Annotated in this window: 63 protein-coding genes, 1 pseudogene and 1 riboswitch (2 of these 65 running past the window's edge); of the genes and pseudogenes, 46 read left to right on the forward strand and 18 right to left on the reverse strand. The window is 42.0% G+C overall.

Annotation, left to right across the window (positions count from 1 at the left end):
* A protein-coding gene (locus ASG93_RS27375; protein WP_156411062.1) for a hypothetical protein crosses the window boundary here: on the forward strand, positions 1-159 show its 3' portion. Its footprint begins 39 nt before the window's first position; the window shows 159 of its 198 coding nt (coding positions 40-198); its start codon lies off the left edge, out of view; its stop codon occupies positions 157-159.
* Positions 160-323: 164 nt separating this feature from the next.
* On the opposite strand, the gene ASG93_RS27380 is transcribed toward ASG93_RS27375, so the two are convergent.
* From ASG93_RS27380 to ASG93_RS27390, 3 genes are read right to left on the reverse strand one after another with little or no spacing between them, the layout of a single operon-like run.
* Positions 324-1,262 (reverse strand): NADP-dependent oxidoreductase, encoded by a 939-nt coding sequence (locus tag ASG93_RS27380; protein WP_056837197.1) that lies wholly within the window; start codon positions 1,260-1,262, stop codon positions 324-326.
* Between the two features lie 42 nt (positions 1,263-1,304).
* On the reverse strand, positions 1,305-1,787 hold the full coding sequence (locus tag ASG93_RS27385) for a MarR family winged helix-turn-helix transcriptional regulator (protein WP_056837199.1): 483 nt from the start codon (positions 1,785-1,787) through the stop codon (positions 1,305-1,307).
* A 27-nt stretch (positions 1,788-1,814) separates the two neighbouring features.
* Complete coding sequence (locus tag ASG93_RS27390) at positions 1,815-2,876, reverse strand: alkene reductase (RefSeq protein WP_056837201.1); 1,062 nt, start codon at positions 2,874-2,876, stop codon at positions 1,815-1,817.
* Between the two features lie 144 nt (positions 2,877-3,020).
* On the opposite strand from ASG93_RS27390, the gene ASG93_RS27395 reads away from it, so the two are divergent.
* Positions 3,021-3,272 (forward strand): zinc-binding dehydrogenase, encoded by a 252-nt coding sequence (locus ASG93_RS27395; protein ID WP_162262885.1) that lies wholly within the window; start codon positions 3,021-3,023, stop codon positions 3,270-3,272.
* A 233-nt stretch (positions 3,273-3,505) separates the two neighbouring features.
* The gene (locus ASG93_RS27400; RefSeq protein ID WP_056837205.1) at positions 3,506-4,399 is read left to right on the forward strand and encodes an SDR family NAD(P)-dependent oxidoreductase; all 894 of its coding nucleotides are present in this window, start codon (positions 3,506-3,508) and stop codon (positions 4,397-4,399) included.
* Positions 4,400-4,548: 149 nt separating this feature from the next.
* Here ASG93_RS27400 and ASG93_RS34515 read toward each other — a convergent pair.
* Positions 4,549-4,878 (reverse strand): annotated as a pseudogene (locus ASG93_RS34515) (IS66 family transposase); the annotation flags it as partial.
* Between the two features lie 405 nt (positions 4,879-5,283).
* Between ASG93_RS34515 and ASG93_RS27405 the strand changes: the two are divergent.
* From ASG93_RS27405 to ASG93_RS27435, 7 genes are all read left to right on the forward strand, one after another.
* Complete coding sequence (locus tag ASG93_RS27405; RefSeq protein ID WP_056837207.1) at positions 5,284-5,703, forward strand: GTP pyrophosphokinase; 420 nt, start codon at positions 5,284-5,286, stop codon at positions 5,701-5,703.
* A gap of 87 nt (positions 5,704-5,790) precedes the next feature.
* Entirely contained in the window at positions 5,791-5,997 is a 207-nt protein-coding gene (locus ASG93_RS27410) for a hypothetical protein (RefSeq protein ID WP_056837209.1), read from the forward strand.
* Positions 5,998-6,172: 175 nt separating this feature from the next.
* A complete protein-coding gene (locus tag ASG93_RS27415; RefSeq protein WP_056837211.1) occupies positions 6,173-6,928 on the forward strand; it encodes a Nif3-like dinuclear metal center hexameric protein in 756 nt (251 codons plus the stop codon).
* A 100-nt stretch (positions 6,929-7,028) separates the two neighbouring features.
* Positions 7,029-7,373 (forward strand): zinc dependent phospholipase C family protein, encoded by a 345-nt coding sequence (locus ASG93_RS27420; RefSeq protein WP_056837213.1) that lies wholly within the window; start codon positions 7,029-7,031, stop codon positions 7,371-7,373.
* A 4-nt stretch (positions 7,374-7,377) separates the two neighbouring features.
* Complete coding sequence (locus ASG93_RS27425) at positions 7,378-7,650, forward strand: hypothetical protein (protein ID WP_156411063.1); 273 nt, start codon at positions 7,378-7,380, stop codon at positions 7,648-7,650.
* A gap of 38 nt (positions 7,651-7,688) precedes the next feature.
* A complete protein-coding gene (locus ASG93_RS27430; protein ID WP_056837217.1) occupies positions 7,689-8,084 on the forward strand; it encodes a hypothetical protein in 396 nt (131 codons plus the stop codon).
* A 181-nt stretch (positions 8,085-8,265) separates the two neighbouring features.
* The gene (locus tag ASG93_RS27435; RefSeq protein ID WP_056837219.1) at positions 8,266-8,451 is read left to right on the forward strand and encodes a hypothetical protein; all 186 of its coding nucleotides are present in this window, start codon (positions 8,266-8,268) and stop codon (positions 8,449-8,451) included.
* Positions 8,452-9,406: 955 nt separating this feature from the next.
* Here the strand turns inward: ASG93_RS27435 and ASG93_RS27445 are convergent.
* Entirely contained in the window at positions 9,407-10,834 is a 1,428-nt protein-coding gene (locus ASG93_RS27445) for a PLP-dependent aminotransferase family protein (protein WP_056837223.1), read from the reverse strand.
* Positions 10,835-10,949: 115 nt separating this feature from the next.
* Between ASG93_RS27445 and ASG93_RS27450 the strand changes: the two genes are divergently transcribed.
* Positions 10,950-11,888: a DMT family transporter gene (locus ASG93_RS27450; RefSeq protein ID WP_056837225.1), complete on the forward strand. Its 939-nt coding sequence runs from the start codon at positions 10,950-10,952 to the stop codon at positions 11,886-11,888.
* A 93-nt stretch (positions 11,889-11,981) separates the two neighbouring features.
* Positions 11,982-12,488 carry a GrpB family protein gene (locus ASG93_RS27455; RefSeq protein WP_056837227.1) on the forward strand — a complete coding sequence of 169 codons (507 nt, stop codon included), beginning with the start codon at positions 11,982-11,984 and terminating at the stop codon, positions 12,486-12,488.
* A gap of 219 nt (positions 12,489-12,707) precedes the next feature.
* On the opposite strand, the gene ASG93_RS27460 is transcribed toward ASG93_RS27455, so the two are convergent.
* Positions 12,708-13,097, reverse strand: coding sequence for a group I truncated hemoglobin (locus tag ASG93_RS27460; RefSeq protein ID WP_056837229.1), 390 nt, complete (start codon positions 13,095-13,097; stop codon positions 12,708-12,710).
* Positions 13,098-13,214: 117 nt separating this feature from the next.
* Here ASG93_RS27460 and ASG93_RS27465 point away from each other — a divergent pair, with 117 nt between their 5' ends.
* Positions 13,215-13,895 carry a response regulator transcription factor gene (locus tag ASG93_RS27465; RefSeq protein ID WP_056837231.1) on the forward strand — a complete coding sequence of 227 codons (681 nt, stop codon included), beginning with the start codon at positions 13,215-13,217 and terminating at the stop codon, positions 13,893-13,895.
* Between the two features lie 43 nt (positions 13,896-13,938).
* Here ASG93_RS27465 and ASG93_RS35500 read toward each other — a convergent pair whose 3' ends face one another.
* Both ASG93_RS35500 and ASG93_RS27470 read right to left on the reverse strand, forming a co-directional pair.
* On the reverse strand, positions 13,939-14,097 hold the full coding sequence (locus tag ASG93_RS35500; RefSeq protein WP_156411064.1) for a hypothetical protein: 159 nt from the start codon (positions 14,095-14,097) through the stop codon (positions 13,939-13,941).
* Positions 14,098-14,101: 4 nt separating this feature from the next.
* Complete coding sequence (locus tag ASG93_RS27470; protein ID WP_056837233.1) at positions 14,102-14,500, reverse strand: hypothetical protein; 399 nt, start codon at positions 14,498-14,500, stop codon at positions 14,102-14,104.
* A gap of 196 nt (positions 14,501-14,696) precedes the next feature.
* Here ASG93_RS27470 and ASG93_RS27475 point away from each other — a divergent pair, with 196 nt between their 5' ends.
* From ASG93_RS27475 to metE, 3 genes are all read left to right on the forward strand, one after another.
* Entirely contained in the window at positions 14,697-16,046 is a 1,350-nt protein-coding gene (locus ASG93_RS27475; protein ID WP_056837235.1) for a sensor histidine kinase, read from the forward strand.
* A 278-nt stretch (positions 16,047-16,324) separates the two neighbouring features.
* Positions 16,325-17,227: a LysR family transcriptional regulator gene (locus ASG93_RS27480; protein WP_056837237.1), complete on the forward strand. Its 903-nt coding sequence runs from the start codon at positions 16,325-16,327 to the stop codon at positions 17,225-17,227.
* Positions 17,228-17,335: 108 nt separating this feature from the next.
* The gene (gene metE / locus ASG93_RS27485) at positions 17,336-19,639 is read left to right on the forward strand and encodes a 5-methyltetrahydropteroyltriglutamate--homocysteine S-methyltransferase (RefSeq protein ID WP_056837239.1); all 2,304 of its coding nucleotides are present in this window, start codon (positions 17,336-17,338) and stop codon (positions 19,637-19,639) included.
* A 91-nt stretch (positions 19,640-19,730) separates the two neighbouring features.
* Here the strand turns inward: metE and ASG93_RS27490 are convergent, their stop codons facing one another.
* Together ASG93_RS27490 and ASG93_RS27495 are read right to left on the reverse strand one after the other, a co-directional pair.
* Complete coding sequence (locus tag ASG93_RS27490; protein WP_268796062.1) at positions 19,731-20,930, reverse strand: MFS transporter; 1,200 nt, start codon at positions 20,928-20,930, stop codon at positions 19,731-19,733.
* Positions 20,927-21,376 carry a MarR family winged helix-turn-helix transcriptional regulator gene (locus tag ASG93_RS27495; protein ID WP_056837244.1) on the reverse strand — a complete coding sequence of 150 codons (450 nt, stop codon included), beginning with the start codon at positions 21,374-21,376 and terminating at the stop codon, positions 20,927-20,929. The genes ASG93_RS27490 and ASG93_RS27495 overlap by 4 nt, the downstream gene beginning before the upstream one ends.
* Before the next feature lie 410 nt (positions 21,377-21,786).
* Between ASG93_RS27495 and ASG93_RS27500 the strand changes: the two genes are divergently transcribed.
* From ASG93_RS27500 to ASG93_RS27525, 6 genes are all read left to right on the forward strand, one after another.
* Positions 21,787-22,458 carry a response regulator gene (locus ASG93_RS27500; protein WP_082615127.1) on the forward strand — a complete coding sequence of 224 codons (672 nt, stop codon included), beginning with the start codon at positions 21,787-21,789 and terminating at the stop codon, positions 22,456-22,458.
* 81 nt (positions 22,459-22,539) lie between these two features.
* Entirely contained in the window at positions 22,540-23,382 is an 843-nt protein-coding gene (locus tag ASG93_RS27505) for an RMD1 family protein (protein WP_056837248.1), read from the forward strand.
* Between the two features lie 361 nt (positions 23,383-23,743).
* Complete coding sequence (locus ASG93_RS27510; protein WP_056837250.1) at positions 23,744-23,902, forward strand: XapX domain-containing protein; 159 nt, start codon at positions 23,744-23,746, stop codon at positions 23,900-23,902.
* Between the two features lie 491 nt (positions 23,903-24,393).
* A riboswitch (cyclic di-AMP (ydaO/yuaA leader) is annotated at positions 24,394-24,526 on the forward strand.
* A 5-nt stretch (positions 24,527-24,531) separates the two neighbouring features.
* Positions 24,532-25,182, forward strand: coding sequence for a CAP domain-containing protein (locus tag ASG93_RS27515; RefSeq protein WP_056837252.1), 651 nt, complete (start codon positions 24,532-24,534; stop codon positions 25,180-25,182).
* Positions 25,183-25,431: 249 nt separating this feature from the next.
* Positions 25,432-26,208 (forward strand): YheC/YheD family protein, encoded by a 777-nt coding sequence (locus tag ASG93_RS27520; RefSeq protein WP_056837254.1) that lies wholly within the window; start codon positions 25,432-25,434, stop codon positions 26,206-26,208.
* Positions 26,209-26,463: 255 nt separating this feature from the next.
* A complete protein-coding gene (locus ASG93_RS27525; RefSeq protein WP_056837256.1) occupies positions 26,464-27,879 on the forward strand; it encodes a LysM peptidoglycan-binding domain-containing protein in 1,416 nt (471 codons plus the stop codon).
* A gap of 151 nt (positions 27,880-28,030) precedes the next feature.
* Here the strand turns inward: ASG93_RS27525 and ASG93_RS27530 are convergent, their stop codons facing one another.
* On the reverse strand, positions 28,031-28,645 hold the full coding sequence (locus tag ASG93_RS27530; RefSeq protein WP_056837258.1) for a TetR/AcrR family transcriptional regulator: 615 nt from the start codon (positions 28,643-28,645) through the stop codon (positions 28,031-28,033).
* A 179-nt stretch (positions 28,646-28,824) separates the two neighbouring features.
* On the opposite strand from ASG93_RS27530, the gene kynU reads away from it, so the two are divergent.
* From kynU to ASG93_RS27580, 10 genes are all read left to right on the forward strand, one after another.
* Complete coding sequence (gene kynU, locus ASG93_RS27535) at positions 28,825-30,099, forward strand: kynureninase (protein ID WP_414858895.1); 1,275 nt, start codon at positions 28,825-28,827, stop codon at positions 30,097-30,099.
* A gap of 97 nt (positions 30,100-30,196) precedes the next feature.
* A complete protein-coding gene (gene kynA / locus ASG93_RS27540; protein WP_056837262.1) occupies positions 30,197-31,045 on the forward strand; it encodes a tryptophan 2,3-dioxygenase in 849 nt (282 codons plus the stop codon).
* Between the two features lie 30 nt (positions 31,046-31,075).
* The gene (kynB, locus tag ASG93_RS27545) at positions 31,076-31,702 is read left to right on the forward strand and encodes an arylformamidase (protein WP_056837264.1); all 627 of its coding nucleotides are present in this window, start codon (positions 31,076-31,078) and stop codon (positions 31,700-31,702) included.
* Between the two features lie 157 nt (positions 31,703-31,859).
* Positions 31,860-32,315 carry a GNAT family N-acetyltransferase gene (locus ASG93_RS27550; protein ID WP_056837266.1) on the forward strand — a complete coding sequence of 152 codons (456 nt, stop codon included), beginning with the start codon at positions 31,860-31,862 and terminating at the stop codon, positions 32,313-32,315.
* A 10-nt stretch (positions 32,316-32,325) separates the two neighbouring features.
* A complete protein-coding gene (locus tag ASG93_RS27555) occupies positions 32,326-32,874 on the forward strand; it encodes a DUF402 domain-containing protein (protein ID WP_235550979.1) in 549 nt (182 codons plus the stop codon).
* Between the two features lie 146 nt (positions 32,875-33,020).
* The gene (locus ASG93_RS27560) at positions 33,021-33,443 is read left to right on the forward strand and encodes a nuclear transport factor 2 family protein (protein ID WP_056837267.1); all 423 of its coding nucleotides are present in this window, start codon (positions 33,021-33,023) and stop codon (positions 33,441-33,443) included.
* 95 nt (positions 33,444-33,538) lie between these two features.
* Positions 33,539-33,820: a hypothetical protein gene (locus ASG93_RS36595; RefSeq protein WP_056837269.1), complete on the forward strand. Its 282-nt coding sequence runs from the start codon at positions 33,539-33,541 to the stop codon at positions 33,818-33,820.
* 45 nt (positions 33,821-33,865) lie between these two features.
* Positions 33,866-34,150, forward strand: coding sequence for a hypothetical protein (locus tag ASG93_RS36600; RefSeq protein ID WP_056837271.1), 285 nt, complete (start codon positions 33,866-33,868; stop codon positions 34,148-34,150).
* Between the two features lie 70 nt (positions 34,151-34,220).
* Positions 34,221-35,060, forward strand: a complete 840-nt coding sequence (locus tag ASG93_RS27575) for a GNAT family N-acetyltransferase (RefSeq protein ID WP_056837273.1) — start codon at positions 34,221-34,223, stop codon at positions 35,058-35,060.
* Between the two features lie 88 nt (positions 35,061-35,148).
* Positions 35,149-35,934, forward strand: coding sequence for an arylamine N-acetyltransferase family protein (locus tag ASG93_RS27580; RefSeq protein WP_056837687.1), 786 nt, complete (start codon positions 35,149-35,151; stop codon positions 35,932-35,934).
* 66 nt (positions 35,935-36,000) lie between these two features.
* Here ASG93_RS27580 and ASG93_RS27585 read toward each other — a convergent pair whose 3' ends face one another.
* Together ASG93_RS27585 and ASG93_RS27590 are read right to left on the reverse strand one after the other, a co-directional pair.
* Positions 36,001-36,915 (reverse strand): polysaccharide deacetylase family protein, encoded by a 915-nt coding sequence (locus tag ASG93_RS27585; protein WP_056837277.1) that lies wholly within the window; start codon positions 36,913-36,915, stop codon positions 36,001-36,003.
* A gap of 29 nt (positions 36,916-36,944) precedes the next feature.
* Positions 36,945-37,424, reverse strand: coding sequence for a hypothetical protein (locus tag ASG93_RS27590; RefSeq protein WP_056837279.1), 480 nt, complete (start codon positions 37,422-37,424; stop codon positions 36,945-36,947).
* Between the two features lie 132 nt (positions 37,425-37,556).
* Here ASG93_RS27590 and rpoN point away from each other — a divergent pair, with 132 nt between their 5' ends.
* Positions 37,557-38,882, forward strand: a complete 1,326-nt coding sequence (gene rpoN, locus ASG93_RS27595; RefSeq protein ID WP_056837281.1) for an RNA polymerase factor sigma-54 — start codon at positions 37,557-37,559, stop codon at positions 38,880-38,882.
* Between the two features lie 18 nt (positions 38,883-38,900).
* Here rpoN and ablB read toward each other — a convergent pair whose 3' ends face one another.
* A complete protein-coding gene (gene ablB / locus ASG93_RS27600; protein ID WP_056837282.1) occupies positions 38,901-39,758 on the reverse strand; it encodes a putative beta-lysine N-acetyltransferase in 858 nt (285 codons plus the stop codon).
* 379 nt (positions 39,759-40,137) lie between these two features.
* On the opposite strand from ablB, the gene ASG93_RS27605 reads away from it, so the two are divergent.
* Genes ASG93_RS27605 through ASG93_RS27625 form a run of 5 tightly spaced genes read left to right on the forward strand, consistent with a single transcriptional unit; the run spans position 40,138 to position 44,484 of the window.
* Positions 40,138-40,401 (forward strand): YokU family protein, encoded by a 264-nt coding sequence (locus ASG93_RS27605; protein ID WP_056837292.1) that lies wholly within the window; start codon positions 40,138-40,140, stop codon positions 40,399-40,401.
* 33 nt (positions 40,402-40,434) lie between these two features.
* The gene (locus ASG93_RS27610) at positions 40,435-41,787 is read left to right on the forward strand and encodes an aspartate aminotransferase family protein (RefSeq protein ID WP_056837294.1); all 1,353 of its coding nucleotides are present in this window, start codon (positions 40,435-40,437) and stop codon (positions 41,785-41,787) included.
* A complete protein-coding gene (locus tag ASG93_RS27615; protein ID WP_321166709.1) occupies positions 41,784-42,515 on the forward strand; it encodes a CoA transferase subunit A in 732 nt (243 codons plus the stop codon). The genes ASG93_RS27610 and ASG93_RS27615 overlap by 4 nt, the downstream gene beginning before the upstream one ends.
* On the forward strand, positions 42,482-43,144 hold the full coding sequence (locus ASG93_RS27620; RefSeq protein WP_056837298.1) for a 3-oxoacid CoA-transferase subunit B: 663 nt from the start codon (positions 42,482-42,484) through the stop codon (positions 43,142-43,144). The genes ASG93_RS27615 and ASG93_RS27620 overlap by 34 nt, the downstream gene beginning before the upstream one ends.
* A 59-nt stretch (positions 43,145-43,203) precedes the next feature.
* The gene (locus ASG93_RS27625) at positions 43,204-44,484 is read left to right on the forward strand and encodes a peptidase (protein ID WP_056837689.1); all 1,281 of its coding nucleotides are present in this window, start codon (positions 43,204-43,206) and stop codon (positions 44,482-44,484) included.
* Positions 44,485-45,141: 657 nt separating this feature from the next.
* Here the strand turns inward: ASG93_RS27625 and ablA are convergent.
* Entirely contained in the window at positions 45,142-46,560 is a 1,419-nt protein-coding gene (gene ablA / locus ASG93_RS27630; RefSeq protein WP_056837299.1) for a lysine 2,3-aminomutase, read from the reverse strand.
* A 116-nt stretch (positions 46,561-46,676) separates the two neighbouring features.
* Positions 46,677-48,125 (reverse strand): sigma-54 interaction domain-containing protein, encoded by a 1,449-nt coding sequence (locus tag ASG93_RS27635; RefSeq protein WP_056837304.1) that lies wholly within the window; start codon positions 48,123-48,125, stop codon positions 46,677-46,679.
* Positions 48,126-48,330: 205 nt separating this feature from the next.
* Here ASG93_RS27635 and fdhD point away from each other — a divergent pair, with 205 nt between their 5' ends.
* Positions 48,331-49,125, forward strand: a complete 795-nt coding sequence (gene fdhD / locus ASG93_RS27640) for a formate dehydrogenase accessory sulfurtransferase FdhD (protein ID WP_056837691.1) — start codon at positions 48,331-48,333, stop codon at positions 49,123-49,125.
* A gap of 22 nt (positions 49,126-49,147) precedes the next feature.
* Positions 49,148-50,164: a GTP 3',8-cyclase MoaA gene (gene moaA, locus ASG93_RS27645; RefSeq protein WP_056837305.1), complete on the forward strand. Its 1,017-nt coding sequence runs from the start codon at positions 49,148-49,150 to the stop codon at positions 50,162-50,164.
* A 112-nt stretch (positions 50,165-50,276) separates the two neighbouring features.
* Here moaA and ASG93_RS27650 read toward each other — a convergent pair whose 3' ends face one another.
* On the reverse strand, positions 50,277-50,969 hold the full coding sequence (locus ASG93_RS27650; RefSeq protein WP_056837308.1) for a YceI family protein: 693 nt from the start codon (positions 50,967-50,969) through the stop codon (positions 50,277-50,279).
* A gap of 463 nt (positions 50,970-51,432) precedes the next feature.
* Here ASG93_RS27650 and ASG93_RS27655 point away from each other — a divergent pair, with 463 nt between their 5' ends.
* The 5 genes from ASG93_RS27655 to ASG93_RS27675 all read left to right on the forward strand — a co-directional run bounded on the left by ASG93_RS27655 (position 51,433) and on the right by ASG93_RS27675 (position 56,124).
* Positions 51,433-51,702, forward strand: coding sequence for a pentapeptide repeat-containing protein (locus ASG93_RS27655; protein ID WP_162262886.1), 270 nt, complete (start codon positions 51,433-51,435; stop codon positions 51,700-51,702).
* A 64-nt stretch (positions 51,703-51,766) separates the two neighbouring features.
* Positions 51,767-53,317, forward strand: coding sequence for an RNA polymerase sigma factor (locus ASG93_RS27660; protein WP_056837312.1), 1,551 nt, complete (start codon positions 51,767-51,769; stop codon positions 53,315-53,317).
* Positions 53,318-53,384: 67 nt separating this feature from the next.
* Complete coding sequence (locus ASG93_RS27665) at positions 53,385-54,146, forward strand: VOC family protein (protein WP_056837314.1); 762 nt, start codon at positions 53,385-53,387, stop codon at positions 54,144-54,146.
* 476 nt (positions 54,147-54,622) lie between these two features.
* Positions 54,623-55,024 (forward strand): RrF2 family transcriptional regulator, encoded by a 402-nt coding sequence (locus tag ASG93_RS27670; protein WP_056837316.1) that lies wholly within the window; start codon positions 54,623-54,625, stop codon positions 55,022-55,024.
* Between the two features lie 203 nt (positions 55,025-55,227).
* Positions 55,228-56,124, forward strand: a complete 897-nt coding sequence (locus tag ASG93_RS27675; RefSeq protein WP_056837318.1) for a class I SAM-dependent methyltransferase — start codon at positions 55,228-55,230, stop codon at positions 56,122-56,124.
* Positions 56,125-56,207: 83 nt separating this feature from the next.
* On the opposite strand, the gene ASG93_RS27680 is transcribed toward ASG93_RS27675, so the two are convergent.
* Positions 56,208-57,017, reverse strand: coding sequence for a hypothetical protein (locus ASG93_RS27680; RefSeq protein WP_056837320.1), 810 nt, complete (start codon positions 57,015-57,017; stop codon positions 56,208-56,210).
* A gap of 294 nt (positions 57,018-57,311) precedes the next feature.
* Between ASG93_RS27680 and ASG93_RS27685 the strand changes: the two genes are divergently transcribed.
* A protein-coding gene (locus ASG93_RS27685) for a PH domain-containing protein (RefSeq protein WP_056837694.1) crosses the window boundary here: on the forward strand, positions 57,312-57,671 show its 5' portion. The gene runs 255 nt beyond the window's last position; the window shows 360 of its 615 coding nt (coding positions 1-360); its start codon is at positions 57,312-57,314; its stop codon lies off the right edge, out of view.

Below are 57,671 nucleotides of genomic sequence, written 5' to 3' on the forward strand. Positions count from 1 at the left end.
TTTCAACTAAAGGCGACCGTAATGGCCGCTGCCTATCTGTCCTCTTCGGTAGTGGCAGATCCTAGAGAAACGATCATCGTGATGCCGGCCAATCTGTCTGTCGAGGACTCTTTTCAGCGAAGTGAAGGAGGTGGGGAGATTGAGTTACCAAGTCGGTAAAGCTATTCTCCCTGAGGGGCAAGCTATCAACGAGCAACTTCACACGCAAGAAGGTATTCTAGTAGTGGCTCCCATAAACCAGGTAAAATCACAACCGAAAGTCTTGTACCGTTGTACAAACGACTTTCGGTTGTGATGCAAAGTTGTTCTCTGATCAAAGAATGTTAACTCGAACTTACGCTCAAAAGAATTCTTCCACGCCCGTGTCTGGTTTCACTTTTTTCAAGGGCTTCCTTCGTATTGCTTAAAGGATAAACGGCATCAATCGCTGCTTTTACTGTACCATCGGCAATTAATTGAGCTATCGTCTCCGAATCCTCGTAGGTTGGAAACTTAGAGTTGAATTTAGCTGTAACGCCATGCTCCTGCGCTTTTTCCTGAGAAGGAGGCTGTGTCAATGAGACGAGCATTCCACCTCGCTTCAATACGGACCATGAACGATTCTCTGTATCCCCGCCGACTAAATCAACAACTAGGTCAACGTTCTCAGCGACATCTTCAAATCGGGTCGTGTTATAATCGATCACTTGATCCGCGCCTAACGATGTTACAAAATCAAGATTCACACTTGAAGCGGTGCCGATTACTTTTGCACCCTTCCACTTCGCCAGCTGAACGGCAAATTGTCCAACCCCGCCTGCTGCTGCATGAATAAGAACGGTTTGGCCGGCTTGTAATTCCCCTTCGGTGAACAAAGCTTTCCAGGCCGATTCAGCTCCTGCCTTAATTGATGCGGCATCTTCAAAAGTTAAATCGCCCGGCATCCTCGCCAATTCATTCGCTGCTGCAATTCCATATTCCGCATAGGCTCCATTGACGCTGCCAAACACGCGATCACCTGGTTGGAATTGGGTCAAGCCTGCACCTACGGATTCGACGAACCCGGAAATTGCAGTTCCTGGAATGTAAGGGAACGTTTTAGGATAGACAGCCTGAAGCCATCCGTTACGAATTTTATAGTCAAGGGGGATTGCTGCAGCGTAAACGATGCGGACAAGAACTTCTCCCTCTTGCGGCTGCGGACGTTCTACCTCTGTTACTTGTAAGACATCTGGACCGCCGTATTCACGTACAAGAATGGCTTTCATCTTCGAATTAGACATGTAAATCCTCTCCCTTATCGACTCAAATTTACTTCTTGTTTTTTATAAGAATGGATCTAATACAGCAGCTATTTTTCGTGATAAAGTGATTAATAACTTTTTTTCTTGTTCGTTGAGAGCTTCTGTTGTTAGGTTCTCAAGCTTACTCCAAGCTTCTGTAACTTTAGGTTCAAAATCTCGCCCTGCTTGGGTGAGCGATACAATGGTTACACGCTTATCTTCTTGCGAGCGACTGCAAGTAACCAAGCCGGAATCAACCAAGCGACGAACAGATTTAGCGACAGTTGAGTGGTCTAGACGCAAGGTTCGGCACAGACTGTTCTGTGATTGGTGGTCTTGGTGCCACAATTGCATAAGCAAGATTTCTTGCCCTGGGAACAGTCCCGCCTCCCTAAGCAGCTGGGCTGCAAGCGCTCGGTGTGATCGTGCAACACCGAAAATCGCGAAACTCACTGGAAAGTCGGTAACTGTAATAAACTCTTCCTCAACGGTTTTCTTATTATCATCATCTTTTTGTTGTACCATGGTAGTCCTCAACTTTTCTGTATGTTTTTATTTCAATATCGTTGGATAATCGGTGTAACCTTGGCTGTCTCCACCATAGTAGGTTGATCGGTCTGCTTCATTCAATGGAGCACCGGATTTTAAGCGCTCAACCAGATCAGGATTTGCCAATGCCCATGCGCCAACCGGAGCTACGTCTGCAAGTCCTGCATCGATGTCAACAGAGAGGCTCTCTAGCGGTCTTCCTGCACGGTTTACCAGTAATGCCGTAGGCCAGAGTGATCGAATGTTACGTAACAACTCCTCGTTTCCGCCATGCAAGAGGTGTAGATAGGCCAAGTTTAGCTTTGCCAGTTTAGGGATGAGGTATTTATATACATCTGGGCCACTCACACCTTCATCGAGGCCACCCTGCGGTACGCCGGGTGAGATGCGGAAACCCGTTCGCTCCGGGCCAATCTCCTTTGCGACTGCCTCTGCAACCTCAATTGCGAAACGGGCGCGGTTCTCGATAGAACCACCGTATTCATCCGAACGCTTATTCGAGTTTTCGGCGATGAATTGCTGAATGAGGTATCCGTTCGCTCCATGAATCTCAACTCCATCGGCGCCAGCTTGGATCGCCGCAGCGGCCGCTTTCCGAAAATCCTGGACGGTCATTTTAATTTCTTCCGCGCTGAGCTCGCGAGGAACCGGAATATCCAGCATCCCATTAACAGTGAACATCGGAACACCAGGAGCGATTGCAGATGGCCCTACCGGCTGGCGGTGGTGGGGGGTATTGTCCGGGTGTGACATCCGCCCTACATGCATCAACTGAATGAACAAGTATCCACCAGAGGCATGAACCTGGTCAGCCACTTTTCTCCACCCAGCAATGTGTGAGTCTGTGTAAATCCCGGGTGTATTCAAATATCCTTGTCCGTCGTCGGATGGCTGCGCACCTTCGCTGATTAACAAGCCAAGCGATGCACGTTGTGCATAATATACTGGGCTGAGATCGCCAGGTGTTCCATCCTGTTTCGCACGGCTTCGTGTCATTGGGGCCATCGCCAATCGATGCGATAGTTTTAAGCGACCTACATTTACTGGACTCCATAACTGTGTCATATTATTCACTCTCCTCAATTATATGTGGTCGACAACATACGACCGATGAATTAAAGATATCAGAAATATACGTGGTTGGCAACATTTTTTTCTGCAATGAAAAATATATATTTAGCATTTGTTATGCCTACAAGGGCCGGTGAAGTGTTAGTACGGATACAGCAGCCGCCTTCTCAGACGCAGGCCGAGTCTCATGGTGACACTGCGACGTTCAATGCTAAGTTCCCTATACCTGAAGATCTTAGGAAGATAGTAGAACTTGTGGCGAATGGGACGATTAAAACAGCAATTGACCGCATCTATCCGCCAAGCGAAGCTGCGGAAGCTTTGAAGCGAAGCGAGAGACGACACGGTCATGGACGAATTTTGCTTAGCGTCACATCGGATAGTAAATAATAAATAAGATACGATGGTCTTCCTAACCTAAGGACCTTGACTTTCTCCTTTACAATATTATGGCCTATTAGTACTTAAGCTACCGGATCGCACTGGCAGCTTTTCGACGTATCTCGTTTATCATAGGCCGTAGACAAATATTATGTTGCCTGCCACATAAATTCGTGATACATTAATGTTGCCGGCAACGTTAATTCCGCTTAATTAATAAGACACGAAGAAGGGTGTGCAATATGAAACGAAATAAAAACATTACATGGAATGCAATTGCTGCAAATAAACTTGACCTAAAAGGGAAAAACGTTACAGTAGTTGGTGGAACTGGCGGCTTAGGTCGAGCCTTCAGTCGCCTGATGGCTTTACGAGGTGCGAATGTTACTGTAGTAGGACAAACATTCAGAGATAAAGATATAAAAGGCATTTCGTTCATCAAGGCCGACCTGAGTCTACTTTCAGAAGCGGAACGCGTCAGCAATCTGTTACCTGCGGAAACTCTCGACCTACTTGTCCTGACTACAGGAATCATGGCCGCCCCGAAACGCCAAGAAACAAGTGAGGGTCTCGAACGAGATATGGCTGTAAGCTTTTTAAACAGGCTAGTATTGCTTCGGGAAATTGCCCCACGGCTTGGCAATGATCGATTAAACGCTAAAAGTAAACCCTGTGTCTTTATTATGGGTTTTCCAGGTTCAAACCAATCCGCGAGCATAGATGATCTAAATTCCGAACGCACTTACAAAACCATGGTTGCACATATGAATACTGTAATTGGTAACGAAGCACTCGTTCTTGATTCCGCGAAACGTTACCCGCACATTAACTTTTATGGTCTAAATCCTGGACTAATTAAAACAAATATTCGCAGCAATACGCTTGGTAAAGACAGCATGAAATTTCGAATTATTGAGTCTCTAGTTGGTCTTTTGTCGCAAAGTCCAGAGACATATGCTGAGCGTGTCGTACCACTATTTTTCACTCCTGAGATTGAAGGCCACAACGGTGCGATGTTTAACCGAAAGGCTCTTGCAATTCATCCATCAACTACGATGACTGATGATTACGTTGGTGCTTTTATAAAAGCTTCCGAAGAACTTGTTAATCGTGTTAAAACTAATCGACTAAAGTAACAGTCAGGAACGATGTGAACCGTTTGATATTACACTATCCTGACCTTTACGTCAGATCGCTGCGGCAGTCTGCTCATCCGTTAGCGTAATACTTCCAGCCTTTTTGCTTGCTCAAAGTAAGCGTCACATAACCCCGAACTTGTTCATGCCTATGCCATAAAACGACAAGTAACCGGAAGCGAAGATGACCATGGCAAATAAGGCTCGAGCGCCTCTGGATTTTGTGGATCCGGAAGCTGTGGAAGCTGCTCGAACAGGTACTTTAAATATTGGAACGGAAGAAGTCCATTTTCCTTCGCCGACTCGATGACGCTGTAGATCGCCGCACTTGCCTTCGCGCCGCGGGGCGTGTTCGCAAATAACCAGTTCTTTCTCCCGATCACGAATGGCTTGATGGATCACTCACTTCGGTTGTTGTCGATCTCGAACCGGCCATCTTTTAGAAATGCGGTCAACTTCTCCCACTGATTCGGGCTGTAAGAATGTTCTCTTCACCATCGAGCGTGAGCTGAAAGATGCTTCGCCAGAAGAACGATATGCCGAGAGGAAGAAGCGAAGCCTTCCAATCTTAGCGGATTATTCGGTTTGGCTTCAGCAACAGCGTTCTCAAACGATCTCATAGCGAGCGTAGTAGTTGAAGGTGGGAAGAGTTTGACGCTTATGATAAATTCGGTGTCTGTATCAAATAAGCTATTGAGGTCCGCAAAAAGGCTGCTGTTACACTGGGCAGTCTTTTGCTCGCATATCAGTCAGGATAGTTTAATAAAAACGAAACTATAGCTCAACAATGGTTGGATTCTAGATTATAATAGAGATCAAAGAACAAAAATATATAGATATGACTTAGGAAGAAATATAGCAGAACTATTTAAGGAGTTGTGAAAATGAGTACTTTAACTAAAGCAATCCTAATAGCCGCGAAAGCTCATGATGGTCAAACAGATAAAGGCGGAAATCCATACATATTACATCCTGCCAGATTAGCAACTAAAGCCAGCAGTGAAGAAGAATCAATTGTAGCAATTTTACATGATGTTGTGGAAGATTCAGATACTACTCTATTTGATTTAAAAAATGCAGGTTTTAGCATAGATATTATAGAAGCTTTAGATTGTCTTACAAAAAGAGCAAATGAATCATATGATGATTTTATTAAGAGGATCAAATTAAACCCCCTAGCGACGAAAGTGAAGATTCTGGATCTAGAGGATAACAGTGATATTGGTCGAATTCCTAACCCAACAGATAAAGACTATGCAAGGATTGATAAGTACAAGAAGGCTATTGCAGAGTTGAAATTCTAATAAGGTTCCAGATGGAGAAGCATTGTATTGCCGGGGACATGTTCACTAGAATAACTTTAAATACAGCATGAGAGGATTGCAGATGTAATGAGTGATACGGTTAATCTTACTATTGGAGGCTCCTATGTTTTTGCTCCAGATAATCCAAGAAAAACAAAGAATCGTGGTAGGAAATGCACCATCCTTTCTTTTGAGTTGAATGATGATTATGAACTAGAAGTTAGGGTTGTTTATCATGATACGAATAGAGAAGCACTATTAGATGTAAGTGATTTAAAGACAATAACTGAATGAAACAAATATTTTTGATAGACCAGACAACTCAAGTGAAGAAGTAATAAACGGAGAGTAAACGATAGATGAGGGGGCTTGCTTCGCGGCAGCTCCTTTTTTCGTTTTTAAAGTTTCGGGCGTTATAGCTTAAAATCAACAACTAGTACTAGGTGTAAATGGGTAAGGGGGAGTATCGGTGAATTCCGAACAATTTAAAGGAACAATTGAGTTTATTTTTGGAGACCTTTTAACTGAATTCGATGAAGGTGAAGAATATGCTTTCTACGAATTTGGTCCGAAAATTATTAATCGGATTGGATACTCTACAAATATCACTCCAGAAATCATCAAACAAGCTGCAGAGAATAACGTGGATTTAATCATTACACATCACGATGCCTGGGATTTCATTTTTGGGATGAAAGAGGAATGTCACTCCCTTCTCAAAGAACACGGAATTGGTCATTTCTTTGTTCACTTACCCCTTGACTATGCGGATTTTGGTACGTGCTATTCATTATTTAAAGCTTTAGGAATAAATGAACTCATCCAGAAATCCACTCACTATAAGGGGAGGAGCCTCCCTGGAATCGGAGAATTCGAGATACCTCTTACCTTCGAGGAAATAAATGGAAAAATGAGAAGTGTATTAGACGAAGATGTAAAGTCGTGGAAAAACTCAGAGAAACTTATTAAGCGAGTGGGCATTATTACGGGAGCAGGAAATTCAACAAGTAATATTCGTGATGCTCTCGATGCAGGGTGCGATGTTTATATAACAGGTGAAAAAACATTGTATACATTACAGTATGCTCAATTCGTTGGTATGAACTTAATTGTAGGAAGTCACACCTTTACAGAAATCTTTGGGATGAGCACATTGTCAGAAAAACTTAAGGAGCAGTTTGGTTATTTAGACATAATTAATTTAAAAGAAGAGCACATTGAATGATTCTATTCTCTAGAATAGTTTAACCGATCTTATTGTAGAATGTGGTATATGATTAGCATCTTGCTAACGGGAGAGGAGATTTTTTATAGGGTCACGCTTAATGCATGTAATAATTGGTGAACAAGTCGCTTCTAGCCTTAATTTTATAAAGGATAAGAGGTCATTTTTATTAGGTACGGTTGCACCAGATGCCGCCTTCACTAGCGAAAGGAAAAACATTACTCATTTTTTTGAAGGAGATTTAGACCAAGGGACTAGACAAATAAATTACACAAAATTTGTGGATAAATACATATCCCAAGTCAATGATGACTATCTATTAGGATATTTAACACATTTAGTTTCCGACTATGTTTGGATGGAATTTATTTATTATCCGCATGGATTCAAGCAGAAGCAAGTTTCTGATCCGAACTTTCTGCAAAAAATGGCATTCAGATTTTAGAATAATGAATACAAAATTACTTTGTCACTACAACAATAGAAGCCTAAAAGAATGGTTGGAAATGGATGTTTCCCCTAGAGAGATAGAAGAAATTACTTCCGAAGATTTCCAAAAATTTATTGAAGAAATGAATAGTGATTTTGAAATTATAGAACAAAATAAAGACTGCGGACTTGAAGTGTATAACTTTGATGAAATTATCGAGTACATACGCTTATCGAAATCTAAGGCTATGGAGATAATTTCCAGCTCTCATTTATTGGTTTTAAGAGAGTAACAGATACGACGATCTTTGTCAGAAATGAATACAGAAGAATGGGTATTGGCACCGAACTTATGAAAAGAGCGAATCAAATTCTTTCTCAAAATGAGGCAGTAGAACGTTCGAGAGGTCTATGTATAGATGACGACCGTTCTTCTCTACAATTTTTATATAAGAATGGTTATTATATAAGTTATTCATCTTATATCATGGAGCGTGTAGATGAAAGACTTCCTGAAAGTAATATTGCTGTAAGGCAGTATGAAGATGATGATTATCTTATATGCCAAAGCATTAGCGAATTTGGAATTTTTGACGGCGGTGAACTGAGCCATGTCTCTGTTCGACATGATCTTCAATCACGTGGATACGGCAGAGCTTTTGTTTCCTTTCTTGTAAATGAAATCATGCGTCGCTGCGAAAAAAACGTGAACCCGACACCCGATTGAGTAACCACCAAACGATTCGTTGAGCTAACGGAAACGATAGTTAAATACCAGAGGGGCTGCCCTTCACTTCGCAATCGGGCAGCTTAAAACAATAAATGTTATCCTTTCAAATGCCAGTTTATGGTATAATTTGCTTGATTGAACACAGTTATAACAAAATACTTAGAAAAGGTGAGATCAAATGACTTTTGGTTATTTCTTACTTTCAGTATTTGTTTCAATTATTCTCTTCTTTATTATTGGCATTACAATTAAGCCAAGTACCAATGATGGAGGAATGGTTTTTATAATTGGAATTGTTCTTTCACTTCAGCTTTCATTAATAACAGCAATATTACTAAATAAAAAAACGGAAAATAATAACTAAATACAAATCCACGTTCAATAAATCCTCGCCGAAAAAGGTGGCTACCTTTTTGTTACGGGGAACGAGCGTTCAATAAAAAAACAGGCTGCCAACAATTGGCAGCCTGTTGAAGTAACGGACAGGATAACGCAGTGCGATTCAGATGCTAGTTTGTGTTACATATTGACTCGATATTATTTAATAATCTGGTGGATGATGGTTCTAAAGGCGTTGTTATTTTTGTGTTTGGAAGCCAATAGCTAATGTTCAAAGAATTTTGATTGTTACAACTGCTTATCATATGCGGCAATTTAGCACAATAAACGTTTGTTTGGGAACATGGATAATTAAGTCTTTAACCAAATATGGTAATATAAGGATGTGGTACATAGATTAAATGGTCGAATTGATTGTTAATTCAACTGGTTAAGGTAGGCATAGTGTTTTGAATAGAGATGTCGATTGGGGAGGCGATATTAATATGGGGAATATCGAGCAACTCATTATGAATATCATCATGTTTCTTTTTTCCAAGCATAGGCGTCTTGTGTTTACTGCATTCAATCAATCGAATTATTATGATGCGGTAAATAATTTAAAAAGTCATGGCGTTTCCTATCGTAGCCGAATAACAAATCATGACAGGGGTACAATGGGTTCCAATAGAAATGATAACATCCAATACGACATCTATGTCAAAAAGGATGAGGTATATCTCGCGGAGAAGGCTATAAATAGTCGGAATTGCTAACAAGAGCCGAACTCCGATGGTGAGCTATTCGTTTCTATGCGTAACCCAATTCGAATTTTTACAGCAGCTAAGGAAGGATTATTCTTTAAAATAGAATCTGATACTTGATGGCTTCGTCATTGACACGGTGGCTCTAACTCTGATGACACTACTATAGACCCTCGCTGATGAATCCCGCCCTCAAGCTTAGTCTTGGGGGTGGGACTTTTTTTAGCCGTTTTGTGATCAAAATCGTCGAGCGATATCTGTGAGCAGCCTGACTCCATCACGAAGTTGCCCCTCATTGACGAATGAATAGCTTAAACGGATCCAAGAGCGCATCTCTCTGAGCGGATCACAGATCACACCCGGAACAAAAGAGACCGATTGCCGGATACTTTCGTTCAAAAGATCTTCCACAGGAAGTGCTTCGGGCAGCTTTAGCCACAAATTGAAGCCTCCTTTGGGACTGCTCCAACTCCATCCGGTAGCGGACAATTCCTCCTCCACAATTTCTTTTCTTATTTGAAGGGCGATGCGCAGTTTCTCCAAGTGTTTCTTAATCCGTTCTGACTCTAAGTAGTGTAGAAAAATCTTCTGGTTAACCAGTGGAGTTCCGTTATCAGCTAGCGACTTTGCGGTAATTAGTGGTTTTATCACAGACGGACGGCCTATGACGGCGCAAATGCGTAGACCAGGTGCCACATATTTACTGAAGCTGCGGAGATAAACGACCCAACCATCTGTATCGTAAGAAAAAATGGGCTGAGGAGGCGGCTGATCGAAATACATCTCGTGAATGGCATCATCTTCAATTAGTAAACAGCGATATCGTTCAGCCAGTTCAACAAGTTGCTTGCGTTGTTCTGGGGGAACTGTATACCCTGTCGGATTATGAAAAGTAGGATTCATATAAAAAACACGAGGTCGGTGCTGTTTCATTAGCATCTCGACTTTCTCCAAATCATAGCCTTCGGGGTAAATATCAACTGGAATAAACCGTGCACCCTGTTGGCGGAAAATATCGAGAGCGGCACTATATGTCGGCCTTTCTACCAAGATGAAATCCATCGGTCTGATGTATACCCGAGAAATGAGGTCAATCGCCTGTTGACCACCAGTTGTAATCAAAAGATCGCTTGCTGTCAGTTGAATACTGTGATGACGCTTCATGTACTGGCAAAGGAATTCACGCAGTTCTTCATCCCCTTGTACACTCGAATAGGTTCCCATCAATTTCGGATAGATATCGAAAACTTTCTTAACATATTCGGATAGGTAAAGATTCGGCAGTAAATTCGGATCGATCAGGGATTGGGAAAATTGATAAGTGACGGGTACCTGTTGAATTTCAGATAAGGAGTTTCTCAAGTGGCCGGAAGAAGTTATGGGGCTTCTTTCTGTATACTCGGAAATAACATACTCCGGAAAGTCTGATGGACAAACATAATAGCCCGATTTCTCCTTGACGTAGACTTTATCGTTTTCTTTAAGCAACTGATACGCTCGAAACACCGTTAACCGGTGTACTCGGAGCTCTTGGGCAAGCAGTCTAATCGAAGGGAGTTTGTCATGTGCTTTCAACTCTCCACGCTCGATCCTGGTGATGATATATTCGTATGTTTGTCTAAAAAGCAGTTTATTATCATTCGTCGCTGTGTACGTATTCTTCATGCCATGTTCACTCCCTATTCACTTATTATATATCATGCCCAAGTAATCTGTTCTGCTATGTAGCATCTGTTCTATTGCCTTCCTTGTATAATACATACCAAGAGGGGGAACATCCATGATTATTTTTAATTACTTGCTCGTATGTCTCATTTTTGGTACAACGTTTTTAGCGATAAAGGTAGGTGTCGACGCTTCAACGCCGCCTTTCTTCTCCGCGGGATTACGGTTTTTCCTTGCAGGCCTGATATTGTTCTTTTGGATGGTATGGAAGAAAAAGGCCAACTTCTCGTTGTTAATTCACAAAGAAATGCTGTTAACGGGAATAGGTCTGACTTTCGGTACATTCTCAACGTTGTACTGGGCTGAGCAATATGTCTCTTCCGGTTTCGCTGCTGTTTTATCCGCTACGGCTCCCATGATGATGCTCATGCTGCAAACACTTGTCCTGCGGCAGAAGACATCGCCACGATCCGTTTTCGGTTGCATCCTAGGATTCGTTGGAATCGTATTGTTATTGCTTCCACACCTTATAATTACCGCTAACATAAGGTGGATAATTGGATGTCTCGCTATTTTAGTCGGCCAGATATTCTATTCTTCGGGAGCTTTATATTCAAAAAAGGTCATTCAGCGATTCCCTCAAGCATCGCCCATTGCGCTTAACGCGGCACAGATGATTTATGGAGGCATGCTGCTTGTTATTCTGTCATTATTCACGGAACACGTTGACTTCAAGAGCATGTTGTCAACAAAGGCGATCGGATCTCTGTTATACTTAATCGTTATCGGCTCGATGGTAGGACATAGTCTTTTCTATTGGCTCGTCGCCAAAACGAATCCAGTCTTTCCGACTACTTGGCTCTATGTTTCGCCAACGATTGCCCTTACATTCGGAGTGCTATTATATGGTGAGACGATCACTTGGGTATCGGCAATAGGAGTGATTACCATTATTGCTGGAACTGTATGTGCTAATCTAGACAGTCTAAAGCATTTGATCCATAAGAAGAAAACAGACTCAATACCTGTTCGTCAGGTTAAAGTATTAGACTGAATATTAAAGTTAACATATTTGTGCTCGTTGAAATGGACAGACAAACAAAGCAGGCGCATGGGCAACCTGCTTTGAAAATAGAGGAGGATTTCTATGGGGTCCAGTGTAGTAGTTGTTGAATATGATCCGAGTTGGGTTATGATGTTTGAACAGTTACGAGACTTTGTACTTCCGGTTTTAAGCGACATCGAAGTCAGGATAGAACACATAGGGAGCACATCTGTACCAGGGTTAGCAGCTAAACCAATTGTTGATATTGACGTGGTGGTATCTCAGCAAGCAGATGTCCATACGGTCATACTAAGACTTGCCACTCTTGGGTACGTACATGAAGGCGATTTAGGAGCTACAGGCCGAGAGGCTTTTATTCCTCCAGAAGGCATTACTTGGCATCACCTTTACGTATGCACTGTGGATAACGACGAATATAAGCGTCATATCCTCTTTCGAGATTATTTGAGAAGTCATCCAAATGACGCTAAAATGTACGGCGACTTGAAGAAGGAACTTGCTCTTCGCTTCCAAAATGATCGTTTGGCCTACTCAAATGCCAAGAGTGATTTCGTAAATGGGATATTGAAACATGATGGATGGAAATAACATGAATTCAGACTTTTGGGGAAGGCCAGGCTGCAAAAGCTATTCATGATACGAATGAACGAGGGTTATTTTGCAGAAGTACGGTTCAAAAGTCCCTATCCCCATTGGAAAATATTTGCTAAAATTGACAAGGGAATCGCACGATGCGCGAGGAAACCAAGTGAACATCAAGTAATGAACGTAGTGGCACTACCAATCAAACTGATTTTATCTGTGCTTTTAGCGCACCTTAGGATCCTTGATCATTTGAGCTTTCAGAGGGAGCAGCAAGGCAAGTACTTGAACAATATCCCTTCCTGTTACGCTTAATTCGATCAGAGAATCGGTCAAATGGCCCAATACATCATCGAAATGCGTGGATGTAATGTTCAAGTGTTCATGAGATTGCGTCAAGCTTTTGCCTGTGTAGTAATTAGGACCACCGGATGCAAAAGAGAGGAATATCGTTTGATGCTCCATAAGATTTGCAAAATCAATATGTTGGAAGTAATGTGACAATCTCAAATCATCTTTAATTTTGCCATAAAAAAGTTCTACTGCCGACTGAATGCCATTTTTTCCTCCAAGACGGTCATACAATGATAGGTTGGGTTCGTTCCTGTTCTCCATAGCCTGCTCCCTTATGATAAATTCCTTATTTAGTCATTGTAGGAAAGTCTCCTACCTAAAGGCAAGTGAAATTTCATCTCGAATCCAAGGAGTGTATGTTCAGTAAAGGAGAATATCATGCAGCCGATTCAAGTTTTCGTATGCGACGATGATCCATTATTTCGAGAACTAATCGTCGATTACTTATCACGTGAGTCCGATCTATTTATTTCCGGATCTGCCGCTTATAAGTACCAATTATTAAAAGCTATCGAAGAAATACCTATTGATATCTTGTTACTTGACATCAATTTAACAGGAAACAATTATGACGGACTTGAAGTGGCTATTGAATTGCAATCAAAAGAACCTAACCTGAAGATAATTGTACTTTCCTCGCTGGATGAGGAGGAGGTCATGACTCATGCTATCGCATACGGACGTGTAAGCAATTATATTACCAAGGCACATTACCGAGATATTCCAGATGCCATTCGTGGCGTTGCGGAAGGTAAGGGAAACCTGCATCACTCTTCTGCCGGCAAATTAATGAGACGGGTGGCCTCTTCCTATGAAGAGGAGCTTAAGAGAAAATTAACCACGCTCCAAAAAGAAATTTTACGCTATCTTCAACAAGGCAAAAGCAGCAGTGAAATTGCTGAGCTCTTGTTCTACAACGAACAGTCCATTAATAACGAGCTATGCAAGATTACCAAGCTGATCAAAGGTAAGTTCCCCTATTTGGAGTGGCTTCGAATTAAAAAACACAACCGCCAACAACTCTTGGAGATGTCGATTCAGCTGCGGTTATTGGAATAAAGAAATAAACCGGACGTTGGAAACGTCCGATTTCTTTCTTTATTTAAACAAAGCCTGGAGGATCGGGCTGCGGATTGAAGGCATGTAAGGCAGAAGGAGCAGATGTGATTCCCGGGGGATCGGGCTGTGGATTAAATGATGGCGAAAGCATGACGCCTGCAGCAGCAACTAGTAAGGTACACAGAAAAGTTATTTTTTTCATCGAGTTAACCTACAGGCTGAACGATGACTGTATAATAGCCCCATGAGCCGGTACTATTCGTAATTGTCACAGTTACCGTTGTTTTGGCCCCGTCAGAGCTGAACAAGATTTTGGATCCGAAATTTGTAATTTGTGCATGGACGAATTGGCTCAACGGACCCGTGATTTCAATGGATTGCACATCATACTTAAAGTTTGTCGGCAAATTCAGTTCAACTGGACCACTAGCACCTGGGTGCAAATACACCGTCCCCAAGTAATGCAACTGGCGGATCACTGTGGTTTGCGGAGTTGTGGACAAGAACTCATTTGGCGAAGAAGTTTCGGCACTTGCCGCCACTGGTAAAGCCAAGATAGCAGAAGCTACAGCACCTAGTAAACCTAATTTGATTGTCTTTTTCATTATAAAACGCCTCCTGTTTTTTCCCATTTAGGGGTTATTTGCTACAAATTCATCATAAGCCATTTTCGAAGGAGGAAATATACTCGTAAATCAGAGTATATAGCGAGTCAGGAATTCACTATCCCTTAGCGAACAAGGTGTGGAAAAGCTATATGAGACAGATTCGTCGATAAAGTAGTTGACAGGTGGGAAAACAATGATCTTTTCAACCATTATTGATCTTTTACTTGCGGTTTTGCTTTATTTTTACGGACGAAAACAGGAAGCGACGAAGTGGTTGGTCTTGTTTTTGATTTTCGCAGGTTTGGGCAGCCTTTCCGAAGTAGTTGTAGAACCTGTATGGCGCAGCCTTTTTTTCTTTATACTCCAAGCTTGTACCCCTTACGGTTTCCTCATGTTCGCGATCGTATATTCCGTAACCATGACTCGCCGAATCAAGAATACACTCGCTTGTGCGCTTGTACTTCCGATTATCATTACACTCCTTATTACTCCGATGAAGCAAAGTATTCAGTTAGATTTTGTCATTTTGTTCTACTGGTCTGTTCCCTATTACCTGGTTGGATGTTTTTTGGTTATTTATTCTTATAAGAAGGAAACAAATTTGGTAAGAAAAAGAAATCGTCTTATTACAGTCTTTTTTGTTGTTCCTCCTGTTCTCGTTATTGTTCTGTTAAATCATATGGAAAGAGCGATTCGCACATTTGACGGGTATCAGTATATCAGTATGTTCGTATGGATGGCTTTTGTTATTTTTATTGGTTCAGCGATCCGATTCGGGGTGCTTGGCGTAAGAATTAAATTAGAAAAGCAATTACATGATCAGACGATCATAGGGATAGTATCAGGTGCGGCCATGCTTAATCATGCGATGAAAAACCACATTATCAACATTGATATGCTCACCGGCCGAATGAAGGAAAACTTACAATACCGACTGCATGAACAAACGGAGAAAGACATTGCGAATATCCAGGCGGAGACGAGACAAATGATGTACATGGTAAATCGGATCAAGAAGCATATTGAAGATATAGAGATTGTAGACGGCCCTACCAACTTATCCGATATTGTGGCTCGGGCGATTCAATCTAATCGCTATTTGCTTGACGATAAAGGGATTACACTTATTACAGATTATCCAGATTATTACAACTTGGTGTGTGATAAGCTTCACATGCAGGAAGTATTCGCTAACTTGATTCGCAATGCGATCGATGCTGTGGATTCGGAAAACGGGACGATTGAAATAAGAATTCATGAGAGCAAAAAAGATATTATGATAGAGTTCTCCAACAATGGAAAGGGAATAGATAAGGCGACTGTTGCCCAGCTGTTCGAGCCGTTCTTTACCACTAAACATCAGGAGAATAATTTTGGGCTGGGACTAACTTATTGTTATCTGATCCTGCAGAAGCATGGAGGAAGTATTGGTGTAGTAAGCGAACAGACAGGCGCAACTTTTACCATTCATTTGCCGAAAAGTCGCAAAATACTTAGTAACAGATTAGATCTAGGTCAAAGAGATCAAAAACAATCTATATAAAAGTCCGAAGTGGAGTAATAGTCTTTACAGGACCAGATCTGAATAATTTTATCAGCGAAAAAGTCGATAATATCGATATCGATCTGCCCGGATCTGATTTTATCGTCGGGTTCTTCATAAGTAAGGATGAAATAGCGAAACAAAAGAAACCAAAATCTTCGGTCCGTAGACTAAATTCAATTAAAGCGTACACTCTTGATGAAGGGGGTGCGCTTTTTTTGCTGGCAATTGATATACTTAAGATTAATTTGAGATAGATTCTAAAGGGGAGTATTTCGTTGACTCTACAACAATTAAAGTACGTTATTGAAGTTGCAAATCGAGGCTCCATTAATGAAGCCGCCAAGAGGTTGTTTATTTCTCAACCTAGTCTTTCAAATGCGATTAAGGATCTGGAAGAAGAAATGCAGCTTGCGATTTTCGAAAGATCTAATAAAGGGATCTCACTATCTAAGGAGGGAATAGAATTCTTAAGCTATGCACGACAGGTAGTCGAGCAGGCGGAATTATTGGAAAGTCGCTACCTGAATGCTAAGCCTTCTCCGCAGCATTTTTCCGTTTCTACTCAGCATTACGCTTTCGCGGTGAATGCATTTGTGAGTCTGGTCCGGGAGTATGGGCAAGATGAATATGAGTTAGCTTTGAGAGAAACCAAAACCTATGAAATTATTGAAGATGTCAAAAATTTACGCAGCGAAATCGGCATCTTATATCTGAATGAGTTTAATGGAAAAGTTATCAATAAATTGCTGAAAAGCGCGAATTTGCAATTCAACAGCTTACTTACGGCTCGGCCGCATATTTTCATCAGTAGTAAGAACCCGTTGGCAAAGCAATCGATCGTGACTATTGACCAGTTACAGAATTATCCATATCTGTCCTTTGATCAAGGGGAGTATAATTCTTTTCATTTTTCAGAAGAGATTCTCAGTACAATGTCACATAAAAAAAGCATTCGTGTTAATGATAGGGCGACGCTTTTCAATTTATTGATCGGATTGAACGGATATACCATATCGACAGGGGTGTTAAGCGCCGATTTGAATGGAAATGAAATTATTCCCGTACCATTGGATTGTGAGGAAACGATCAATGTCGGCTGGATTTCCCATAGAAATGCTTCGCTATCCAAGCTAGGAGCGGCCTATATACAAGCACTCATGCAGGCAATAGCCCAATAATATTTTGATATAGCCATTAGCTATGACTAGATATAGTTTATTCCAGTTACACTATACCAATCAATCCGTGATATCTTTCTTGTAACAAATTGTAGAGGAGATTTACAGATGGTGAAAAGCAGTGTGTTGGGATATCCGCGTATTGGTGCGGATCGAGAATGGAAGAAAGCGCTCGAAGCTTTTTGGTCAGGCAAGCTGGAAGAAACGGAGTTTCACCGCCAGTTACAGGAGATCCGATTAAATCATTTGCGTAAGCAGCAGGAGAAAGGCATAGACTTCATTGCGGTCAACGATTTCAGTTATTACGATCATATTCTTGATACATCCACAATGTTCGGCATTATTCCGAAACGCTTTCCTTATGATGGCGGCAAGGTACCATTGTCTGTTTATTACGGGATTGCCCGTGGGACGAAGGATGCTGCGGCTAGCGAAATGACCAAATGGTTTAATACCAACTATCATTATATCGTACCGGAACTGGGCGAGGCATCACTGGTGCTTACCGAGAATAGACCTCTTATTGCTTATCAGGAGGCTAAGGAGAAACTCGGAATCGAGGGCAAGCCGGTAATCGTAGGACCGCTTACATTCCTCAAGTTGTCAAAAGGGTACCCAATTTCGGAGACCGACGACTGGCTGGGACGATTGCTTCCGCTTTATGTGCAGATACTACAGGAGCTTGAAAGAGAAGGGGTTCAATGGGTACAAATAGAAGAACCCATTCTCGTAACGAAATTAAACACAGATGACTTGCAGCGTTTAAAGAAAATTTATGGGACGTTTGCCGCCTCAGTGCCGAATCTGAACATCATGCTGCAAACCTACTTTGAATCGGTAGAGAACTACAGTGATATTGTCGCGCTGCCCGTCAAAGGAATAGGGTTGGATTTCGTGCATGGTTACTCCGGCAATTTGTCGTCGATTAAAACGCTAGGCTTTCCGGCGGACAAGGTTTTAGGTGCAGGGGTTATTGATGGTCGTGGCATCTGGAAGGCGCCACTGCTCGAGAAACTGGCACTCGTGGAAGAACTCGCTGAAATCGTTACGACTGAGCGACTCATCGTACAGACGTCGTGCAGTTTACTTCATGTTCCAGTATCGGTAAAAAATGAGACGAAGCTCGCAACTGAACTGAAAGATGCTCTCGCATTTGCAGATGAGAAGCTGCACGAGCTTGTACTTCTGGCAAAAGTGGCCTCTCAAGGCGTCACTGGATTCACAACAGAATTGGAAGAAAGCGAACGTGCTTTACAGGCACTCAAGCTGTCAGATGAGCGCAACCGAAGCGACATTCAGCACGCTGTCGCCGGCATCAGTGCTCATAATCCAGAGCGCAGCCGACCTTTTTCTGAGCGTCATATTGCTCAACAGAAGAAATGGCAATTGCCGATTTTTCCAACGACGACCATTGGCAGCTTTCCGCAATCCGCAGAGGTGCGCAAGGCCCGTCAACAGTGGCGCAAGGGTGATTGGAACAATGAGCAGTATGCTACCTACATCCGAGAACAGATTGATATCTGGATTAAGCTTCAGGAAGAAATCGGATTAGATGTTCTCGTGCATGGCGAATTTGAGCGAACCGACATGGTCGAGTTCTTTGGTGAGAAGCTCGCGGGCTTCGCGTTCACACAGAACGGATGGGTACAGTCGTACGGTTCTCGCTGCGTTAAACCGCCGATTATTTTTGGGGACGTAGCGTTCAGAGAGGCGATGACCGTCGAAGAAACAAAGTATGCTCAGTCGCGGACCAAACGTCCCGTTAAAGGGATGCTGACTGGCCCGATTACGATCATGAATTGGTCGTTCGTTCGTGAGGATATCACGCGTGAACAAATTGCTTACCAACTGGCCTATGCGCTTAGGCAAGAGGTGGAAGCGCTTGAGCAGGCGGGCATTGGCATGATACAGGTCGACGAGCCTGCGGTTCGGGAAGGGCTGCCGCTCAAGAAGGATGACCAAGAGATGTATCTGGCGTGGGCGGTCAGAGCCTTCCGCATGGCTACCTGCACGGTACAGGATACTACGCAAATTCACACGCATATGTGCTATTGCGAGTTTCATGACATGATCCATTCGATCGAAGCGATGGATGCCGATGTGATTTCGATCGAAACATCTCGCAGTCATGGCGAACTGATTCATAGCTTCGAATTGAACACATACAAACTTGGCATAGGATTAGGTGTTTACGATATCCACAGTCCGCGAGTTCCGAAGGTGGACGAAATGACAAGTATGATCGAACGCGCCTTGCGTGTGCTTGATCCGAAGCTATTCTGGATCAATCCGGACTGTGGTCTTAAAACTCGTGGAGTCGAAGAAACGGTCGATTCCTTGCGCAACATGGTTGAAGCGACGCAGATCGCACGTGCGAAGCATGCCCAACAACCTATACTTCGCTTTAATTGAGGACTAAGTTTTTTTAAAAATAAAATGATGCATGCCGTTACTCACTTCTACAGGGAAGTGCAGTGAACGGCATGTTATTTTTCGTGGATGATTATTTAATTATGGATGGGCTAGGCTTGAGGGAAGAAGTTATTGTTTTTCGATGATAAAGTCCGTAATACAGAATGGCAGAACATGCGACAACCATCCCAGCAATGAAATACATCGTATGGTAATTCGTTCTCGATGCCACAGCACCAAGTACATAGGAACCAATCCCATATCCGGAGTCGAAAAGTAAGAAATAGGTGCCTGTTGCAAGACCTCTGCGGTGAGGAGGCGCGGCTTGAATAGCGATCGTCTGGAAGCTGGGGAGCATCGCCCCGAATCCAAGGCCAAGCATACCTCCTGCGACTAAAAATATGACGGGGGATGACGCCATACTTAGAATTATCATCCCTAAAGTGAAAAGGATGATCCCAGGATATACTAGTAAATGAGGGCCTGAACGATCAAACCATTTGCCTGTAAACGGTCTGGATATAACTATCATCAAAGCGAACACCATGAAAAAGTAACTCGCATAGGTATCCAACCCAATGGCTTTGGCGTACACGGAAAGAAAAGTCGTAATAGCCCCATAAGAAAAGGCCAACACAGTGCCTGCCAAAGAGATTGGCAAAGCCCGCGGCTCAATGAACTTTCTCCAACCAGACTCTGATTGCACGTTCACTCTAGAGATAGCTCGAGGAATACGAATAGTTACCCCAAACAAAAAAGCGAGAAGCGCGAACACAATGCACACACCAAATAGAAGCGTATTATTATGAGTCTGCATAATGGTTAGCCCAAGAAAGGGTCCAGTAACCATTGCCAAGCTCATGAAAAGACTGAAATACCCGATTCCCTCACCTTTGCGCCGCTCAGGAACAAGCTCGATGGCAACTGCACCTGCAGCCGTTGTCGCCATCCCGAAACCTATGCCATGAAGAAACCTTAAGATTAGCAAAAAAGAATATTGATGAACGAATGGATATATGGCCGTACAAATCATAAAAAGCGCCAGTGAGAAAAGTATGATCTTCTTGCGGTTCCATTCATCCATCCACTTACCAGTTAAAGGCCGTAAAATGACGGTTGAAATAATAAATACGGTCATAACCAGACCAATCTGTTGTTGTCCGCCATGCAGCGTATCAGTGACGAAAATTGGCAGCGTGACGGCGAGGATATAAAAAGTCATAAATAAAAAAAAACTGCCGAAACAGACAGCAACAAAGTTACGATTCCACAATTTCTGATTCGTATTCACAGTGAATCCTCCACTTCCTTGATGCATGCATTGGCTTGGTTGGTCAATTGAATGATCATTCCACGCAAAATCGATGTTTGTTCCTCCGTAAAACCGCTAAGAACCGAAGCGATTACTCTCTGCTCAATCGGCGTCAGGGTATCATTCAAAGCTTTGCCTTGCTCCGTGATAAACGTAAGAAAGGATCTTCGATCGGTCTCATTGGCCCGTCGTTCCACTAAGCCTTTGCGTTCCAATTGATCGAGGATTCGCGTGATATTGGTTTGATCCTTTTCAGCTCGGACCGCCAGCAGCTTCTGCGTAATGCCATCTTCATCAGCTAAACGATTGAGTACAGCCCATTGCTCTGTTGTCATATCATAAGGCTGAAAATGGTTGTTTAATAACTGCGTCAATCGTCTGCCGGCATGGTTCAAAATAAATCCAAATGAGTTATCCAGTCCCAAAATTTTACACTCCCCGAAATTAGTTGCTATAGCAATTATATTCCTAGCAAATAAATTCGTCAACAAAATGAGTCATTCGATGTATAACATTTTCAAGATCGGACATATTACTTTACGACGGTGATTCAGCGAGGTGTTGTGTCGCATATCATGCAATGAACAACCAGGGAAGTTGTTATTGAATCTATATAGAAGCGAGGAGATGTGCCGCAGAATCATTAATGTAGTCTTGTACTGCAGGAATGTGATGAGGTAAAGACCGAGCGAAGTAAGGTTCAAGGCAAAAGTACCATAAATCCTATCACCGTCGAAAAGGACCCTGAAAAGGGTCTTTTTTACTTTGTGAAACAAAAACACAAATACAAATACTCTAGAAACATGGAAGCGTTTCCGAGGGTGAGAACACCGATATCGGACTGGCTTTCGTTGACATCTCCATTCCGGGCGGTAGTGGATTGGAATTCGCCGCTAAGATGGAAGCATTGGCTTCTCCGCTGCAAATCGTCTTCGTCACGTCGCACAAGGAATTTGCCTTGAAGGCTTACGAGCTGTCTGTGGTGGATTACTTAGTAAAACCCGTTTCCAAGGAACGACTGCTGAGGACAGTAAATCGTGCGCTGGCGAGTCAGCCGGGCATTCATTCGCCATCGCTGGCTGCTCCAACTTCCGCAGATTCCGGGAGGACCGTCCTTACGATGCTTGGCGATGTTGTCGTGAGCAACGATGCTGGCCGTGTCAAGCGGATCTCGAGGAAATGTGCGGAGCTATTCGCGTACTTACTATTTTATCGTGGCAAACGAATACCTCGTTCCAGATTAGTTCTGGATATTTTCGAGGGGATGCACCAAACCAATGCTGAGAATTATTTGAATACGACCGTCTATCAATTGCGTAAGTCGTTGGAACCTCTTAGCATGCGTGAAGTCGTACGATCAGAGAACGATGGCTATGCGCTTGAATTAAAGGATTCCGCTATCGATTACGTGGAATTCGAAAAGCAAGTGGAAGAGATGCAAACTCCGTCCGAGGGACTGATACTTCAATATGACATGTTGGTAAGCCGATTAACCAACAAAAAATAAATGAAATAGTAATGGATTGAAGCCTACTTTTTCTGTCAAGACTAGTTAGCATGACTTTTTGAAAACAGATGAGTGGTGAAAATGAAAGATATTACTTTTAAGGCTATGGCCGTTACAAATGAAATTGACCTGAACAAAATTGCCATCCACTGCGGCATTCCCAAAAAATACACATGGGAACAGCCTTTAATCCTAAGAGGCGATATACTTAAATCGATCCTTATGAAACAAATTGACGATGCACAACAAGTGCTGGTATTTTCTTTCGGCAGCGTTGTTTTTGTTAATCAGACACACAAGGATGAGATTACTGGCTTTTTGAAATTCATCCAATCATTCGAGCCAGAAATTGAACTACAACCTGCTGACAGATACACGGACGATTACAGCCTTCACATCGAGGAAATCGATAGCATGGAATTAACTGACAAGTATGTAATGGTAGCTAAGTATGAATCCTTTTATCCTGAATTAATCTCCACTGTCCTTGCCAAATCGGTTGCTCTTGAGAAGATAGAGGAGCAGCTCGGGAAAATTCACGATGACTTAGAGATGATGATAGACCGACTTGAAAAAGGAAAACTTCGTGTTGGAAACAAAGAATTAGCAAGAACGACCGCCAAAATCGTACGTCACGAGTATAACACCCTTGCCTACATTATGATTTTAGATAAACCTGATTTGACTTGGACCAACAGTACGGCAAGCGAATTTTACGATGGGATGATGGGTTTTTTTGAATTAAACGATCGTTTTAAAATCCTGAAAAGCAAAACGGACATTTTATATCACATCTTGGAAGGTTTTTCAAATATCAGTCATTCCATCCGGGGGCTATTTGTCGAATGGATCGTTGTGATTCTTATTGTTATTGAGGTTGTATTAACGATATTACAAATCGTAGGTTGGATTCCTTCGCATTAGAAAGCTGGTTAAGCCGCGGGAAGGGGATTCTTTTGATCCCGGTCAGCTGGTGTCATTGGTCAGCCAAGCTTCAAGCTCGCTTTAATCTCTCATACAATCGATTGATCCCTAAAATGGACAACGCTTAACTTTGAACGTCAAAGTTAGCCGCTGTTCTTTTTTATTTGCGTAGAAGTAAGTGGACATGTAACAATTGCTAACCTCAATTTCCAGTTCCGATTATAGTAATAAATGACAGTCCTTTGAAGCAAATTATTGAGAAGGAACGGTTTGTTATTATCGCAAATGGATCGTGCGGACACAGTGTTGCTCGAGATTTACGAATTTAAAGATGCAGTCTAACAATCGAGGTGTCTAAGGTATGAAGGAGCTTCTGTTGTCATTAGGAGCAGGTTTAATTATTGGTATTCTATTCAAGGTGTTGAAGCTGCCTTTGCCCGCACCGCCTGTACTTTCGGGTATTCTAGGAATTGTAGGTATTTATGCAGGCGGCAAGATAATGGAATTGTTTCTAAAATAGGAAGCAGGACTAGTTAGAAAAAGGAGGAGTTTGGTCGAGTTTCATCCTTCTTTTTCTATCTTGTTGCTAAAAAAACTAGGACTGACCAATAGACCGCACACAGCTAATGAACCAACCGGAAATAGACGTTTAACGGACCTGGATGCCGTTAACTGTCTATTTGGAGCGATGATTCCGAGCTTACGGACTTCAGCGCTGTTATTCGATTTCAATCTATCTTATTTTTGTATTTGAAGTAGATTAAGGGCTGTAGAGTCCATTAGATTTTCAAATTCAATCTTTTTCGGGGATTAACGTCGCTCCAGTCCTTTAGCCGAAAAAGATGAATCTGAAGTTGATTTCGCACCCATTTCCGTACCTAACAGCTGTATGTCGTTTGTTAGTCGTAGAAAAGAACGGCTGATGCCGCTTACAAAATAATGTTGGAAAATTTTGAGTCATGTTCTCTATGATTTCACATGTTACAATTTGTGAGATCCATATGGATCAAATAACTCAGAAGGCCGAAGCTTCCTGTAAGCACGGGGGACCCATTATTTGGGGTGAAGCCGCTATCTGCGGCCGGGTGATTACTCTTTGACCCGAATCCGACAGCTAACCTCGCAGGCCGCAAAAAGGAGAGGTTTATTTTGAAACGTTACACAAAGCTTGTGGTTACCGGCGCAATTGGATTGAGCGTCCTCGTTGGTTCGAGCGCGGCAATGGCCGCACCAGCAACCCATACAGTATCCGGCAATGATACCATGTGGTTAATATCCAAGAAGTATGGCGTTAGCCTTTCTTCGCTTATTAAAGCAAACCCTCAGATTGCCAATCCGAATGTGATCTGGTCTGGTATGAGCCTTAACATTCCTGGCAGCACGAGTTCAAATGCAGGTACCAAAACGCCAGTTACGACTGCGCCGTCCCAATCAACTTTTGCTAACCAAGTCGTTAACTTAGTTAACCAAGAGCGAGCTAAGGCAGGACTTCGTCCTTTAACCAGCAACAGCGTACTTACCGCCATGGCTTTGGACAAAGCAAAAGATATGTACAACAACGGCTATTTCGATCATACCTCGCCGACTTATGGGTCTCCATTTGATATGATGAGCACATACGGCATTCGCTATTCCTACGCAGGTGAAAACATCGCGAAAGGTCAACAAACGCCTGAGGCTGTCATGAACGCTTGGATGAATAGCACAGGTCATCGTCAAAATATTCTAAGCCCCAACTTCACCCAAATCGGTGTTGCTTATTATAACGGCGAATGGGTACAGGAATTCATAAGTAACTAACGCAGTGACGTATGTCTGCAGCATATTTCGAGAGAAACCAGCAACCTAGTGTTTGCTGGTTTTTTCGTTTTTTTATTTTACTCCATTCCAAAATAAGTAAGTTATAATAGAAATGGAATACGAATATTTTGTGGATGGACTTTATAATTTTTTCTAACGATCAATATAGATTGTACTCCGCTGAAGCCGTATCCATCTTGTGATCAGCATAATATGCTGTCTAATAAACACTGGAAAAGGATTGATGGCATGCAATCTAAGTTAGCGCGGCTGGCTAAGTGGAACCTACATCGCTTTTACTCGAGGTATCCTGATATTGCTATATACCTACCTCCAACAATGATTTTCAACCCTTCTACACTTTCTATTTTTTTGAAAAAATATAACTCTGTTTATATCAAAGCTAATACACAGCATACAGGAAAGGGCATCATTAAAGCGTGGCGGACGGCTAAGCATTACAAGTTTGTTAGAGTCAGGGGTAAAGCAAATCTTGCATCAACACCCTCTGAGTTATATCACAAAATCCTTAGTTCAGGCTCTAAGACAACATATATTATTCAAAAAACCATTGATTTGGCTCAAATTAACGGTAGACCTTTTGATATTCGGGTTATGATGATGAGAGATGGAAAATGCAAATGGCATTACGCAGGGATGGTTGTAAAGGTGGCCGGGGAGCAAAGTATTGTTTCAAATGTCCAGCGAGGTGGAGGTTATGTTATGAGTATCGAAGATGCTTTAACTCAATCTTTACACTTCGATAAACGTCAGATCGAGAAGATGAAAAAAGATTTGATTTTGTTGTGTAGTAAAATTATTCGATACTCTGAAGAATTCCCATTTTACTCCTATCAGAGTGGTATTGATCTTGCTGTAGATAAAGAAGGTAGGATATGGATTATTGAGGTTAATCTTCATAATCCATCTCATGGACTCTTTAATAAACTCAAAAACAAAACATTTTTTCAAAGAATCCGTTTTTTGTTCGCTGATTATAGAAAACACAATAAACGACTGATATAGAAAAGGGCCTTTCTACTGAATCGTAGGAAGGCTCTTCTATTTAAGTCCTCATTTATGGACATCAAACTGTTGATAACGATTATTATGGCAAGTTCTTCACAGAAGATCAAAAAATAAGTCTATTAAGTTTCCTTTAAAATGGGGATTTTTAATTATTCTAGGTAGTACCAATAAAATGGGTATTCGCCTAAATCACTAGAGACATAAGCGGAATAAAGTACGTGTAGAAGTTTAAGGCGAGAGCGAGGTATAGAAGTGCAAATTCATGTGGTGCAAAGAGGAGAGAATCTATGGCTGATTTCAGGTCGTTATGGCGTGAATGCCAATCGGATTATCGCTGTCAATGAACTCCGAGAACCCAATCGTTTAGTCATCGGTCAGGCAATAGTCATTCCACCGCCTTATCCTGAATATGTGGTCCGATTAGGAGACACACTTGGGACGATTGCCGGCCGTTTCGGCATTTCCGTAGAATCTATCGCTAGAGCAAATTCAATCACCGATACAACGCAGATTAGGCCTGGACAAGTATTAATTGTTCCGATTTTGTTCCATACCGTACGGCAGGGTGAGTCACTTTGGGCGATTGCCCACCGTTATGGCGTTACAGTGCAGGCGATCGCACAAGCTAATGGAATTACAAATCCTGCACTTATTTCCCTGGGTCAAAACCTGAAAATCCCCGAAAAGATGAGGCAGATTATCGATGTCAATGCTTATACCAACGTATTCGGCAAGGTGGCTGCTGGGCAAGTTCGGAAGGATGGGATGCATCTAACGTACTTATGTCCTTTTGGTTATCGCATGAAGGACGATGGTACCCTTGAGCCCGTTGATGATCAGCAACTTATTGCAGCTGCATATGAAAAACATGTCATACCGGTCATGTCGATCACTAATTTCTCCGCTACGGAAGCCGGAACGAAGCTGGCACACACCATTTTATCCAGTCTCGAATTGCAAAATAAGCTAGTGACCAACATCTTAACGATCATGGAAAACAAAGGCTACCGTGGATTAAATGTTGATTTTGAGAATGTATCTCCAAGCGATCGTGAGTCTTATAATCAATTTCTTCGACTAGCTGTCCGCAGGCTGCATGAGAAAGGTTTTTTTGTATCATCAGCCCTTGCCCCCAAAACCAGTTCAGAGCAAAAGGGTTTGCTCTACGAAGCTCACGATTATGCTGCCCATGGAGACATTGTCGACTTTGTTGTACTCATGACATATGAGTGGGGGTACAGATTCGGTCCTCCTCAGTCCATATCCCCAATCAACGAAATAAGACGCGTTCTTGACTATGCGGTCACTGTTATTCCTAGAAATAAAATATTTATGGGCTTTCAGTTATACGCACGTGATTGGCTCCTTCCTCATGTAAAAGGACAACAGGCAGAGACATTTGATATGCAAGAAGCTGTTCGCCGAGCCATTCAACATGGTGCGGAGATCAAGTACGATCAGCTGTCCCAAACGCCATACTATCGCTATGTAGATGAAAAACAACATACACATGAAGTTTGGTTCGAAGATGCAAGAAGTGCCCAGGCCAAATTCGATCTGGTAAAAGAATATAACTTGAGAGGGGTCAGTTATTGGGTACTTGGTTATCCGTTTCCGCAAAATTGGGTTTTGCTCGAGGATAATTTTCAAATCCGAAAACTCATTTGACAGACAGATACGAAAATAATCCTTATGCATATAAAATGTGAATGGTTGTTTTAGATTCAAGATGTGCACCTAAAGGGCGCACATCTTAACTTAAAATACCACAATAACTCCTTGTACAGATGCTTGTCATTTCCATTTTAAGGAAAAACCTTTAGAGATAAAGGCCTGTAGTATAAAGAGAAGTAATTGTTGTAGCAATCTCTTCAACATTATGATGATGTTCGTTTCGAACAATTTCCCAAAGATACATTTCATTTGCGAAAAACCAACCTCGTGCAACAATCTCATGGTTTAATTCAGCCCTGGCTAGCCCATTTTGCTGTGAATAGGCAATGTCCTTGGATATTCGTTGAATAAACTTTTCACGAATGGCTTTCCACTTATCCGAAATAATAGAGGATACTCCAATGGCCTGCTCGAAGATTTGCATCATATTCCGTTCTGCCTCTGCCATCTTTAAAAAAGCATAGGTTTGTTTTTTTATGATTTGCTCTGCTTCGTCTCTCGATTTTGGGAAGAAGGAGATCTCGGCAATTTCATAAAATTGCGCCATGACATTCTCCATTAATACGCCTAAAAGATCCTCTTTTCCTTCAAAATGAACATAGGCCGTTCCGTACCCGATGTTTGCTTTTTTGATCATTTGAGAAATCGTCGCTTTTTGAAAACCTTCTTCTAGAAATACTTCCTTTGCAGCTTCCAACAATTTTTGACGTGTAACTGCGGAGCGTAAATGCCGTTTATCCCCAATTTTATCATTTCTCATTCCAAATCCTCCCCTATTAATAATTATCTTCTAGGATATAAGGATTTCTCTGAAAAGGAAAGATTTGTTTAGATAGAATCGTCTGGATAATAATATTGACATGATGTCATATTCATTGTTATGATGTCTCTAGAAAAAGCAGTTTTTAATAAAAAGGAGATGATAAAGTGCTTTCGAATTTGTTCCAACCTACATTAGATTACGCCAAACAATTGGACGAAGAGGATAAACTTTCATGTTTCCGGGAAGAATTTTATTTTCAGCCTGATTCCATCTATATGGATGGGAATTCATTGGGGCTGCTTTCGAGAAGAGCTGAACGTACACTCTTGGAATCTTTGGCCGATTGGAAAGAACATGGCATCGATGGATGGACGCATGGGAATTATCCATGGTTTACCTTATCCGAGAAATTAGGCGAGATGAGCGCACCGTTAGTAGGAGCATCTCCTGACGAAGTTATTGTAACCGGTTCCACAACCGTAAATTTGCATCAGCTTGTAGCTACTTTTTATAAGCCTCAAGGGACACGTACCAAAATTTTGGCAGATGAACTAACGTTTCCATCTGATATTTATGCGCTTCAAAGCCAACTTCGCAATCATGGATACGATCCAGATACCCATCTCATCCGTGTGAAAAGCCGGGATGGCCGATTTTTAGAAGAAGATGATATTGTCGAGGCTATGACGGATGACGTTGCTTTAATCATCTTGCCTACTGTTCTGTATCGCAGCGGTCAAATATTGGACATGAAGCGCTTAACGGCAGAAGCTCATAGAAGAGGCATTTTAATCGGATTCGACGGTTGCCATTCGATCGGGGCGATCCCCCATTCGTTTAGCGAATGGGGTGTCGACTTTGCGTATTGGTGTAATTACAAACATTTAAACGGCGGACCTGGCTGTGTTGGCGGTTTGTATGTGAATCGTAAACATTTTGGAACGAAACCTGGATTGGCTGGGTGGTTCGGGTCCAGAAAAGATAAACAATTTGACATGGAACATACGTTAACACCAGCTGAATCAGCGGGAGCCTATCAGATTGGAACGCCACACGTATTAAGCCTTGCACCTTTACTAGGTTCTTTAGAAATTTTTGCAGAAGCCGGTATTGAGAATATTCGCCAAAAGTCTCTTCAAATCAATCACTATTTAATAAACTTAATTGAGCATGAGTTAGCTGATTATGGGTTCACCATTGGAAGTCCCAGAGAAGACGTGTGCCGCGGAGCTCATGTGAGTCTTGAGCATAATGAAGCTGCTCGCATTTGCAAAGCATTGAAAAAAAGCGGCGTGATTCCGGATTTCCGAGCACCAAACATCATTCGTCTTGCTCCGGTAGCGCTGTATACTTCTTACGCAGAAGTTTGGGAAGTCATACAAATTCTCAAAAAAATCATGGCAGAAGAACAATACAAAATATTTCATAATGAACGTGAAGTCGTTGCCTAAATGCCTTTTGGCAAAAGGGGGATGAAAGTTGATAAATAAAAATACGCAATCGAATGGCAAACTGTTGGATTTCTCTTAGTGGGAGAGGGGTTACAGAATGAATAACAATGAACAAAACATAAATATGGGTCTAGAAAAAGAAATTCAAACAGATTTTAGCAAAGCCATGTCCTACGGAGATTATCTCCATTTGGATAAAATTTTATCTAGTCAACATAGATGTTCGGATCACCATGATGAAATGCTTTTTATCATTATCCATCAGGCGAGCGAGTTGTGGATGAAGCTCATTTTACATGAGGTGAAAGCTGCTACCCAGTGTATACGCAATAACGATTTGGAACCATCATTTAAAATGTTATCGCGCGTTTCGAGGATTCAGCAGCAATTGATTCAGTCTTGGAGCGTTCTCTCCACGTTGACGCCAGCTGAGTATATGGAGTTTAGGGATAAATTGGGCCAATCATCCGGATTCCAGTCTTATCAGAACCGTTTAATTGAATTTGCGCTAGGAAACAAGAATGTCCATACGTTATCCGTTTTTCAACATCAGATCGATCTATACGAGCAAATGCAGCAGTCTCTTCATGAGCCAAGTATTTATGACGCGGCAATCAATGCTCTTGCGGTGCGTGGATTACCTATTGATCAAGAGGCGCTTAACAGGGATTGGTCGCAAAATTATCAACCAAATGCCAGTGTAGAAGAGGCGTGGCTGACCGTTTACCGCAATGTCGATCAATATTGGGATTTATATGAGTTGGCAGAGAAACTAGTGGACATCGGAAGTCAGCAGCAATTATGGCGTTTCAATCATATGACTACCGTGGAAAGAATTATTGGTCATAAACAAGGTACAGGCGGCTCGTCAGGTGTTACTTATTTAAAAAGAGCGCTGGACCAACATTTCTTCCCGGAACTATGGAGTCTAAGAGCGAAGCTATGAGAGGAAATCGAAGAAAGGGAGGCACAATGCTTGGGGACATGGATTGATATTTCACAACCGCTAGACGACAAGGTCGCAGTCTGGCCAGGAGACACACCCTTCTCATACAAAGTGAATTGGAGTAAAGAAGAGAGCGGATCTGTCAATGTAGGTCAAATCAGCATGAGTATACACACCGGTACCCATATTGATGCACCTTTTCATTTTGATAATGAGGGAAAAAGAGTAATTGAATTGGATCTCGATTTATATATTGGAAGTGCTCGTCTTGTCTACCTGCCAAACTATACATCCATCGGAGTGGGTGAAATATCCGGTATAGATTTAAAAGGGATTACCCGCTTGTTAATTCGTACAGATGCATGGAAGGATAGGCGTATGTTCCCACAAACAATTCCTCACCTCCAACCAGAATTAGCGGCTTATCTTTCAGAACATGATGTTCGTCTTATTGGTCTTGATTTACCGTCCGTAGATCCATTAGATAGTAAAGAACTATTAGCCCATCATGAGCTTGCCAGTCATGGCATTCATATCTTGGAAGGGCTTGTCTTAGACGATGTTGTACCAGGGGATTATGAATTGATAGCCCTCCCGCTCCCATTAGTTGAAGCAGATGGAAGTCCGGTACGTGCCGTGTTGAAAAAAATAGTATAAACGAATAAACTATAGCCCGTTTAAAGCCATTTCAAAGGCTAAAACGGGCTTTCTCACGTAATTTTCCAAACAATTATAATATCAGTAATAGTTGAAAATAAATCTATTAAATCGTATGCTTAGGATTAAAAAAATAGAGACTTTTGGAGTGATTTTAATGGATATTAAAATAGATGATTTAACTGGACCCGAAGTGGTTGCATTAATCAGAGAACATCTTCAGCATATGGCATCTTTATCTCCGCCAGAAAGTACACATGCACTAAATTTGGATAAATTGAAACAACCGGGAATTACCTTCTGGAGTGGATGGGAACAAAATGAATTAGCTGGTTGTGGGGCTATCAAGGAACTTGATAGTCAACACGGAGAGATTAAATCAATGCGAACTTCTTCATCACATCTAAGAAAAGGTGTTGCAAGGCAAATCCTTGAACACATCATTGAAGAAGCCAAGCGACGCGGCTATCAACGGGTAAGCTTGGAAACGGGGTCAATGGAAGCTTTCGATCCGGCTAGACGAATGTATGAAAGTTTTGGGTTTCAATATTGCAAGCCGTTTGCGGATTACGTAGAGGATCCTAATAGTGTATTTATGACAAAGGAATTATGAGTTTAATTAGATGACAATTCCAAGACAATATTCGAACCTTAAGGATGAAACAATGGATAATCGAATAACAATTCAGGCTTTAAAATATGGAAATTTACTACATTATGAGTGGAACACAACTTTATTAGAAAAGACGGATTCACACATTGTTGTCCTAGGCGAGTACGGAAGAAAATTAAATCATTACACAAAACAAAAGGTATTTATCATTGAGACTTGGACGATTGAATATTTCCCATTTGACTCATGGTTTACTGTTAGTGCGGATGTAGTAGGAGGTAAAATTCACCAATTTTATTGCAATATAAACCAACCTGCGAAGATCGAAGGTAACACGGTTTCTTTTGTAGATTTAGACCTGGATTATGTGCAAAGAAACGGTGAATGGAAGGTTGTTGATGAAGATGAGTTTGAGAGTAATGCAATTAAATTTGCGTATCCAGAAGCTCTAATTCATAAAGCTAGTCAAGAGTTACAGAGCTTAAAGGAACTTGTTAGAAATAAAACATTTCCTTTTGATGGATCGCTCGATAAGTTTATTGACTGTATTCCAAGATAAATTATTGAGGTTACACGATAACATTTTATGGTAAAATGATTACTGGTGACTAATGGAATTTAAAAGTTGCTGCTGTCTCACCTTTGTTGATAACAACTACTGTTCATTCAAATTATTAATTTAATTAGGAAAGAGGAGTGTAGGGAATGACTCAACAGGAAGATATTATTAGAACAGTTAATCAATTATTTATTTTTACAGATGAACGGAACTGGGAAGAAGTCAAGAAGTGTCTGGCAGTAGAAGTTTTGTTTGATATGAGTTCCATGGGAGCAGGGCCACCAGCCATTATCAGTGCTCAACAAATTGTTGATAGTTGGGATGAAGGTTTGAAAAAACTGCAAGCCATCCATCATCAGGTGGGTAACTACATTGTGGACGTGTCAGGAAATGAAGCAGATCTCTTCTGCTATGGGATAGCAAGTCACTATTTACCTAATCCGACAGGCCAAAATGTGAGGATATTTGTTGGGACATACAATTTTCATTTGACACAAAATGAAGACGTATGGAAGATTGATAAATTCCAGTTTAACTTAAAATACATAGACGGAAACAAAGATTTATAATTAGATTTAACGATTTTCTTGTAAGAAACAATTAACCATCGTATCTTTGATGCGATGGTTTTGTGTCTAACAGAAGAAGCGAAAGGGTGGAAAATATGCCATTTTTATCATTAACGAGTTGGAGCTTACATCGGAATCTGGGGCCCTTGCGGTGGACCCGCTGGGATGATAACACGCGTACGCAAATAACAGCTACCCAAGACCAACCTGAACTCATCTCTTTGCTTGAATTACCTGCTGTTCTTGCGAAGAAAGGTTTTAAATCGCTAGAAGTGTGTCATTTTCATTTACCGGATACAAGGGAAGCATATTTGCAAAGATTGAAACAAGCATTCACGGAAGCAGATCTCCAGTTTTATACGCTGCTAATTGAATAAAACTTTCACTCACTAACATCAATCGCGGATAATTGCCTTGCTTTATTGGAAGGATGCGGGGAGCTTCTTGGGCTAACCTCGGATTTTGGCAATTTTAAAGGAACCGAGAAATATGGTGAACTTGCCAAAACGGTTCCACACAGTGAGTCGATTCATGCCAAAGCACAAACGAATGCGGATGGATATCCAGATGAAGCTGAGTTTATTCGTTGTATGGAAGTTGCCAAGCAAGCAGAATATGAAGGTCCTATAACTCTTGTTTATGATGGACCTGGCGATATGTGGGAAGGTATTGAGCGTGTAAGGAAGCTTGCTGCACCTTATATGTAGTTGCCGTAAAATGGGAGTTAAGGAAGAAGATCATGATCTATTCAAAAACTAACCTAAGGGGATGGTTTGTTTGATAAGACTTTTAAAGTATGATGATCTTACAGTATTTAAGAAAGATATTATCTCATACTTAGTACAAAATGAAGCAGAAAACAATTTAGTATTAGGTGTTTTACAATCTTTGAGTGAAAAAGATGAAATTCCTTTTTTTATGGCTACAGTACTAAAAGATAACGAGTTAGGGTTGGTTTTACTACAAACAAAACCTAATCAAATTATTTTGTCAAAACCTGTTTCTTTTACATCAAAGGAAATTCAGGTTATAGGAGAAAAGTTGATTAACGCAATTCAAGTTATACCTGGCTTTATAGGTGAAAAGAAATTAACGATTGAACTAGCTGCGTATATTTCGAACGTTAAAGGGATTCAAGCAAATGTCCTAATGGAGCAAATAATTTATAAACTAGAAAAAATTAAGAAAGAACCACATACAAATGGAAAAATTCGGAGTGTTATAGAAAATGATCATCATATAATTAAAGAGTGGCTGTATCAGTTTTGCAATGAAACGAACCAACCAATAAGTTTAGAAGAAGCAGATAAAAGAGCTGCAAGAATGATTGATAAAGGAAATTTAGTTGCATGGGAAGTGAACGGAGAGTTGGTTTCCATGGCTGCTTCTATACGTCCAACCCCAAATAATATAACAATCAGCTATGTTTACACGCCAATTAGTGAAAGAAAAATGGGATATGCTTCGGATTGTGTCTCAGCTTTCACTCAAATTTTGTTAGATCGCGGTTATAAAACAACAAGTTTATACACGAATCTCAATAATCCTACTTCTAATAAAATTTATATTCAAATTGGATATGAACCGATAATGGATTCAATCGTTATTCAATTTTAATAATCGACATATACAAGGAGGAGCCTATGGAGGATTTCAATCAAACGGGATGGTGGCCTTGGTATCCGCAACTGGGGGAATCAAAATAATGAATGAGTTAGATGGATTATTTCGTAAAAGAGTTGGTATTTCAGAAAATGAATTACTTACTTTTGAAAAGTTAGATAGCATTCTTGAGAAAACAGCAAAATCCCTTCCTTTTGAAAATTTAAGCATCATCTCAAATGAAACAAGTGCTATTACAAAAGAAAGTTTGATTACCAAAATTCTCGTAAAAAATGAAGGAGGTCTATGCTATCAATTAAATCCGCTGCTTTATTTTTTCTTGGTTGAAAATGGATTCAATGCATCGTTAGTTCGCGGAGAAGTATACAATTATGCAACGAAGGATTGGTCAAAACTTGGAAGAACTCATGTTACTATTCTTTTGCAGCATGAAGGTCATACGTACTTGGTCGATACCGGATTTGGTGGCAACCTACCGCTAAAACCTGTGCCGCTAAATGGAGAAACTATCACCTCTGGGAATGGAGAATTTCGAGTCAAAGCAGCGGAAACTGATTATGGGGATTATGTTCTTGAAATGAAACTTAAATATAAAGATACAGAGTGGAAAATAGGGTATGCTTTTGATACAAAACGACCATTAACGGGTTTAACTGAATTGAACGAAGTCCAAGGAATCATAGTCCAGCACAAAGATTCACGCTTTAACAAAAACCCACTGATTACCCAACTTACAAACGAAGGAAATGTAACGTTAACCGATACTTCTTTCACACAATGGATGAATGGGAAATCGAGTAAGGAACAGATTGATAACGTTAAATTCAAAGAGCTTGCCAAACAGCATTTTGGATTTCAAGAAGTATGAGAAGCCGTTTTGAAACGGCTTCTTTTTCATTTTTCGTATTCGCGCTATCAACGAATACTTTGAATACTATTCCGCCATTCGTTGATTTACGATAATGTTTTTCAAGAATATTCTCAAATTTCCGGTTACGCTTGTTTCTCCATTGAGTATGCGAAGCAGACTTTTTGCTGTAACATGAGCTGATCCAACATTTACACGTTTTATCAATTTAGTTCCAGGCGTATTCAACCCATCCAACCCAGTAAAGTAATATTTAATTCCTAGCTGGTCTCCGATATCTAAAAGAGTTTTATTATACCTCCCGTGAGGAAAACAAAATAATTTATCTTGATTCCCCAATTTCATTTGAATGATTTCATCTGCTTTTTTTAGATCGATTTTGACTCGTTGTTTATATTCTTCCTCGGTTTCCATTCTGTTTTGGTCTTTTAAATAGATAGGATTCGTTAAGGGAGCAATAGGATTTCCGTTTTGATCAACAGCAAAATCATGTGAATTAAAGGTGTGGGAGTAAAAATCAAAACCATCACTCTTCATTGTTTGAATTTCATCCCAGTTCAAAAAAGGAGTTCCGGGATTGGTTCCTAAGTAATTTACAATAATGAAATTAGTAGCGGTCATGTTTTGCTCTTTTAACGCGGGATATGCATATTTGTAAAAAGACTCATACCCGTCATCAAAAGTAAGTACAACGGCATCTGGGGGAACTGAGCCTTTTCCATTTAGAAAATTAACGAATTCCTTCATTGAAATCACATGATAATGATTAGCCTTCAGCGCTTCCAAATGTTGTTTGAATGTATCAGGGGTAATGGTAAATTCAGATTCTGTAGGATCGATGTGGTGATATTCAAGAACGGCAACTCGGTTGCTATAGTGGTATCCGTTAACGGTTTTATACTTATCATTTAATAGTGCATAACAAAATACGATGAATACGAATGTTATACAAAAGCATTTTATAAGGTTCTTTTTCAACATCTTGTGTTATCTCCAACTTTCAAGTTAAATCATGCCGGTAGAGTGGGGAACTTGTTTATTTGTACAAAGTGAATCTGTAAAGAGCCGACAAATGCTTTACTTTGGTTGTAATGGAGTTCACATTTGTACCCATACGCACGTGCTATGGATTGCAGCGATTTAAACGCTGGGAGTGCTCTGACCAAGGATGTAATCTGTTGAATGATATGGTTTGGCAATTTCATGAACATTGACGTCGCATTAATGCCATCAACAACGGATATAAAACTGGGAAATGATGATTTCTTGAAATGGGAGAGATGAATACTGTCCTCGGCAATTAGTAATATTTCTTTGTTCAGACGATTTAGGTTAATGGTAATATTCTTGTAAAAGTAGATACCATAACCGATTTTGTTCGTCAAGGGATTTAAACGTTTTTTCCATTTCAACACTTTTGCTTCCAGATAAGTCTCCAACTGCTCACTGCATTTATTCCAGTTAAATCGTGATGTGAATAATTTTCTCATGATTCTGCTCCTTCTTTTAACATATTACCTAATTAAGACGTTGGACCTATGATCATTGTTCATTTTAAAATTATCAAGTTGATGCCTTTATTTGAATACATATAGAAGCAAAAACAAAAGGGGGTGATGTACATGCGCCCAGGATACGGAATGTTCCAACAACAAGCGACCAAAATGCGGTTAACTCCGCAATTGCGAAAAGCTATAACGATCCTGCAACTCTCGACACCGGAATTGCTGGAGGTTGTCCAGCAGGAGGCGATTGAGAACCCGGTATTGGAATTCGCCGGAAACGAATGGGATGCTTTTAACAATACTTCTAAATTCCATCGCGCAAACGGCAGTCGTGCCCCCATTTATGACCCCTTGGATCAAGCCGCATCGAACGAGATATCCCTGGAGAAGCATTTAAAGGAGCAGCTTAGCTTTGTGAAAAAGATCTCGCCACCCACTCGTGAAATTGTCGAGTTGATAATCGGAAATCTGGACAACAATGGCTATCTTGGAGCCTCTTTGGATGAAATTTCCGACGTATGTAAGGTCGATCTCGCTCAAGCGGAGCTTGCGCTAAGGATCTTGCAGGGCTTTGAACCCGTTGGTATTGGAGCTAGAAATGTAAGAGAATGTCTGCTTCTTCAGGTACAGTCCCTGTCGCTATGCTATCCATTAGTTTCTTTATTAATTCGTAATCATCTGAAGGATGTTGCCGATTACCGTATTCATAAATTGTCAAAGATTTTACAAGTGAGCGCACAAGAAATTCAGGCTGCGATTGAGGTGATCAAAGGATTGAATCCTAGACCCGGCGCAGCCTTTCACATAGAAGCTATTCATTATATCATACCCGAGGTCATTATTGAAAAGGCTGGTGAACAGCTCGTTGTGATGATTCATCAAGCAGCGTCGCCCCGTCTTTCGCTTAATGGATATTACGAACAAATGGGGAAGGATAGTGGCGGCAATAACGAGGCAACAAAGTTCCTCTCAAGTAAATTAAATTCAGCGATGTTCTTCCTGAAGTGTTTGGAGCAAAGACGAAAGACCATATTTCGCGTAGCGCAAGCGATTGTGGAGGAACAGACCGAGTTTTTTTGGAAAGGAGCGTCCTATCTCAAACCAATGACTTTGAAGCATATTGCCGATAAACTCGGTGTGCATGAATCAACGGTCAGCCGCGCAACTGCTGGCAAATATGCGCAAACACCATGGGGCATCTACGAGCTGAAGTACTTTTTTCCCTCCGGTTTGCAAATGGACCTTGGTGATTCAGCGTCCTCGGAGCGTATAAAAAAGAGATTAAAGGAATGGATCCATGGAGAAAACCACGCCAAGCCTTACTCCGACCAGCAGCTGACAGAACTTATGAACGATGAAGGCTTTCAAATTTCTCGCCGTACGGTCACCAAATATCGGGAGGAGTTAGGCATTTCTTCTTCACTGAGAAGGAAACGCATATAGTTTCTAAAGGGGTCAAATTCACTTTAACATTTTGGTCCACAGATTCATGTCCTCAAATTTATCGTAGATATCACAATTTTTCGTTAGTCTGCCGTAATAACGGTACCCCATTTGGAAGAAAACGGCATTCATACCGAAAGAAAGGGCTCTGGATAAAGAGTAAGCACAAGTGATGCTTCGCGTGATTAATTCATCTTCCAAAGCATGCATAAGCAATCTCATGAGTCCTTGATTACGATAGGCAGGGAGTGTGGCGCAATCCGTCATTTCTGCATTGGCGTAGACCGTATTGATCTCTGCGGAGGCGGCACTAATCAATTGATCCGTTGATTCAACGAGATAATAAATCGTTCCCTCCCGCATGGTTTTTTCGATGTACAAAGGATCGTTCATCGGTGTCGGATATGTTTGAAATATTTGATTGTATAAAGCTGAAAGCCGATCAGCATCCTCCATCCGAGCAATACGCAGAGTACAGTGTTCCGGAACCAATGGCCGATCTGGCTTAAGGGGAAGAGCTAGCACTTGATTTAGAATTTGGTCCTCCTTTATCCAATAATCGCTAGTCCGCCGCTCAAGATCATCATACAGAGCCATACAGTATGCGTCGCAACCATTAAAATATCCCTTATAAATTCCCTCCAGCATGCAGCCTTTGGATAAAAAAGTTTGCCAATCATCCTCTCTAGATTTAATAAACACTTTGGTCAAAGCATTGACTTTAGCAATCTCGCCTATCCGTTTGCAAATGGCATCCACATTTCCCAGATAGTCATCCACCCGCAGCCGTTTGTTTAAGAAATCGAGGCAAAAGCTAACCTTATAATCGTCGCCGTTCTCAACCTGATTTGTATACGTTGGGAGATTACTTGGCATCCAGAATTCCCCTTTCTGCCTAAAATCGTTCATTCAGCTATCTGCAAAAATGGTGCCAACTGTAAACCGAGACCTCGATGGGTACAGCGTGTGTGCAATACCGAATGAATTATTAATTTTGCTGCCAAAAATATAGCAACTGCCAAATAATTGGCGGCTTTTCCCGCGATAACACATTGCAGAAGTTAGATGCCTACCTCGAAAAGTTGGCATTTATTTTGCATAGTAATCAGGTAGTGATAAGAATGTTCCATATAAAATATTCTGGGGCCCCCGCAAAGTAATGGGACTATGCTTCGAAGCATTACTTCACTTTGTGGGGAGATATAGGGATCTTTGGTCGGAGATCAAAGTCTCACCATTAGGAGGACGGATGTATATGAATTGCATGTGGTGTGAAACGGAGGATATCCGGGAAAGCGTGAAAGATTGCTACTGGATCATGCCGGATGGGAGAATGTCGGTTCAGATTTTGGAAGTCCCTGCTATCGAATGTTCTAACTGCCGTACTTACGTATTGGAGAGTATTGCACAGCAAATCGAAGAGACACTTTACTGGCATGATGTATCCGCGCTAGGAACTGCTTTTCGCTATGAAGATCTGTTAAGGGCTCCTCGGGTTAAGAATATGTTTCTCAAATAAAGCCGTAGCAATGTTTATCAATGGGGGTGCGTTATGAAGCGGGAGCATTTAATAAAGCCGGTTTTGGATCACCATTATCCCACCATTCAATATGGAAAAGGTGTTTATCTGTACGATGATCAAGGCAAAGCTTATTTAGACGCATCGTCAGGGGCTGTGACAGCGGGAATCGGACACGGGGTTCAAGAAATCATCGACGCGATGCTGGAGCAGGCGGGCAAGGTTTCTTTTGTCTACCGCTCCCAGTTTACCAGTGAACCAGCCGAAAAGCTGGCGAAGAAACTGAGCGATTTGGCGCCTGGTAATGATTACTGGGCATTCTTTGTGAACAGTGGATCCGAAGCAACTGAAACGGCGATGAAGATTGCCATTCAGTACTGGCAGGAGAAGGGGCACCATGGGAAAAATAAAGTTATTTCAAGACGAATGAGCTATCACGGTATCACGATGGGTGCTCTTTCGATGTCAGGACATGATCTTAGAAGAAGACGATTTATTCCCTTATTAGAGGACTTTCCGGTTGTTGTTCCCCCATATTGCTACCGCTGTCCGTTGGGCAAAACCTATCCAGACTGCAAGTTGGCGTGTGCGGAGGATTTGGAAACCGCTATAAAGCGGATCGGTGCAGAGCATATCGCCGCATTCATAGCAGAGCCGATTATTGGAGCTGCAGGTGGCGCTATTGTTCCGCCTGAAGGATACTACAAGAAGATCAAGGAGATCTGCGAGCAGAATGAGATCTTATTCATTGCCGACGAGGTTATGACGGGCATTGCCCGCACAGGTGCTATGTTCGGCATGCAGCATTTCGGCGTCGAACCGGATCTGATGGCACTAGGAAAAGGCATGAGCGCAGGATATACGCCAATGGCGGCAGCTTTGGTCAAGGATCACGTGATGGACCCCATTTTGCAAGGGTCCAAAAGCATCATGTCTGGCCACACCTACAGCGCTAATCCGCAATCCGCGGCAGTTTCACTGGCGGTTCTCGCCTATATCGAAGAACATCAGCTAGTCAAAGCTGCAGAGATCAAAGGCAGCTATTTGCTCAGCCAGATGCGCCAAATGGCAGAACAGATCGAGATCATCGGCGATGTAAGGGGCCAAGGACTTCTTCTAGCCATGGAATTTGTTTCCAATCTAACCGATAAGCTGCCGTTTCCAACTGGGCTAGGTGTCACCTCACGAATCGTCGAAAAAGCCTTTCAAAAAGGCCTCCTCGTGTATCCTGCGGCAGGAGCAGTGGACGGGGCAGGGGATGCCATTATTGTGGCTCCTCCCTTTGTGATCACAGAAGAAGAAATGGACCAGCTCGTGCGGATTTTGGATGAATCCATTCGGGAAGTCATGGTTGAGGTTACCCGATCCCTATTGGAGGAGATATGATGGAGCCACATGAGAATTCACACGCGGTTGTAGATGGAAAAGTAAGGACCTTAGATGAGGCGCTTCAAATGATAGCCGATGGCTGTACGTTGATGTATGGCGGGTTCGGCGGCATTGGAACACCTCCAACGATGATCGAAGGTATTTTGCAAAAAGGGATAAAGGATCTAACGATTATTGGGAATGATACCGGGTTTCCGCATATCGGCATTGGTCGATTAGTCACAGCAGGCAGAGTAAAGAAAGTGATTGCCTCCCATATCGGCTCCAACCCTAACGCTGGTCAAAGGATGGAGGATGGCACCATGGAGGTGGTGTTTTACCCGCAAGGAACACTAGCAGAGAAAATTCGGGCAGGCGGCGTAGGTCTTGGCGGGATCCTGGCGGATGTGGGTGTCGGAACGATCATGGAGCAAGGAAAAGCGACTGTTTCTATTGACGATAAAAAGTATCTGGTGGAGCCGTCACTTACGGCGGACGTTGCCATTGTTCATGCGAAAAAAGCCGATCCTTACGGGAATCTTGTCTATGATAAAAGCGGAAGAAATCTTAATCCCTTGGTCGCCATGGCCGGGAAGTTTACGATTGCTGAAGTCGATGAGATTGTACCGCTTGGCGACCTAGACCCCGAAAACATTGTAACGCCGGGCATTTTCGTGGATATGGTGATACTGAGCAGAGGGGTGAACTGGGAATGGGTATGGGAAAAGAAACCCGCGTCCGAATAGCAAAGCGGGCTGCGGGGGAATTAAAGGACGGCATGGCCGTCAATTTAGGAATCGGCATTCCGACCCAAGTTGCAGATTATGTTCCTGAAGGCATTAACGTCGTTTTTCATGCGGAAAATGGGATTTTAGGAGCAGGGGGCGGCCCGCTTCCGGGAGAAGAAGATGCTTTTCTCTGCAACGCGGGCGGATATCCCGTCACGATTGCCACCGGTGCTTCCTATTGCGATAGCAGTGTTGCTTTTGCCATGATTCGCAGGGGATGTATAGATATCACGATACTTGGCGCGTTAGAGGTCAGTGAGCGAGGGGATTTGGCCAATTGGATCGTGCCGGGGAAGCGGGTGGCAGGGATCGGAGGGGCGATGGAGCTAGCGCAAAAAGCCAAAAAAGTCATCGTTCTTATGAACCATGTCAATCGCCAGGGGGAATCCAAGGTTAAAAAACAATGTGACTTGCCGCTAACAGCGCAGGCATGTATCAAAATGATTATTACGGAAATGGCCGTGATGGAGGTCACGGAACAAGGATTGCTTTTAAAAGAAATCATGCTGCCTTATACGATAGAGGACGTTGTAAGTCATACGGAAGCTGCATTAATCATTCCGGAGAACATCACGTACATTCCATAACCGTAATGACAAAGACGTTTTCTTATGCAAATCTGAAGGAGGGAATTCCTTTGCCCAATCTGAACGCTGAACTGCAAAAGCAAATTCATGAGTGGATTAGGCTTCATCGTGAAGAAGGCACCTGTTTTCTGCAGAAGATGGTCAGAATCCCCAGCACGCAAGGCAATGAGAAGGAGGCCCAGGCCTTAATTGCTGATAAATTTCGCGAGTTGAAATTAGACGTTGATGTCTGGGAGCCGGATGGTGAGGCCCTTGGGACACATCCTTATTTTTGTTCTCCTAGAAACCGTTTTACGGGCAGTCCCAATGTAGTCGGTGTCATGAAAGGTTCTGGAGGGGGACGATCGATCCTACTCAATGGTCATATTGATGTCGTTCCGGAAGGAGATCGGAATCAGTGGCAAGATGATCCTTATAGCGGTAATATGGTGGACGGGAAGCTGTATGGACGCGGGGCAACGGATATGAAAGGCGGAAACGCCTCTCTTCTTCTTGCTATAGAAGCTATTCAGAGTCTTGGCATTAAGTTGAAAGGCGATGTCATTATTCAAAGTGTCATTGAAGAGGAAAGTGGCGGGGTAGGGACACTGGCTGCGATCGTTAAAGGATATCGAGCAGATGCCGCTTTAATTCCAGAGCCGACTAATTTACGCATATTTCCGAAGCAGCAGGGCTCTATGTGGTTCCGTCTTGAGGTCAAAGGCCGTTCGGCGCATGGAGGAACCAGGTACGAAGGGGTTAGTGCCATTGAGAAAAGCATGATCGTGATGAAGCATATCGTGGAGCTTGAGCAGCAAAGAAATGCTCGGATCTCGGATCCTTTGTACGCTCAAAACCCTATTCCTATTCCCATTAATATAGGTGTTATTCAAGGAGGGAATTGGCCTTCATCTGTAGCGGATACCGTCAAGTTAGAGGGAAGAATGGGCGTTGCACCTGAGGAAAAGCTTGACGAGGCTAAGGCGGAAATGGCCCAGTGGATTGAGGGGCTTAAGGAAAAAGACCCTTGGTTTGAAGCGCATCCGGTTGCAGTTGAATGGTTTGGAGCTCGGTGGGTTCCGGGAAGTGTGGATCCAAAGCATGATTTGATGCGGGTTCTGATGGAGCAATATCGGGAGGTTAAGCAAGAGGAACCAATCATTCAAGCATCGCCATGGGGAACAGACGGCGGTTTGCTCACGCAGCTAGGCGAAACGCCTTGTATTGTTTTCGGCCCAGGCATCACACAGGTGGCTCATTATCCTAACGAGCATATTGTGCTGGATCATGTGTTTGAGGCAGCAGAGATCATCGCATTGACCCTGATTCATTGGTGTGGTTTGGATGGGGTGGAGGTCTAGGGATGTGGCGGAAGCCGAAACGGACATTTTGCAGGTGAAGCAAATCAAAAAGTAAGGCTATATAGAAAAAAGACCATACCCTCGCGAATGATGATTGACGTGCGTGTTTGGTCTTTTTTTATATATAAGATTTTACTTGCTCTGGGTTTGGGCAAAAGCGGTGGCTTAATCCTCATCTCATAGTCGAATAATAGCGGTTGGAGCCTCTTAGTTATGCAAGGAGCTCAGGTGGGGTGGAAGGAAGTGGCAAAGGGAACTACGATGCGTTAATTATCAAAAATCAACGCCTTTTTGAGCTCGGGGGGAACGACAGTTCGTTATTTTGCCAATTTGTCTCTAATATCGCATTTAAAGCGGAAATAAGGGATTGACGTTCCGTTTCGCTAGCTAATTTGGCGCTTTTAAGCAAATTAACGCATCGTCGTTCCTTTTCATGAGTTTTGGATGGCTGGAAGGAGCCCCGTTCCTAATGCCGCTATTTTTGCTACTACTTTCAGCAACAGGGCCGTCTTTTTCAGACGTCTCGGAGCTGTTTCACTCCACTTTGGCATCGGAGAAGGCCTTTTCCGCCTTCTCAGTCACTAATGCAGCCGACGCGTATGAAGGTAGATCCATACCAAGAACCTGAGATACAACTTCTGTTTATTGTAACTACGCTTAATTCTCTGTATTCGGAACACTCTCTTTATCCTTTTTACTCTCCGTATCCTCTTTATTCTCCTTCTGCTGCGCTTTCATCAATTTATCTTTCATTTCATCCCGCTTTGGCCGACGGTCCTTCAACGACGCATGCTCTGGTGTATCCTGATAAATTTTCCTTCTGCCAATCCGGCGCAAATTTTCTGGCACTAGGTTAAATTTTTCATCTTTCATGAGCGCAATAATTCCTGTGCTTTCCGGCTGTTTCTCAATACCGTAGATTTCGTTGAAGTATTCGTCTGCACGGCCTGATACATAGTTTTTCGGCTCGGGGTAACCAACGATGACACCTTCGTAATTACGCAGAATGACCTTATCCTGGCTTTGCGAGATCAAGTAGTTAGGCTGAAGCGCAATTTTTCCGCCTCCTCCTGGAGCGTCAACGACGAAGGTTGGTACAGCATATCCTGAGGTGTGGCCGCGAAGTGATTCGATAATTTCCAGCCCTTTGGAAACAGGTGCCCGGAAATGACCGATCCCTTCGGACAAATCACATTGATAGATATAGTAAGGACGAACACGGATTTTCACAAGATCATGCATGAGCTTTTTCATAATATAGGTACTATCGTTTATACCGGCCAGAATCACCGACTGATTGCCTAAAGGGACTCCGGCGTTCGCTAGCATTTCGCAGGACTTTTTCGCTTCGTCCGTCATTTCCAAAGGATGATTAAAATGGGTATTCAACCAAACCGGGTGGTATTTTTTGATAATGCTGCACAAATGCTCCGTAATCCGCTGCGGGAAAACAACCGGAGCTCTCGTGCCGATACGGATGATCTCGACATGGGGAATCGCCCGTAAATTTTTCAAAATATACTCCAAAATATTGTCATTAATTAATAGTCCATCCCCGCCAGAAAGCAGAACATCACGCACCTCCGGCGTATTTCGAATATAAGCAATCGCTTCATCCAATTGTTTTTTGGGAACCCCCATGCCCACCTGACCGGAGAAACGGCGGCGAGTGCAGTATCTGCAGTACATCGAACATTGATTCGTTACTAGAAATAGAACCCTGTCAGGGTAACGATGTGTTAGACCAGGGGTAGGGGAGTCTTCGTCCTCGAATAGGGGATCCTCGAGATCATACTTTGTTTTCAATAATTCGGCGGATATGGGCACAGATTGCATACGAATCGGGCATCGCGGGTCATCTGGATTCATCAAAGATGCGTAATAGGGGGTAATATTCAAAGGAATGGTTTGCGTTGAAATGCGAACACCCTCTTCTTCCTCGGGGGTTAAATTCACGACTTTCTTCAGTTCATCCAGAGTACGAATGGTATGTGTCAGCTGCCAAAGCCAATCATTCCACTGTTCATCCGTTACGTTTTTCCATAGCTCAACTTGCTTCCAGTCTCGTCGTTCCATTATTGCACCTCCAGAAATGATGCCTTCTTATGAGTAGTAGATGCAAAAAGCGTGCCAACATTTCCAAACAAAGTAAAACAAAAAAGACTCCTTTCGGAGCCTTGAAATGACGACTTTTATGGCTTTTTCACGATACCGTAACGACTCAGTTTATATTGTAATGCTTGGCGCTTGATTCCTAACGCTTGTGCGGTGAGAGTGATGTTATATTGATGATTTTCCAGTGCATCCGTGATGGTTTCCTTTTCCATTTGCCTCACTTTATCGGTCAATCTACCTGTTGTGATGGTGGCCAATTCGTCGCTCCACGGAGCGGATAACCGGGTGGGAGCTGCAGTTTTTGTATGATTCCCCATGAAATAATCGGGAAGGTGATTTTCTTCTATGATTTCACATTCCAGTTCCATCATATTATAGGTGGATTCGATGGCATGACTTAATTCCCGTATATTGCCGGGCCAATGATAGTTCATTAAGCGATCCAGTGCCGCTGGGGTAATGCCTGTTATTTTCATGCCGAACATATGATTAAATTTATCAATAAAGTGGTAGGTGAGTAGCGGAATATCTTCTTTTCTTTGCACAAGCGGAGGAAGGTATAGATTCACGACATTTAGCCGGTAGAAAAGATCGCTGCGCAGCAATCCTTTTTCCAATGCTTCCTTCGGATCTATATTCATGGCGGTAATGATGCGGACATCGACTTGCTGTTCCTGCGTTCCCCCGACTCGGCGAATGATCCCGTCTTGAAGCACCCGCAATAGTTTGGCCTGTAGGAATAAGTCCAAGCTATTCAACTCATCCAGAAAAAGAGTTCCGCCGCTAGCTTGCTCAAATAATCCAGCACGGTCAATAGCGCCAGTAAACGCTCCTCTTGCAGTTCCAAACATGATACCTTCCATCAGCTCGCCCGGAACTGCCGCGCAATTTTGAGCAATAAATAGGCGGTTTCGGCGGGCTCCGGCATTATGTATGCTCTGTGCGAACAATTCTTTACCGGTGCCGGTAGGTCCGGATAGCAAAACAGGCGAGCTAGTACGTGATGCCTTTTTGGCGAAGGAGACGGTATGTAGGAAGGTTTCGCTTTTGCCAATTAAATCACTGAAATGGTAACGAGCGGAGCTTGCATTTTTCTTATCTTTTGACGGCGATTCGTAGATTTGATGCCTGAGATCAAGAATTTGGTCGTGGAGATGAACAATGCTTGTTATATCTTTTGCCACTTCTAGGGCACCGATGATTTCGCCATTTTCCAAAAGAGGATACGTACTATTAATAGTAGTGATCCGTTTCCCGGTTACACTGACATAGGTTTGTATTTTTTCTCGTATTTCTATGCCTGTTTGCAGAACTTTTATGAAGGTGCTGGTTTCGTTCGTTAGGGAAGGAAAAAGGTCGAAGAAGTTCTTTCCAACCACTTGTTCACGCTTAAAACCATCGGTTTCAGCCATCTTATCATTATAAAAAATGGTTATTCCCTTATTATCGATCAGATGAACACCGACATCAATGATATTTAAGATTTTCTCGAAATACTTCGATCCATGATCGCTCTGCTTGGACATTATGTTCACCCGCCTCACGAAGAATGGTTCAAATGGTTCAATTAACATCTTATGAAATACTATTTGAAAAAATGTCCAATGAAAAAACATTCCATCATACCCGATTTCAGATTCCACACTTTTTTTTTTCGCATTATTGATTTATGATTAAACAACATTTAAAACATTCGGTCTAACGAGGAGAAATGTGGGCATGTCAAAGATCATGAAACCAATCGAGGTGAAGAGGGGAATCCTCCGTTTTGTTAATGGTCATGCCGAGGAAGTTGAGGATAGCATTGTAACGGAATATCCGGTTACGGTGAAAATTAACGGACAAGAATTTGTTACTTTGGTATGTACACCAGAATATATAGAAGATATGGTCATAGGGTTTTTGGCTTCAGAAGGCATTATCAAGAAATACGATGATATTGAAAAAATATGGATACAGGAGAGAGAAGGATTTGTCCATGTGACAACAACAACTTTCAATCCATATACCCTCGATTTTCAAAGTAAACGATATATCACCTCCTGCTGCGGGATGAGCAGACAAGGCTTTGTTTTTGTAAACGATGCATTGACCGCCAAAAAGATGGAGGATATTCGTGTAAAAGTTTCCATCGATGATTGTTTTCGATTAATGAATGAGATGCAGCAATCAGCGGATACATTTCGTCATACGGGCGGGGTCCACAATGCAGCCTTATGTGACTCAAACGGCATTGTTTTAAGCCGGATGGACATAGGCAGACATAATGCACTGGACAAAATTTATGGATATTGTTTGAAGAATGACATTCCCATTGGTGATAAAATTATCGTATTTAGTGGCCGTATTTCCTCCGAAATCTTATTGAAAGTAGCCAAAATAGGCTGTGAAGTGATATTGTCCAAGTCTGCCCCGACAGAGTTGGCCTTACAGCTGGCAGAACAACTGGGAATCACCACGATTGGTTTTATCCGTAATCAGTCGCTAAATGTGTACACGTGTCCGAAGAGAATTATAAATATTTGACATTAGAATCGAGGCCATTTACATGGAAAATGTTAATCTGGACAAATTGCATCGCCCTCTAAGGGATTTGCGAATATCGGTTACCGATCGCTGCAATTTCCGCTGTCGATACTGTATGCCGGAGGAAATATTCGGTCCTGACTACTCATTTTTACCTGACGATAAAATTTTATCGTTTGATGAGATTGATAGATTGGCACGGATTTTCGTCTCTTTAGGCGTAAAAAAACTGCGTATTACCGGAGGAGAGCCTTTACTGCGTAAAGATCTCCCTACACTTATTAAACGTCTTAAGCAAATCGAAGGCGTAGAGGACATTGCCTTAACGACGAACGGTTCATTACTAAAGAAATTTGCAGGTGATCTATTTAATTCCGGTTTATCCCGTGTGACAGTGAGTTTGGATTCATTAGATGAAGAGCGTTTTGCTTATATGAACGGAAATAGAAGCAGCGTGAAAACGGTACTTGAAGGGATGCAGGCTGCATCAGAAGCGGGAATGAAAGTGAAAGTAAACATGGTTGTCCAAAAAGGAAAAAATGACCAAGATATTATCCCGATGGCTCAATATTTCAAAGAGAAGAAGTATACCTTACGGTTTATTGAATATATGGATGTAGGAAACTCCAATGATTGGAAGTTGGATGAAGTCATGTCCAAACATGAGATTTTAAAGATAATTCACGAGACGATGCCGATTGAGCCTGTCCTTGCGAATTATCACGGTGAAGTGGCTTCCCGATATCGTTACGCAGATAGTGACCAGGAAATAGGAATTATTTCGTCAGTGACAGATTCCTTCTGTTCTTCCTGCACAAGAGCCCGCATTTCAGCTGAGGGAAAGCTGTATACATGCTTGTTTGCTTCGGGAGGTTATGATCTTAAAGATCTGCTCCGCTCCGAGCAATCGGATCAGTCTGTAACCGATACGATTCGTACCATTTGGAATAACCGTTCTGATCGTTACTCAGACGAGCGATTAAGTCATACCCATCATAAGTCATCTCCTAAAGTAGAGATGTCGCATATCGGGGGATAAGCTTTCCCGCAAAGCTGAAGCTGCAAAATCAGAAAGAGCGTCTTGTCATTAACAGACGCTCTTCTTGTTTTCTATTCTTTTGATAATGAGGTATAAATGAAGAGAAAGAGGATTAAGAAGTTGTCTTCTTGCCCATGACCAGACTTAAAGTGATTGTTACATTATTTTCTGTGTCAAGAACAACGGTATGAGGATTCTTCATTCCAAAATCATCAAAAGTCACGGTGGTACTGCCCCCAAGATTAATAACATCCTGATTATAAGCAGCATCGGTCTTAAATATGACGTCTTTCGTTATATTTTTAATTGTGAGGCTTCCTAGCATGTCGAAGGAAACTTTCTCACCTTCTTTCCATTCTTTCGGAAAGTTATCGATCGATTTGAGCGTAAACTTGGCTTCAGGGAACGTTTGTGCATTTAAGTATTCCTGACCTTTAATGTGGCCGTCCCTTTGAGAATTTCCAGATTGCATCGTATTGATACCAACGACGGCTTCAGCCTTCATTTTGGCCAGGTCAGTCGTGTTTAATGCCCATTTTCCTGTCACAGTGCTGCCTTCAAAGTTAACTTTTTCCTTGGATGTGGTCACTGAGAAATAGACTTTAGAATCTGGCTGAATACTCCAATCCCCGTTCAATTTTCCTGTATCAACAGCAGCAGCTGTGCTGACCTGAGTAGAACCACTATTCACTGGTATAGCTTCCTGAATGGTCACATGATTGCCGGCATAATAGTCATAAGCATAATAAGCTCCACCTATTATAACAATTGCTCCAACAGCCAACGCCGTTAGTTTTAGCTTCATCTTTATCCCTCCATGTAGGTATGATCTATAAAAACTATGTTATAAAATAATTGCCTCAGTAACATTACCTCCACTTCTAATGCACTACATTACGTAGTGTTAAGATGCAAAAAATAATCAAATTTATCAATACTATTAAATGTAGTGTTAATAGACTTGGTTTTTATACTAACAATACTATCTGAGAATTTGCTGAATACAACCTTAAAATATCCTGAATATTTGGATTTTTCGCAGGACTGTTCTTAATGATGTCAGTTTGGGCATATGGTGGCGATCCGGTGCCCGATTTTCTTGTTAACGACTATACAAACCTTTTACATAAAAAGGAAGTTCGTGATTTTTAACGAATAGTATAAATAATCCATGATGAAAGGGCGATATGAGAGACACTTCATTTGCGCATACGAATTTTGTGAATTCGAAGTGGGAACATATTTATTTTTCGGATGTAATTATTAATATGATTCAGATGGGAGGAACAATATTTGAGAATATTGTTCGTCCTAAAGCGGAAAAAAGTCAGTTGATTGAAGAGCCTGGAACCGGAAATTGGGTAAATGTCGAACCCGTAATGTTTAAAAACAGTGATTTGAGTACTGCGATATTTGACTCATGTAATCTTACGAACGTGGATCTCAAAAATTGTAATATTGATGGGTTAAGTATAGATGGAATTTTGATTAAAGATTTAATAGATAATTATAAGAATACGAAGAATGAAGAACGTTAGTTCAATATGAAATTTCAAAGGCTGTCGGAGTGATCGGTGGCCTTTGCTCAATAGGAGGTGAACTGTGGGACCCAAAGAGCAGATAGATACTGTCACTAACTTACAACTAGGAGATATAAAGGCCTTCGATATTCTTGTCCAAGCATACCGTGAACAGGCTCAGGCGTGGGCGATACGAATTGTTCGTGATTCCCACTTAGCTGAAGACGTAGTTCAAGAATCGTTCTTCCAGATGGAAGGGAAAATCAACGGCCTCCAAGACCCTAGTAAGTTTAATGCATGGTTCCGACAAATGGTACGCCGATTAGCAATCAATCATATTCGCGGCTTATCCCAAAGCGTATTGCCGATAGGAGATATTCCAGAGCAAGATGATATCGACTCTGGGAGTAGGAACGCGGAATCCGACCCCTTGCAACAAATGCTTATACACGAAAATGAACAAGAATTATTACGGAACTCGCTTTATTCTTTATCCAAGCAAGCTCGATCGTTGTTAACATCGTATGCTTTAGAGGATGCGACACCGGAAGAGTTAGCAAACCGTTTCGAAATGAATAAGAGTAATGTCTACAACATTCTCTCTCGTTCTCGAGCAAAAGCAAATGATGAGCGGTTCCGCTGTGAAGTCGATCAACATATACGCGAACGAAGACGCCTTGGATTACCATCTTCTCACCAATTGCAGCCTCCTTGTTATGGCCGGCCGTATTCTCTGATATCTATATTGATCGGCGAGGTGCTTAGGATAGCAGGTGAGCCTGACTGGACCATTACCGACCTGATGGGTATTTCTGGTGATGCTTTTCGTTTGAATGTGACAAATGGCTGCAACTGGCGTGGTATTTCGACATTTGATTGGAGCTATTCATTTTACCGTACGCTAGAAAGATTAGGGCTAAGCGGGACTTGCTTCGGTAGACCTGGCCGGACATCCATTTCGCCGGAACAACAGATAGATATTCTGTCCATCATACAAGATACAATAGATCGTGGCTTACCGGTGATTATCTGGAATATGGAGATTAATGAGTTTGGTTTTGTTTACGGTTATAACGACGTAGAGCGCACGATCTCTTATCTTAGTTATAATCGTAAAGCCCGAAGATTTCGATATGAACAATTAGGACGTACAGGGCAAGAGCCTGCTCTTTTCATCGCAGCCATACGACAACGTGTAACCTCACCCGCCTCTGAAAACGAAATACTTACCTCAATCGTCAATCACGCCAAAGGGAAAGAGCCACCAATTCCAGGTTTCGAGTATGGTCTTCAGGGTTACCGACTATGGCTTGAGGCCGTAGAGAGTGAAGATCTCGATCTCCATGGACATGCTTATCAGGTGGCCATTTTGTCGGAAGCCCGGCATCAAGGTGCTCTATATTTACAAAACTTATCGGAGAAGGCACATACCTCTGAACGACAAAGGAAGTTGGCGGAAGCCGCCGCATGCTATCGTCGCGTTAGCGAAGCGTTTGCTCAGATGTACCCCTCATTTCCGTTCGGTTACGGAGGCTGTAACGCCGACCGTTTCTCAATCATTCGAGAGAGATTGCTCCTAGCGTTAGAGGCAGAAACCGAGGGGATTTCATTAATAGAAACATTAATTTATTAAATTTGATAGAAAATAACATCTCGTTGTGTCTATAGGTTGAAAGCTAAATAATAGGAGGAATCAATCAATGACACACCCAATTTTGCCGTATATGCCAGCCGTTTTTATCCCAGTGAGTAATCTAAAACGCTCCACCGAATGGTATGCGGACTTGCTGGAACAACCAATTGTACCTAAACAAGAAGGCGGAGCTATATACTACTTCAATTTTGCTGGAACGGATATTATATTGGACAGTAATGTTTGGGGATTTCCACCGACAATCATGTTCGATACGCAAAATATTGATGATTCATACACATTCTGCAAAACTCATCCTAACGGGTTTATGACAGACGTTCAAAGATTTACCGACGTTTCCTTTTTTAATATTAATTCCAACATGGTCTGTCAGGCTCACCGAGCGCCAGAACCTGATCAACCGCAACCTGTACATGCACTATTGAGACGTATCAGCCGAGTCATCATTCACGCGGAAAATCTACAGGATAGCATCGAATGGTACGAAGCGTTTCTAAAGCGTACGATAGAGACCGACCCTTGGACCGAGGAGCTCCCACTCATTCGGATGGACAGAGGTGCGCATGTACTCATTGATGATAATCGATTGAGTCAATCACCTCGCGTCTTTTATGATCGTATGCAGCTGGAGTTTCGTGTAAATCCCATTGTAATTATTGAGTCACATGATATCGAGGCCGCACTCGATTATGTCCGTTCCAAAGGGGCTAAGGATGGAGGAATAGAAGCCCGCCTAGGAGTTCGCTTCTTCACGTTCTATGACCCAGATGGTAATGGGTTAATGGTGTGTGAAAACAAATTTTTATAAAATTATTTCGAAAAGTAGACTAATGGATAAGATGCTTTTGGTAAAACGGCACCGGCCCTCGTGTTCGCTGTTTTAATCTTCATTCTAGTCATCATTAATGCTGACGATCAAGGCTTTCTTTTTCATAATTAGCAATCTCATTAAGCTGAAAAAAGGAATTAGTCTATCCCATTGGGATGGATTTTTTTCTTTATTCATACGTTCAAGTTGATTCTCATAATACGAACGACAGCATAGCGAAGTGACATAGTTACTTTGATACTTGGGCAATGAGAGATTATGCGGAATAAATGCTTGCCTTTTAGAATAATCAGAGTTATTATGGATTCTCAAAGTCCTTAAATGGAGGTGATGAATGAGGCTATAAGTCAAACGACTATGCTCCGATTTAGCTGAGACATGAATTACTTGACGATCCTCTTATATAAACGATATTATCGATGTATAAAATCTTTTATTGGGATGGGTGATCAAATATGAAGTACTCGAAAGCTACGGACTATGCCCTTCACATCATGCTCTTTCTAGTCGCAGCCACTCCGAATAAACCTGTTGGTGTGCAGCAGTTAGCGGAGCGGCATGGAGTTTCCTCTACTTATTTATCCAAAATATTAACCAAGCTAGTCAAGGCGGGAATGATTGAATCTGCATCAGGCGCCAACGGAGGATATAGGTTAAAGCGAAATTGGGAAAACATTTCGTTCCTTGATATTATTCAAGCCATTGAAGGATCTGCGTCCTTGTTCGATTGCAGCTTCAATCATGGACCCGAATGTCTGATTCAGCAGGTGGTACTGTCGGCAGAAGAGAAGATGGAAGAACATTTGAGAAATCAGACGATGTCTGAGCTCGCCAAAAAAATGAAGATAGTTTTGTAAAAATTATCTTTTTTTAAATCAATTGCAGATATAATGGATCTTTAAAATCAATTTACATATAAGAGAATTTGGAGAGTGAAGAGTTTGCAAGCAACAATGGCAGAAAGAGCAAGAAAGCAGGAGTAACAAGCCAATAATAACGAAACGGTTCTGGCTGATTATAGTTAAAGGATGAATTGTGAAGACATGAAAGGGGATATACGATGAAAAACGAATTTTTTGATGAATACATTTGGGAAAAGGCTTGGAAGGAAGACATGACCGCAGGAGTTAACAAAATGAAACGAGCCGGAATTGATCCAGCACACTCATTTGATCAGAAGGCCAATAAATTCAACGAGCAGTCGTTTAACGAAGAAGGAAGACAAAGAACAAAACGGATCATGAATTGGCTGGAAGGTCAAGGTGTTACCTTCAAGGATGCCTCCATTCTGGACATTGGAGCAGCCTCGGGTGTATTTTCAGTGCCATTTGCAGAGAGAGGGGCCCGTGTTACCTCCGTAGAGCCTTGCCTTCCTCTGGTCGAGTTGCTAAAGGGAAATATTGCGGGATTAACCAATGGGAACGTTGAGGTTGTACCGGAGCCGTTTGAAGATATTGACGTTCTGGCAAAGGGCTGGCAGAACGCCTTTGACTTTGTATTTGTCTCTATGTGCCCGGCAATTGTAGATTGGGAAAGTGTGGAGAAGGTGCTGAGCTGCGCACGGCAGTTTTGCTATATCAGTCTGCCAGCTGGTCCCAGGGAGCAAAGTCTGGTAAATGAAATTTTGCCTCTTATTACCGACAAGCCACTGAAAACGGGATATTCGGAGATGGCCTATTTGCTCCATTTGTTGTATCTCAAAGGATACTCCTATGGGTCACTTATGACTCGGGAGACGAAATCCTCGGAGGTTACCAAAGAAACGGCACTCGAGGAGGTTATGAGTGGGTTAAGGAAGTATAATCTACCTGATGATGAAAGGAATCGGGAAATCGTAGTCGATTATTTAGAGAAAATGTACTCGTCAGATAAGATCGTTATCCAGCAGGGTGGCCGTTTTGGCAAGGTGCTGATTCAATTGCAGAATCAGAATATGTACACCAGAGATAATTTATGATCATCCAATAGTACACTTAACACATCGCCACGAAAAAGGCGGTGTGTTTTTACAACAGTGCAAGGTGATAGCTAACGTCATTTTTATTTGATTAGGGTTAGCATCTGATAAACTTGACGTTGATCTCCTTTCAAACGGACATAGCGACACTTCAATTGGGAGGAACCATCTCCGTCCAAATAGATGCCATCTACCAGCTTTCGATCGCTAAAGCTATCGAGAATGGCTGCTCGGAAATCTTCAATCGTGCAGTATGAAGGTGTTACAATCATATAAATGTTCTCTTGACTATCATAAACAACTGCCGTACGCATATGACCTTCGTTATAGGCTGGCATTTGCTCTAAAATCATATCACTCTCCCAGCCAAAGCTATCGTTTAGCTTCATGCTGACACCACCCTGTGCCCAATAATGGCGCTTATCTGTTACGATTAGTTCACCGGCATGCGTGACTACTTGAATAGAGAAGCGTTTAGTGACGTCATCCCAAACAAGCGTTCCACGCTTTAGGTTAGTGTCGACGCCAGTGTTATACCAGCCAGAACCGTAATCACCAGGCATTCCTTTCAAAGGTTGGTCATTGATAACTGCGATGCTTAGCAGAGCTCCTTCCCAGAAAAAGCCCCCATTAATACCGTAATAGGGAGTTTTCGTTACATTCCTATCGATCGCCTGCAGTCGAACATTATCCGGAGTAGTCCGAATTGTATGTAATACGACGCCATTGGAAGCCTTTTGTTTTTCATAGTGATAAAAACGGGGATTCGCAATATCCAATTGATTATATCCAATTAGCGAGACAAGCAATGAGGTGAAAATAAAAATAAGAATTAGATGAAAACGATTGAATCTAGGAGGCAAGAATTTCGTTAATAATGTTGAATAGTTCACAAGTACACTCCTTGTCGGATAAAATAGTAGACCGTAACCGTTTCGGTCCCCGTTATAAGAAAAAATAGAATGGAATGAAGACGGAACTCCAAACTTTGGAGTACTTGTTACAGATCGTTAATTCAGTGTACTAGAATATGGGATGAATGGGAAAAGGAAGTCGTTGATTACTATTCTATGAACATCGCTTAGCCATAAAATCGTTGTTGAATAGGATGCCGTTTAAGAATAAAATAAATTTCAAGAAATATATTTCAGGTATAAAAGGAAGCTACGAATGAGAGGATGATTCTATTGTTCAAGAAGTTTGCAGCAGATGCTTTAGGTTTAAGTGATATCGGTAAGGTAATTAGTCCAAGTGATTTCGACAAGGTAGATTCAGATGACTATGTCATGTATGAGGATGGCGAGAAGATTTTCTTCATCATCAAGTCGAAGAAAGACGAATACTGCTTTACCAACCTTGCCCTAATCCATCTTGATGGAGATAGTGCTATTAGCAGCAAGCGTATGCTGAAACGTTACAACTACCACACAAATGCCATTTCCCAGGTGTATTTGGAAACTGCAGGAACGATCGATCTTGACGTTGAGATCAAGTTCGTTATCGGCGACGTCAACTTCTCGATTGATGTGGACAAGAAGCAAATTGAA

The sequence above is a fragment of the Paenibacillus sp. Soil787 genome (assembly GCF_001429545.1).
In the GTDB taxonomy this organism is placed as follows: domain Bacteria; phylum Bacillota; class Bacilli; order Paenibacillales; family NBRC-103111; genus Paenibacillus_E.

Excerpts from the sequence above, each read along its gene's own strand:
- ASG93_RS27425 (WP_156411063.1), top strand. The coding sequence starts at position 7,378 with ATGAATACAAAATTACTTTGTCACTACAACAATAGAAGCCTAAAAGAA.
- ASG93_RS27405 (WP_056837207.1), top strand. The coding sequence starts at position 5,284 with ATGAGTACTTTAACTAAAGCAATCCTAATAGCCGCGAAAGCTCATGAT.
- ASG93_RS27560 (WP_056837267.1), top strand. The coding sequence starts at position 33,021 with ATGACTCAACAGGAAGATATTATTAGAACAGTTAATCAATTATTTATT.
- ASG93_RS27670 (WP_056837316.1), top strand. The coding sequence starts at position 54,623 with ATGAAGTACTCGAAAGCTACGGACTATGCCCTTCACATCATGCTCTTT.
- ASG93_RS27460 (WP_056837229.1), bottom strand. The coding sequence starts at position 13,097 with ATGGAGAACAGGAACGAACCCAACCTATCATTGTATGACCGTCTTGGA.
- ASG93_RS27650 (WP_056837308.1), bottom strand. The coding sequence starts at position 50,969 with ATGAAGCTAAAACTAACGGCGTTGGCTGTTGGAGCAATTGTTATAATA.
- ASG93_RS27390 (WP_056837201.1), bottom strand. The coding sequence starts at position 2,876 with ATGACACAGTTATGGAGTCCAGTAAATGTAGGTCGCTTAAAACTATCG.
- ASG93_RS36595 (WP_056837269.1), top strand. The coding sequence starts at position 33,539 with ATGCCATTTTTATCATTAACGAGTTGGAGCTTACATCGGAATCTGGGG.
- ASG93_RS27385 (WP_056837199.1), bottom strand. The coding sequence starts at position 1,787 with ATGGTACAACAAAAAGATGATGATAATAAGAAAACCGTTGAGGAAGAG.
- ASG93_RS27675 (WP_056837318.1), top strand. The coding sequence starts at position 55,228 with ATGAAAAACGAATTTTTTGATGAATACATTTGGGAAAAGGCTTGGAAG.
- ASG93_RS27445 (WP_056837223.1), bottom strand. The coding sequence starts at position 10,834 with ATGAAGAATACGTACACAGCGACGAATGATAATAAACTGCTTTTTAGA.
- ASG93_RS27610 (WP_056837294.1), top strand. The coding sequence starts at position 40,435 with ATGAAGCGGGAGCATTTAATAAAGCCGGTTTTGGATCACCATTATCCC.
- ablB (WP_056837282.1), bottom strand. The coding sequence starts at position 39,758 with ATGCCAAGTAATCTCCCAACGTATACAAATCAGGTTGAGAACGGCGAC.
- ASG93_RS27400 (WP_056837205.1), top strand. The coding sequence starts at position 3,506 with ATGAAACGAAATAAAAACATTACATGGAATGCAATTGCTGCAAATAAA.
- metE (WP_056837239.1), top strand. The coding sequence starts at position 17,336 with ATGGTGAAAAGCAGTGTGTTGGGATATCCGCGTATTGGTGCGGATCGA.
- fdhD (WP_056837691.1), top strand. The coding sequence starts at position 48,331 with ATGAAACCAATCGAGGTGAAGAGGGGAATCCTCCGTTTTGTTAATGGT.
- ASG93_RS27475 (WP_056837235.1), top strand. The coding sequence starts at position 14,697 with ATGATCTTTTCAACCATTATTGATCTTTTACTTGCGGTTTTGCTTTAT.
- ASG93_RS27665 (WP_056837314.1), top strand. The coding sequence starts at position 53,385 with ATGACACACCCAATTTTGCCGTATATGCCAGCCGTTTTTATCCCAGTG.
- ASG93_RS27550 (WP_056837266.1), top strand. The coding sequence starts at position 31,860 with ATGGATATTAAAATAGATGATTTAACTGGACCCGAAGTGGTTGCATTA.
- ASG93_RS27585 (WP_056837277.1), bottom strand. The coding sequence starts at position 36,915 with ATGTTGAAAAAGAACCTTATAAAATGCTTTTGTATAACATTCGTATTC.
- rpoN (WP_056837281.1), top strand. The coding sequence starts at position 37,557 with ATGCGCCCAGGATACGGAATGTTCCAACAACAAGCGACCAAAATGCGG.
- ASG93_RS27410 (WP_056837209.1), top strand. The coding sequence starts at position 5,791 with ATGAGTGATACGGTTAATCTTACTATTGGAGGCTCCTATGTTTTTGCT.
- ASG93_RS27420 (WP_056837213.1), top strand. The coding sequence starts at position 7,029 with ATGCATGTAATAATTGGTGAACAAGTCGCTTCTAGCCTTAATTTTATA.
- ASG93_RS27455 (WP_056837227.1), top strand. The coding sequence starts at position 11,982 with ATGGGGTCCAGTGTAGTAGTTGTTGAATATGATCCGAGTTGGGTTATG.
- ablA (WP_056837299.1), bottom strand. The coding sequence starts at position 46,560 with ATGGAACGACGAGACTGGAAGCAAGTTGAGCTATGGAAAAACGTAACG.
- moaA (WP_056837305.1), top strand. The coding sequence starts at position 49,148 with ATGGAAAATGTTAATCTGGACAAATTGCATCGCCCTCTAAGGGATTTG.
- ASG93_RS27580 (WP_056837687.1), top strand. The coding sequence starts at position 35,149 with ATGAATGAGTTAGATGGATTATTTCGTAAAAGAGTTGGTATTTCAGAA.
- ASG93_RS27520 (WP_056837254.1), top strand. The coding sequence starts at position 25,432 with ATGCAATCTAAGTTAGCGCGGCTGGCTAAGTGGAACCTACATCGCTTT.
- ASG93_RS27530 (WP_056837258.1), bottom strand. The coding sequence starts at position 28,645 with ATGAGAAATGATAAAATTGGGGATAAACGGCATTTACGCTCCGCAGTT.
- ASG93_RS27380 (WP_056837197.1), bottom strand. The coding sequence starts at position 1,262 with ATGTCTAATTCGAAGATGAAAGCCATTCTTGTACGTGAATACGGCGGT.
- ASG93_RS27465 (WP_056837231.1), top strand. The coding sequence starts at position 13,215 with ATGCAGCCGATTCAAGTTTTCGTATGCGACGATGATCCATTATTTCGA.
- ASG93_RS27435 (WP_056837219.1), top strand. The coding sequence starts at position 8,266 with ATGACTTTTGGTTATTTCTTACTTTCAGTATTTGTTTCAATTATTCTC.
- ASG93_RS35500 (WP_156411064.1), bottom strand. The coding sequence starts at position 14,097 with ATGAAAAAAATAACTTTTCTGTGTACCTTACTAGTTGCTGCTGCAGGC.
- ASG93_RS27620 (WP_056837298.1), top strand. The coding sequence starts at position 42,482 with ATGGGTATGGGAAAAGAAACCCGCGTCCGAATAGCAAAGCGGGCTGCG.
- ASG93_RS27430 (WP_056837217.1), top strand. The coding sequence starts at position 7,689 with ATGGGTATTGGCACCGAACTTATGAAAAGAGCGAATCAAATTCTTTCT.
- ASG93_RS27605 (WP_056837292.1), top strand. The coding sequence starts at position 40,138 with ATGAATTGCATGTGGTGTGAAACGGAGGATATCCGGGAAAGCGTGAAA.
- ASG93_RS27510 (WP_056837250.1), top strand. The coding sequence starts at position 23,744 with ATGAAGGAGCTTCTGTTGTCATTAGGAGCAGGTTTAATTATTGGTATT.
- ASG93_RS27615 (WP_321166709.1), top strand. The coding sequence starts at position 41,784 with ATGATGGAGCCACATGAGAATTCACACGCGGTTGTAGATGGAAAAGTA.
- ASG93_RS27450 (WP_056837225.1), top strand. The coding sequence starts at position 10,950 with ATGATTATTTTTAATTACTTGCTCGTATGTCTCATTTTTGGTACAACG.
- ASG93_RS27635 (WP_056837304.1), bottom strand. The coding sequence starts at position 48,125 with ATGTCCAAGCAGAGCGATCATGGATCGAAGTATTTCGAGAAAATCTTA.
- ASG93_RS27590 (WP_056837279.1), bottom strand. The coding sequence starts at position 37,424 with ATGAGAAAATTATTCACATCACGATTTAACTGGAATAAATGCAGTGAG.
- ASG93_RS27555 (WP_235550979.1), top strand. The coding sequence starts at position 32,326 with ATGACAATTCCAAGACAATATTCGAACCTTAAGGATGAAACAATGGAT.
- ASG93_RS27505 (WP_056837248.1), top strand. The coding sequence starts at position 22,540 with ATGAAAGATATTACTTTTAAGGCTATGGCCGTTACAAATGAAATTGAC.
- ASG93_RS27655 (WP_162262886.1), top strand. The coding sequence starts at position 51,433 with ATGATTCAGATGGGAGGAACAATATTTGAGAATATTGTTCGTCCTAAA.
- kynA (WP_056837262.1), top strand. The coding sequence starts at position 30,197 with ATGAATAACAATGAACAAAACATAAATATGGGTCTAGAAAAAGAAATT.
- ASG93_RS27470 (WP_056837233.1), bottom strand. The coding sequence starts at position 14,500 with ATGAAAAAGACAATCAAATTAGGTTTACTAGGTGCTGTAGCTTCTGCT.